General features: G+C 52.0%; 49 protein-coding genes and 2 pseudogenes (2 of these 51 running past the window's edge). 19 read left to right on the plus strand and 32 right to left on the minus strand.

Features of this window, described 5'->3' with window-relative positions:
- Positions 1-684, plus strand: the 3' portion of a protein-coding gene (gene sohB, locus FAZ14_RS15705; RefSeq protein ID WP_016941325.1) for a protease SohB. The gene continues 363 nt to the left of window position 1, outside the view; only the last 684 of its 1,047 coding nucleotides appear in the window; the start codon falls outside the window, past its left edge; it ends in the stop codon at positions 682-684.
- A 270-nt stretch (positions 685-954) separates the two neighbouring features.
- Here sohB and FAZ14_RS15710 read toward each other — a convergent pair whose 3' ends face one another.
- Positions 955-1,545 carry a YolA family protein gene (locus FAZ14_RS15710; protein WP_016941326.1) on the minus strand — a complete coding sequence of 197 codons (591 nt, stop codon included), beginning with the start codon at positions 1,543-1,545 and terminating at the stop codon, positions 955-957.
- A 376-nt stretch (positions 1,546-1,921) separates the two neighbouring features.
- The gene (locus FAZ14_RS15715; protein ID WP_016941327.1) at positions 1,922-2,191 is read right to left on the minus strand and encodes a YciN family protein; all 270 of its coding nucleotides are present in this window, start codon (positions 2,189-2,191) and stop codon (positions 1,922-1,924) included.
- Between the two features lie 140 nt (positions 2,192-2,331).
- Here FAZ14_RS15715 and FAZ14_RS20400 point away from each other — a divergent pair, with 140 nt between their 5' ends.
- The 3 genes from FAZ14_RS20400 to cysB all read left to right on the plus strand — a co-directional run bounded on the left by FAZ14_RS20400 (position 2,332) and on the right by cysB (position 6,566).
- Positions 2,332-2,466: a hypothetical protein gene (locus FAZ14_RS20400; protein ID WP_268906971.1), complete on the plus strand. Its 135-nt coding sequence runs from the start codon at positions 2,332-2,334 to the stop codon at positions 2,464-2,466.
- 164 nt (positions 2,467-2,630) lie between these two features.
- The gene (gene topA / locus FAZ14_RS15720; RefSeq protein ID WP_038925913.1) at positions 2,631-5,252 is read left to right on the plus strand and encodes a type I DNA topoisomerase; all 2,622 of its coding nucleotides are present in this window, start codon (positions 2,631-2,633) and stop codon (positions 5,250-5,252) included.
- 339 nt (positions 5,253-5,591) lie between these two features.
- The gene (cysB, locus tag FAZ14_RS15725; RefSeq protein WP_016941329.1) at positions 5,592-6,566 is read left to right on the plus strand and encodes an HTH-type transcriptional regulator CysB; all 975 of its coding nucleotides are present in this window, start codon (positions 5,592-5,594) and stop codon (positions 6,564-6,566) included.
- An 84-nt stretch (positions 6,567-6,650) separates the two neighbouring features.
- On the opposite strand, the gene nth is transcribed toward cysB, so the two are convergent.
- The 8 genes from nth to ydgT form a co-directional block, all read right to left on the minus strand.
- The gene (gene nth, locus FAZ14_RS15730) at positions 6,651-7,286 is read right to left on the minus strand and encodes an endonuclease III (RefSeq protein WP_016941330.1); all 636 of its coding nucleotides are present in this window, start codon (positions 7,284-7,286) and stop codon (positions 6,651-6,653) included.
- A 16-nt stretch (positions 7,287-7,302) separates the two neighbouring features.
- A complete protein-coding gene (locus FAZ14_RS15735) occupies positions 7,303-7,998 on the minus strand; it encodes an electron transport complex subunit E (RefSeq protein WP_016941331.1) in 696 nt (231 codons plus the stop codon).
- The gene (gene rsxG, locus FAZ14_RS15740; protein ID WP_029456337.1) at positions 7,995-8,624 is read right to left on the minus strand and encodes an electron transport complex subunit RsxG; all 630 of its coding nucleotides are present in this window, start codon (positions 8,622-8,624) and stop codon (positions 7,995-7,997) included. The genes FAZ14_RS15735 and rsxG overlap by 4 nt, the downstream gene beginning before the upstream one ends.
- 12 nt (positions 8,625-8,636) lie before the next feature.
- A complete protein-coding gene (gene rsxD / locus FAZ14_RS15745; protein WP_016941333.1) occupies positions 8,637-9,689 on the minus strand; it encodes an electron transport complex subunit RsxD in 1,053 nt (350 codons plus the stop codon).
- Positions 9,690-11,867: an electron transport complex subunit RsxC gene (rsxC, locus tag FAZ14_RS15750; RefSeq protein WP_153508853.1), complete on the minus strand. Its 2,178-nt coding sequence runs from the start codon at positions 11,865-11,867 to the stop codon at positions 9,690-9,692. It lies immediately after the preceding gene.
- Positions 11,860-12,450 (minus strand): electron transport complex subunit RsxB, encoded by a 591-nt coding sequence (gene rsxB, locus FAZ14_RS15755; RefSeq protein WP_016941335.1) that lies wholly within the window; start codon positions 12,448-12,450, stop codon positions 11,860-11,862. Before rsxB ends, rsxC begins: the two co-directional genes overlap by 8 nt.
- Entirely contained in the window at positions 12,450-13,031 is a 582-nt protein-coding gene (gene rsxA / locus FAZ14_RS15760) for an electron transport complex subunit RsxA (protein ID WP_012884771.1), read from the minus strand. Before rsxA ends, rsxB begins: the two co-directional genes overlap by 1 nt.
- A 413-nt stretch (positions 13,032-13,444) precedes the next feature.
- Positions 13,445-13,660, minus strand: a complete 216-nt coding sequence (ydgT, locus tag FAZ14_RS15765) for a transcription modulator YdgT (RefSeq protein WP_029456338.1) — start codon at positions 13,658-13,660, stop codon at positions 13,445-13,447.
- Positions 13,661-14,290: 630 nt separating this feature from the next.
- On the opposite strand from ydgT, the gene FAZ14_RS15770 reads away from it, so the two are divergent.
- Complete coding sequence (locus FAZ14_RS15770; protein ID WP_016941337.1) at positions 14,291-16,003, plus strand: polysaccharide lyase family protein; 1,713 nt, start codon at positions 14,291-14,293, stop codon at positions 16,001-16,003.
- Between the two features lie 132 nt (positions 16,004-16,135).
- Here FAZ14_RS15770 and araA read toward each other — a convergent pair whose 3' ends face one another.
- Complete coding sequence (gene araA, locus FAZ14_RS15775) at positions 16,136-17,647, minus strand: L-arabinose isomerase (protein WP_016941338.1); 1,512 nt, start codon at positions 17,645-17,647, stop codon at positions 16,136-16,138.
- Between the two features lie 54 nt (positions 17,648-17,701).
- Positions 17,702-19,387, minus strand: coding sequence for a ribulokinase (locus tag FAZ14_RS15780; RefSeq protein WP_016941339.1), 1,686 nt, complete (start codon positions 19,385-19,387; stop codon positions 17,702-17,704).
- Positions 19,388-19,769: 382 nt separating this feature from the next.
- On the opposite strand from FAZ14_RS15780, the gene FAZ14_RS15785 reads away from it, so the two are divergent.
- The 7 genes from FAZ14_RS15785 (at position 19,770) to FAZ14_RS15815 (ending at position 27,480) form a co-directional block, all read left to right on the plus strand.
- Positions 19,770-20,753 (plus strand): arabinose ABC transporter substrate-binding protein, encoded by a 984-nt coding sequence (locus tag FAZ14_RS15785; RefSeq protein WP_016941340.1) that lies wholly within the window; start codon positions 19,770-19,772, stop codon positions 20,751-20,753.
- An 88-nt stretch (positions 20,754-20,841) separates the two neighbouring features.
- Positions 20,842-22,365, plus strand: a complete 1,524-nt coding sequence (gene araG / locus FAZ14_RS15790) for an L-arabinose ABC transporter ATP-binding protein AraG (protein WP_029456339.1) — start codon at positions 20,842-20,844, stop codon at positions 22,363-22,365.
- A gap of 18 nt (positions 22,366-22,383) precedes the next feature.
- Positions 22,384-23,370: an L-arabinose ABC transporter permease AraH gene (gene araH / locus FAZ14_RS15795; protein WP_016941342.1), complete on the plus strand. Its 987-nt coding sequence runs from the start codon at positions 22,384-22,386 to the stop codon at positions 23,368-23,370.
- Positions 23,371-23,439: 69 nt separating this feature from the next.
- Positions 23,440-24,393 (plus strand): arabinose operon transcriptional regulator AraC, encoded by a 954-nt coding sequence (araC, locus tag FAZ14_RS15800; RefSeq protein WP_016941343.1) that lies wholly within the window; start codon positions 23,440-23,442, stop codon positions 24,391-24,393.
- A gap of 267 nt (positions 24,394-24,660) precedes the next feature.
- Complete coding sequence (locus FAZ14_RS15805) at positions 24,661-25,710, plus strand: oxidoreductase (RefSeq protein ID WP_153508854.1); 1,050 nt, start codon at positions 24,661-24,663, stop codon at positions 25,708-25,710.
- 153 nt (positions 25,711-25,863) lie between these two features.
- A complete protein-coding gene (locus tag FAZ14_RS15810) occupies positions 25,864-26,862 on the plus strand; it encodes a bile acid:sodium symporter family protein (RefSeq protein WP_016941345.1) in 999 nt (332 codons plus the stop codon).
- Between the two features lie 159 nt (positions 26,863-27,021).
- Positions 27,022-27,480, plus strand: a complete 459-nt coding sequence (locus FAZ14_RS15815; protein WP_016941346.1) for an SgcJ/EcaC family oxidoreductase — start codon at positions 27,022-27,024, stop codon at positions 27,478-27,480.
- A gap of 98 nt (positions 27,481-27,578) precedes the next feature.
- On the opposite strand, the gene add is transcribed toward FAZ14_RS15815, so the two are convergent.
- The 3 genes from add to manA form a co-directional block, all read right to left on the minus strand.
- Positions 27,579-28,601, minus strand: a complete 1,023-nt coding sequence (gene add / locus FAZ14_RS15820; RefSeq protein WP_016941347.1) for an adenosine deaminase — start codon at positions 28,599-28,601, stop codon at positions 27,579-27,581.
- 312 nt (positions 28,602-28,913) lie between these two features.
- Positions 28,914-30,467, minus strand: coding sequence for a YdgA family protein (locus FAZ14_RS15825; protein WP_153508855.1), 1,554 nt, complete (start codon positions 30,465-30,467; stop codon positions 28,914-28,916).
- A 56-nt stretch (positions 30,468-30,523) separates the two neighbouring features.
- Positions 30,524-31,708, minus strand: coding sequence for a mannose-6-phosphate isomerase (gene manA, locus FAZ14_RS15830; protein WP_038925908.1), 1,185 nt, complete (start codon positions 31,706-31,708; stop codon positions 30,524-30,526).
- 178 nt (positions 31,709-31,886) lie between these two features.
- Between manA and fumC the strand changes: the two genes are divergently transcribed.
- Positions 31,887-33,284 carry a class II fumarate hydratase gene (gene fumC, locus FAZ14_RS15835; RefSeq protein WP_153508856.1) on the plus strand — a complete coding sequence of 466 codons (1,398 nt, stop codon included), beginning with the start codon at positions 31,887-31,889 and terminating at the stop codon, positions 33,282-33,284.
- Between the two features lie 3 nt (positions 33,285-33,287).
- On the opposite strand, the gene tus is transcribed toward fumC, so the two are convergent.
- Positions 33,288-34,214 (minus strand): DNA replication terminus site-binding protein, encoded by a 927-nt coding sequence (gene tus / locus FAZ14_RS15840; protein ID WP_016941351.1) that lies wholly within the window; start codon positions 34,212-34,214, stop codon positions 33,288-33,290.
- Between the two features lie 162 nt (positions 34,215-34,376).
- Positions 34,377-35,621, minus strand: a complete 1,245-nt coding sequence (locus FAZ14_RS15845) for an MFS transporter (protein ID WP_153508865.1) — start codon at positions 35,619-35,621, stop codon at positions 34,377-34,379.
- A gap of 138 nt (positions 35,622-35,759) precedes the next feature.
- Between FAZ14_RS15845 and FAZ14_RS15850 the strand changes: the two genes are divergently transcribed.
- From FAZ14_RS15850 to bioD, 3 genes are all read left to right on the plus strand, one after another.
- On the plus strand, positions 35,760-36,674 hold the full coding sequence (locus FAZ14_RS15850; RefSeq protein WP_016941353.1) for a LysR family transcriptional regulator: 915 nt from the start codon (positions 35,760-35,762) through the stop codon (positions 36,672-36,674).
- Positions 36,675-36,790: 116 nt separating this feature from the next.
- Positions 36,791-38,008 (plus strand): sugar metabolism global transcriptional regulator Mlc, encoded by a 1,218-nt coding sequence (gene mlc / locus FAZ14_RS15855; RefSeq protein WP_016941354.1) that lies wholly within the window; start codon positions 36,791-36,793, stop codon positions 38,006-38,008.
- A gap of 146 nt (positions 38,009-38,154) precedes the next feature.
- Positions 38,155-38,826, plus strand: coding sequence for a dethiobiotin synthase (bioD, locus tag FAZ14_RS15860; protein WP_016941355.1), 672 nt, complete (start codon positions 38,155-38,157; stop codon positions 38,824-38,826).
- A 221-nt stretch (positions 38,827-39,047) separates the two neighbouring features.
- Here the strand turns inward: bioD and FAZ14_RS15865 are convergent, their stop codons facing one another.
- From FAZ14_RS15865 to ydfG, 3 genes are all read right to left on the minus strand, one after another.
- Positions 39,048-39,341, minus strand: a complete 294-nt coding sequence (locus FAZ14_RS15865) for a DUF1161 domain-containing protein (RefSeq protein ID WP_016941356.1) — start codon at positions 39,339-39,341, stop codon at positions 39,048-39,050.
- 67 nt (positions 39,342-39,408) lie between these two features.
- Positions 39,409-39,765 carry a DUF1283 family protein gene (locus FAZ14_RS15870; protein ID WP_016941357.1) on the minus strand — a complete coding sequence of 119 codons (357 nt, stop codon included), beginning with the start codon at positions 39,763-39,765 and terminating at the stop codon, positions 39,409-39,411.
- A gap of 300 nt (positions 39,766-40,065) precedes the next feature.
- Positions 40,066-40,815 carry a bifunctional NADP-dependent 3-hydroxy acid dehydrogenase/3-hydroxypropionate dehydrogenase YdfG gene (ydfG, locus tag FAZ14_RS15875; protein ID WP_016941358.1) on the minus strand — a complete coding sequence of 250 codons (750 nt, stop codon included), beginning with the start codon at positions 40,813-40,815 and terminating at the stop codon, positions 40,066-40,068.
- Between the two features lie 270 nt (positions 40,816-41,085).
- Here ydfG and FAZ14_RS15880 point away from each other — a divergent pair, with 270 nt between their 5' ends.
- The gene (locus FAZ14_RS15880) at positions 41,086-41,856 is read left to right on the plus strand and encodes a class I SAM-dependent methyltransferase (RefSeq protein ID WP_016941359.1); all 771 of its coding nucleotides are present in this window, start codon (positions 41,086-41,088) and stop codon (positions 41,854-41,856) included.
- Positions 41,857-41,885: 29 nt separating this feature from the next.
- Here the strand turns inward: FAZ14_RS15880 and FAZ14_RS15885 are convergent, their stop codons facing one another.
- Both FAZ14_RS15885 and FAZ14_RS15890 read right to left on the minus strand, forming a co-directional pair.
- A complete protein-coding gene (locus tag FAZ14_RS15885; RefSeq protein WP_016941360.1) occupies positions 41,886-43,112 on the minus strand; it encodes a glycosyltransferase family protein in 1,227 nt (408 codons plus the stop codon).
- A 19-nt stretch (positions 43,113-43,131) separates the two neighbouring features.
- Positions 43,132-43,965 (minus strand): mannosyl-3-phosphoglycerate phosphatase-related protein, encoded by an 834-nt coding sequence (locus FAZ14_RS15890; RefSeq protein ID WP_153508857.1) that lies wholly within the window; start codon positions 43,963-43,965, stop codon positions 43,132-43,134.
- Positions 43,966-44,513: 548 nt separating this feature from the next.
- On the opposite strand from FAZ14_RS15890, the pseudogene FAZ14_RS15895 reads away from it, so the two are divergent.
- Positions 44,514-45,095, plus strand: a pseudogene (locus FAZ14_RS15895) (LysR substrate-binding domain-containing protein); the annotation flags it as partial.
- Positions 45,096-45,101: 6 nt separating this feature from the next.
- Here the strand turns inward: FAZ14_RS15895 and FAZ14_RS15900 are convergent.
- Both FAZ14_RS15900 and FAZ14_RS15905 read right to left on the minus strand, forming a co-directional pair.
- Complete coding sequence (locus tag FAZ14_RS15900) at positions 45,102-45,662, minus strand: RNA polymerase sigma factor (RefSeq protein WP_153508858.1); 561 nt, start codon at positions 45,660-45,662, stop codon at positions 45,102-45,104.
- A gap of 5 nt (positions 45,663-45,667) precedes the next feature.
- A pseudogene (locus FAZ14_RS15905) lies at positions 45,668-45,961 on the minus strand (hypothetical protein); the annotation flags it as partial.
- A 13-nt stretch (positions 45,962-45,974) separates the two neighbouring features.
- Between FAZ14_RS15905 and FAZ14_RS20335 the strand changes: the two are divergent.
- Entirely contained in the window at positions 45,975-46,304 is a 330-nt protein-coding gene (locus FAZ14_RS20335; protein WP_235914581.1) for a KUP/HAK/KT family potassium transporter, read from the plus strand.
- A 218-nt stretch (positions 46,305-46,522) separates the two neighbouring features.
- Here the strand turns inward: FAZ14_RS20335 and FAZ14_RS15910 are convergent, their stop codons facing one another.
- The 8 genes from FAZ14_RS15910 to FAZ14_RS15945 all read right to left on the minus strand — a co-directional run.
- Positions 46,523-47,959 carry a serralysin family metalloprotease gene (locus FAZ14_RS15910; protein WP_153508859.1) on the minus strand — a complete coding sequence of 479 codons (1,437 nt, stop codon included), beginning with the start codon at positions 47,957-47,959 and terminating at the stop codon, positions 46,523-46,525.
- Between the two features lie 412 nt (positions 47,960-48,371).
- Positions 48,372-49,814, minus strand: coding sequence for a serralysin family metalloprotease (locus tag FAZ14_RS15915; protein ID WP_016941368.1), 1,443 nt, complete (start codon positions 49,812-49,814; stop codon positions 48,372-48,374).
- Between the two features lie 150 nt (positions 49,815-49,964).
- Entirely contained in the window at positions 49,965-51,407 is a 1,443-nt protein-coding gene (locus tag FAZ14_RS15920) for a serralysin family metalloprotease (protein ID WP_016941369.1), read from the minus strand.
- 169 nt (positions 51,408-51,576) lie between these two features.
- The gene (locus tag FAZ14_RS15925) at positions 51,577-52,983 is read right to left on the minus strand and encodes a TolC family outer membrane protein (RefSeq protein ID WP_016941370.1); all 1,407 of its coding nucleotides are present in this window, start codon (positions 52,981-52,983) and stop codon (positions 51,577-51,579) included.
- 12 nt (positions 52,984-52,995) lie between these two features.
- Positions 52,996-54,342, minus strand: a complete 1,347-nt coding sequence (locus FAZ14_RS15930; RefSeq protein WP_038925887.1) for an HlyD family type I secretion periplasmic adaptor subunit — start codon at positions 54,340-54,342, stop codon at positions 52,996-52,998.
- Between the two features lie 13 nt (positions 54,343-54,355).
- Positions 54,356-56,089: a type I secretion system permease/ATPase gene (locus tag FAZ14_RS15935; protein WP_016941372.1), complete on the minus strand. Its 1,734-nt coding sequence runs from the start codon at positions 56,087-56,089 to the stop codon at positions 54,356-54,358.
- 16 nt (positions 56,090-56,105) lie between these two features.
- Positions 56,106-56,468, minus strand: a complete 363-nt coding sequence (locus tag FAZ14_RS15940; RefSeq protein WP_016941373.1) for a protease inhibitor Inh/omp19 family protein — start codon at positions 56,466-56,468, stop codon at positions 56,106-56,108.
- 220 nt (positions 56,469-56,688) lie between these two features.
- Positions 56,689-57,671 carry the 3' portion of a serralysin family metalloprotease gene (locus tag FAZ14_RS15945; RefSeq protein ID WP_038925886.1) on the minus strand. Its footprint extends 451 nt past the window's final position, so only the last 983 of its 1,434 coding nucleotides appear in the window; its start codon lies off the right edge, out of view; the stop codon is at positions 56,689-56,691.

Consider the following 57,671-nt stretch of genomic DNA (forward strand, 5'->3'; position numbering starts at 1 on the left):
GAGGTATCGGCAGTGCTGGCGGTGGCGCGTCCGGAAGATGAAGTGTTACTGCGACTGGAAAGTCCCGGTGGCGTGGTGCATGGCTATGGGCTGGCCGCGTCCCAGTTACAGCGCATCCGGCAGCGTGGTATTCGCCTGACGGTAGCCGTGGATAAAGTGGCAGCCAGTGGCGGCTATATGATGGCATGTGTGGCAGATCGTATTGTGGCTGCACCGTTCGCTGTTGTCGGGTCGATTGGCGTGGTAGCACAAATCCCGAACTTCAATCGCTTATTGAAAAATAAAGATATTGATGTGGAGTTGCATACGGCGGGCCAGTACAAACGCACACTGACGTTGTTCGGTGAAAACACGGATGAAGGACGGGAAAAATTCCGTCAGGAATTAAATGAAACGCATCTGCTATTTAAACAGTTTGTCAGCGAGATGCGTCCGTCATTGGATGTTGAATCGGTCGCGACCGGTGAGCACTGGTTTGGTACACAGGCGAAGGATATGGGGCTGGTGGATGCCATTGGCACCAGTGACGACCTGCTGATTGCTGAAATGGAAAACCACGAAGTATTGGCAGTACGCTATACCCGCCGTAAGCGCTTGTTGGACCGGTTAACCGGTAGTACCAGTGATGCGCTGGAACGTCTGATGCTGCGTTGGTGGCAACGAGGAAATCATCCTCACCTGTAAGTCGGTTGTTTGACCTGCCTGTCCGTGTAGTGCCTTTGTATCAATACCATCAGTGTATTGTGGCGTGCCGGATAGGTGGGCTCCTCCCTGTTATTTATATTCTGGTTTCGGTATGAATATTGTGTGATGATTTTTAATCATTTATTCATCTATGAGTTATTTTATTTTTCTGATGCCGGTAACTTAATTTTTATAGTTCATGGCTGTTATTCAAAATAAAAATAGATGACCTCGATGAATGAACGGCCCGTGGGCCGCTCATGTGACGAACTATCGAATAGTTATCTGTGTGGATAACGTATTTCTTGGCGCGTTCGTTGATGTATCCTGGAATTGGAACTTACCGCTTTCATTTCCATCCAGATTATAATAACGCATCCAGCCTACAACGGTATAACCGGCCGGACAAGGGAAGGTATATTGCCCCCCAACATTACAAATAGTATCGGTTTGATAATTGGCGCTGCGTGGCAATAAATTGCTATTCATCCAGGCTACCGGATTACTGCCGTAACCCATTTCCACTACAGCGACTCTTAGCAGCGAGCCACCATGGTCACAGGTGGTAGAGAACTGCCCGGATGTTATGTATTCCCAGTCGCAGTTTGATGACCCTACAGCGTAGATAGCAACGCGTGACAGCGCAGGTGCTGGAGCCCGCAGAGGACCAGAAGACGACGAACGAGGTGCCTCTTTGGTCGAAAAAAACGAACTGTTGCTTTCCAGCGGTTTAAATGCTGTCAGGCCTGATTCAATCGGCAGACCTGCCTCATCGGTATTATTAAGAGTTTGAGAATAACTGCCATGACTAAAAACTGCTGCGAGTGACAATAACAAAGGCAATCCAAATTGCTTTTTCATAACACTCTCCAATAAATGATTTTTAATGGATGCCGATAAGGCATCGTTCGAGAGTATAAGTAATGATTCTTGTTATGTAAATAAATAGCAATTTTTGTTGTGAAATGTTTTCTGTGCTTTTAAAAGGATCTCATTTAAATAATATTTTTTTAAATTAAGTCCATTATATTTCTTTTTAAATTATTTGCGTGTTGTTAATGGTAGCGTTACCATTCTCAATTATGACGACATAAAAAGTGTAGTCATAGCATGACTGACAGTTGGTAACCGGGAATACATAAAAGAAATATCAGTGAATGCCAAACGATACGTGAATCGGGAAGCGTAAAAACACCGCGAAGGCACCGGGCGCAGTGGTCCCGGTGCAAGGTTGGCATTAATCGATGAGTTGGTATTTTTCTGACAAGACGTGCGCCAGATGCTTGAACATGTTGAACACGGCGGTGGTTTTGTTGGTGGGGAGCCCGTCGTTATCGAGAAAGTACTCGCCGCGGAACACCAGCACCCCATTCTTCTGTTCGACTGCATTGGCGATCATGCCATGCAGATAATCTTCGTGATTTTGAATCAGTGTATTGGCTTCCTGTAACAGGGCTTCACGGCTAATCGGTGTTTTTTCTTCATTTATGTGCATAAAACCAGGCATGGTCTTTCTCTCCTGCTAGTAACCCTAGTTTTTCTGGCGCTATTGTAACGTTTGAGCGGGATTTAGCGCAAATGGACTGATTTTTAGTCACTCTATTGCCGATAAACACAAGAGCAATGATTGGCGAAAACAGGTTTTACATGCTAATTAGGTTGCGTGGTGCTATTTATCAGGTAGAGTGTGGGATTTTGCATCGTCGGGCGGAAAAGTTGCGTTACACCGGGATAGAGCCGGTTGCTGGTGAGTGCGATGCAGTAAAGAATAATCCTGATTGATCATAGGGTTGCGGCGCAGTGGATGCGTGCGGCGCACCATCGCCGCGTTAAAAAAACGATTTCCCGCAACCGTGATGGTTCAGGCTACGCCGGCTGGAAAGCCAGAGCGAGTAACTGAGAAAGTTTTTTCTTTTTTCAAAGAATTCAGTAGGTAACAATATATTATGGGTAAAGCTCTCGTTATCGTCGAGTCCCCGGCAAAGGCCAAAACGATTAATAAGTACCTTGGCAATGACTACGTGGTGAAGTCCAGTGTAGGGCATGTACGTGACTTGCCGACCAGTGGTTCGGGTTCCGCGAGCAAGAAGGGCGCTGAAGGCTCTGCCGAGAAAACCAAAAGTGGTGAGAAAGCCAAGAAAGCGGTCAAAAAAGATGAAAAAACCGCGCTGGTTAATCGCATGGGCGTTGATCCGTACCATGGCTGGCAAGCCCATTATGAGATCCTGCCCGGTAAGGAGAAAGTGGTCTCAGAGTTAAAAACGCTGGCACAGAATGCTGACCACATTTACCTCGCAACCGACCTTGACCGCGAAGGGGAAGCCATTGCGTGGCACCTGCGGGAGATTATCGGTGGTGATGACAAGCGGTTTAGCCGTGTGGTGTTTAACGAAATCACCAAGAATGCCATTCGCCAGGCGTTTGAAAAACCAGGCGAGCTGAATATCAACCGTGTTAATGCCCAACAGGCACGCCGTTTTATGGATCGCGTGGTGGGGTACATGGTGTCGCCGCTGCTGTGGAAGAAGATTGCCCGCGGATTGTCTGCCGGACGAGTGCAGTCAGTGGCGGTGCGTCTGGTCGTCGAGCGCGAGCGTGAAATCAAAGCGTTTGTGCCGGAAGAGTACTGGGAATTACATGCCGATCTGCTGGCGAATGCCGAGACGGCATTGCAGATGCAGGTAACGCATCATCAGGGTAAACCCTTCCGTCCGGTCAATCAGGCACAGACACAGGCGGCGCTCAGCCTGCTGGAAAAAGCCAGTTATGTGGTCGCTGAACGGGAAGACAAACCGACCAGCAGCAAACCGGGTGCTCCTTTTATTACGTCTACGCTGCAACAAGCCGCCAGTACCCGCCTGGGCTTTGGCGTGAAAAAAACCATGATGATGGCGCAGCGACTGTATGAAGCCGGTCACATCACCTATATGCGTACCGACTCCACGAACCTGAGTCAGGATGCGCTGGTGATGGCGCGTGATTATATCCAGAGTGAATTTGGTAAACGCTATCTGCCGGATGCCGCTAACTTGTACACCAGCAAGGAAAATTCACAGGAAGCGCATGAAGCGATCCGTCCTTCCGATGTCAAGGTACTGGCTGACCAGCTTAAAGACATGGAAGCTGATGCACAAAAACTGTATCAACTGATTTGGCGGCAGTTCGTGGCGTGTCAGATGACCCCGGCCCAGTACGACTCCACGACACTGGTGGTCAGTGCCGGAGATTATCAACTGCGCGCCAAGGGGCGTACCCTGCGTTTTGATGGCTGGACCAAAGTGATGCCGGCATTGCGCAAGAGCGATGAAGACCGGACGTTGCCAGTTGTTGAAGTCGGACAAGCGTTGTCGTTGGAAAAATTGTTGCCAAGTCAGCATTTTACCAAGCCACCGGCACGTTACAGTGAGGCGTCGCTGGTTAAGGAACTGGAAAAGCGCGGTATCGGCCGTCCTTCTACCTATGCGGCTATCATTTCTACGATTCAGGATCGTGGTTATGTTCGGGTAGAAAATCGTCGTTTCTATGCGGAAAAAATGGGGGAAATCGTCACTGACCGGCTGGAAGATAACTTCCGCGAGTTGATGAATTATGATTTCACCGCACGTATGGAAAACAGCCTTGACCTGGTCGCCAACAGCCAGGCCGAGTGGAAAGCGGTGCTGGACGAATTCTTTGCCGAATTCAGCAAGCAACTGGAAACCGCCGAGTTGGAGCCGGATGAAGGTGGGATGAAGCCGAACCAGATGGTGATCACCAGCATTGATTGCCCGACGTGTAGTCGTCAGATGGGCATTCGAACCGCCAGTACCGGTGTGTTTTTGGGGTGTTCTGGTTATGCGTTGCCGCCGAAAGAGCGCTGCAAAACTACCATTAACCTGATCCCGGAAGCAGAAGTACTGAATGTGCTGGAAGGTGATGAGGCTGAGACCAATGCGCTGCGTGCTCGTCGGCGTTGTTCGAAATGTGGTACGGCGATGGACAGTTATCTCATCGACAATCAGCGTAAGCTGCATGTGTGCGGTAACAATCCATCCTGCGATGGCTATGAGATTGAACACGGCGAATTCCGGCTGAAAGGGTATGATGGCCCTGTCGTTGAGTGCGAGAAGTGTGGTTCGGAAATGCACCTGAAAATGGGGCGTTTCGGCAAGTACATGGCCTGTACCAACGAAAGCTGCGGCAATACCCGTAAAATTCTGCGTAACGGTGAAGTTGCACCGCCGAAAGAAGACCCGGTTCCTTTGCCGGAGCTGGCGTGTGAAAAATCCGACGCGTATTTTGTGCTGCGCGACGGCGCTGCCGGTGTGTTCCTGGCAGCCAATACGTTCCCTAAATCACGGGAAACCCGTGCGCCACTGGTGGAAGAGCTGGTGCGCTTCCGTGATCGCCTGCCGGAAAAGCTGCGTTATCTGGCTGATGCGCCGGTAACCGACCCGGAAGGCAATAAAACGCTGGTGCGGTTTAGCCGTAAGACCAAACAACAGTATGTCTCTTCTGAAAAAGAAGGAAAGGCAACGGGATGGTCGGCGTTCTATGTTGACGGTAAATGGGCCGAGGCCTCGCGTTAATTGTGCCGATAGTTGACTAAAACCGCATTTTTTCCCAGTGGTTACGGTTACATTACCTTAAGCCAGCCTGCACAGGCTGGCTTTTTTGATCCATGAACCATGAATATCATCCGCAGGCAGCCGATAACAAAAAAGGAAATAAAAACCCGTTTTCCAGTACCAGTACTGTCTAACCGATATGGGAAATGGTTATATAAAATATTTTTTTATGATTAAATGGCATTTATCACATGGCGGGAATCTATACCGTTGCATTGAGCTGTCACCACCTTGTCAACGCAGATAACGTCAATAATACAGATGCCGCCGCGCATGACATATTACGGAATGGGATAACTTATGAAACTGCAACAGCTTCGTTATATCGTTGAAGTTGTTAATCACAATCTGAACGTTTCCTCCACGGCCGAGGGGTTATATACCTCCCAGCCAGGGATCAGTAAACAAGTTCGGATGCTGGAAGATGAACTGGGTATTCAGATTTTTGCACGCAGCGGAAAACATTTAACGCAAGTGACACCCGCCGGACAAGAAATCATTCGTATTGCCCGAGAAGTCCTGTCCAAGGTCGATGCCATCAAGGCCGTTGCGGGTGAGCATACCTACCCGGATAAGGGGTCGCTGTATGTGGCAACGACTCATACTCAGGCGCGTTATGCTCTGCCCGATGTGATTAAAGGATTTATCGAGCGTTATCCACGCGTATCGCTGCACATGCACCAGGGATCGCCCATGCAAATTGCTGAGGCGGTGGCGAAAGGTACGGCGGATTTCGCCATAGCCACTGAAGCGCTGCATTTATATGAAGACCTGATCATGCTGCCGTGCTATCACTGGAACCGTGCGGTGGTTGTGAAACCCGATCATCCATTGGCGGGAAAATCCCAGATCAGTATTGAAGAGTTGGCCGCTTACCCGATTGTTACCTATACCTTTGGTTTTACCGGTCGTTCAGAACTCGATACCGCATTCAATCGGGCCGGGTTGACGCCGCGCATTGTGTTCACCGCTACCGATGCCGATGTGATTAAAACCTATGTCCGTCTGGGGCTGGGCGTTGGCGTTATCGCCAACATGGCAGTCACGCCAGCCAGTGATCCGGATTTGGTGGCGATCAACGCCGATAACCTGTTTAGCTACAGCACGACGAAAATCGGGTTCCGTCGCAGCACGTTTCTGCGCAGCTACATGTACGATTTTATTCATCGTTTTGCACCGCACCTGACGCGGGATGTGGTCGATTCCGCGATTTCGCTGCGCTCCAATGAAGAAATCGAAGCCATGTTCAAGGATGTGACACTGCCGGTGAAATAATCAATCCATTTTTACGCCGCGACATAATGCAACAAGGGCAGGTGAAAACCTGCCCTTATCATGAGAGGAAACGGCTGTTGTCGGTCAAATATCGACTTTTTCTTTATATTCGCACAAGTCTTCTATCAGACATGCGCCACAACGTGGTTTCCGGGCAACACAGGTATAACGGCCGTGGAGAATCAGCCAGTGGTGGCAGTCGACTTTAAATTCAGCCGGGACGTATTTCAGTAATTTTTCTTCTACCTGCTCGACGTTTTTGCCCGGTGCGAAATGGGTACGATTGCAGACACGAAAAATGTGTGTGTCGACTGCGATGGTGGGCCAGCCAAAGGCGGTATTCAATACGACATTGGCGGTTTTGCGCCCCACACCCGGCAGGGCTTCCAGTGCGGCACGATCTTCCGGCACCTGACCCTGATGTTTTTCCAGCAGAATGCGGCAGGTTTTGATGATGTTCTCCGCCTTGCTGTTAAATAACCCGATCGTTTTGATATACGCTTTCACGCCTTCCACGCCCAAGTCCAGCATAGCCTGTGGCGTATTCGCGATCGGGTAGAGTTTTTCTGTTGCTTTATTGACGCTCACATCGGTTGCCTGTGCGGACAGCAGTACCGAAATGAGCAACTCAAACGGCGAGTTGAATGTTAGCTCGGTGGTCGGATGGGGATTGTTGTCCCGCAAGCGACTAAGAATGGCAATCCGTTTCTCTTTGTTCATGTTGTCCCGCGTTCTGTTATTCCGCTAACGTTTGTGATGAACCGATGACGGCAGGGCGTACCGCACGGGCCTGGCGCTGTTTTCGTTTCTCGTCGATAAGGTACTTACCGGCCAGCATCATTCCCAGCCCAATAAACGCGCCGGGTGGCAGAATCATCAACAGGAATGGCGAATCCATATGTACCACCTCAACGCGCAGTACCCGTGCCCAACTGCCCAGCAGCAGGTCAGCGCCATCAAACAAGGTACCGTTGCCAAGGATTTCTCGTATCGCCCCCAGCACAAACAGCGCACTGGTGGCCCCGAGCCCCATGAACAACCCATCCAGCGCGGACAGTATCACCGTATTTTTAGAAGCGAAGGCTTCCGCTCGCCCAATCACGATGCAGTTGGTCACGATCAACGGGATAAAAATGCCCAGCGACTGATACAACCCATAGGCGTAAGCATTGATCAGCATTTGCACGATGGTGACCACCGAGGCAATAAGCATGACGTAAATCGGAATGCGAATTTCGCCTGGCACCCAGCGGCGCAACGCTGAAACGGCAATATTAGTGCAGGCCAGTACCAGAGTGGTCGCCAGCCCAAGTCCGAGTGCGTTCGTGGCCGTTGAGGTAACAGCCAGCAGTGGGCAGAGCCCCAGCAGTTGTACCAGTGCAGAATTGTTTTTCCACAATCCCTGCAAGGCCAGTTCCTTCGTCTGGTTCATGGTTTCTCTCCACATGGCGTCAGGCTGGATAAACGCGGCGGCAAGGTCTGCAAAAACAACACGCTGCGTTTCACGGCGTTCACCACCGCTCGCGGGGTAATGGTGGCACCGGTAAATTGGTCAAACTGGCCGCCGTCTTTTTTCACCGCCCAGCGGCTGTCCTGCGGGCCCGTTATCGTCTGGCCGGTAAAACCGGTTATCCAGTTGGAAATACGAATGTCGATCTTATCCCCCAGGCCAGGGGTTTCGTGATGTTCGGTAACACGTGTTCCCAGCACGTTACCATGAAAGTCTGCGCCAATCAGCAGGTGGATTGCGCCGGAATAACCGTCTGGCGCGGTACTTTCCAGTGCCGCGGCGACGGGGGTACCGTCGTGGCGTGCGATATACACGCGGTGTGGCGAGGTTGACCCCAACACCGGGTCAGTCACCAGATAACATTCGCTAAGCAGATTGTTGTTATACCGATTGGCAGGCAGTACCTGATCAAGCAGGGCGCGCTGTTGCGCGGTGACCTGCTGTGAAATGGTGCTTTCGGTCAGATAGTTGACCAGCGCTGTCAAGCCGGTAGTGAACGCGGCAAACAAGGCCAGTGTCGTCGCATGGCGACGCATTGTGGTCAGCAACATAATCCGTCCTTAACGATGGCCATAAGCGCGCGGTTTGGTGAAGTAATCAATCAACGGTACGGTAATGTTGGCCAGTAATACCGCGAAGGCTACACCATCGGGATAACCACCATAGGTACGAATCGTCCATACCAGTATGCCGATCAGCGCACCGAATATCAGACGACCCTTGGGGGTGGTCGACGCCGTTACCGGATCGGTCGCGATAAAGAACGCGCCCAGCATCGTGGCACCGGAAAACAGATGGAGCAGCGGCGGGGCGCTGATCTCTGGATGAAGATGCCAGCCAGCCAGCGCGCACAAGGACAACGCAAGCAGAAAGCTCAACGGGATCTGCCAGTGAATGACTCGCAACAGCAGCATAAACAGACCACCAGCCAGAAACGCCAGATTAATCCATTGCCAGCCTAACCCACCCAATACACCGCTGAATAATGGCTGATGCAACAACACATCGGGTTGATGGCCGCTGCGCAAGCCGGTTTTGAAGGCATCAAGCGGTGTCGCCTGACTAATACCATCGACACCCTGGATCAGTTGCTGGATAGTCTGGCCTGCTGTGCCATGGCCGGTAAAGATAGCCATCAGCGCCTCCTGAAAATCGACAGGAGAGGCTTGTAATCCCTGTGGAGGTAGCCAACTGGTCATTTGCACCGGAAATGAAATCAACAGAACCACATAACCTATCATCGCGGGGTTAAACGGGTTCTGCCCCAGTCCGCCATACAATTGCTTGGCGATGATAATCGCGAAGGTTGTTCCCAACACGACCATCCACCAAGGGGTAAAAGGGGGCAAGCTGACAGCCAGTAAGACCGCGGTTAACAGTGCGGAGCTGTCCAGCAATGTTTCCAGCACCGGGCGTTTTCGCAAGGCCAGGATGACCGCTTCGGTAAAAAGTGCGGTGATGCTGGCGAGTGCCAATTGAATCAGGTTGCCGTACCCGAAAAACCATGCTTGCGCTACGATGCCGGGCACGCAGGCGAGCAAGACCCAACGCATAATCGCGCGAGTGGACTGGCGGTTATGGGTAAACGGTGAGGGTGCGATTCTAAAAGCCATTTAATCCTCTTGCGATGCCGACAATGCGGCGGCTTTACGTGCTTTAACCCGGGCAATAGCGGCGGCGACCGCCGCTTTACGTGGGTCGAGGCTGTCGTTCTGGGTGGCATCGCCCGGTGCAGCAGTGAGATCACTGTCGGGGGCGGTGACTGCTGTTAATGGGAATGCTTCAGGTGACGTTGTCACGTTCTCTGCGTTGTCGGCCTGTCTGGTGCTATCAGATAGTGCCGCTTTACGGGCTTTAACCCGGGCGATAGCGGCGGCGACGGCGGCTTTGCGCGGGTCGAGGTTGTCATTCTGGGTGGCATCGCCCTGTGCAGCCGAGAGACTACTGTCTGGGGCGGTGACTGCCGTTAATGGGGGTGTTTCAGGTGACGTTGTCACGCTCTCTGCGTTATCAGCCTGTCCGGTGCTATCAGATAGCCCCGTTTTACGAGCTTTAACCCGGGCAATGGCTGCCGCGACCGCCGCTTTACGCGGGTCAGCCTTGTCGCTTGTTACCGCATCGGCGGCTTTGGGGATATCGTCGGGCGTGGTATCCAGTGCTTTTTCCGCCTGCCGTTCACGTAGTTGCGCTTTGCGCGCCTCGCGGGCAGCAATAACGGTACTGTTATCCGGCAACTGTCCTGGTTCAATGCGGATGTCGGGTTTCACGGCGGTGGCCTGTTTATTCCGCACTCTTTCCAGCGCGGCCATCACGGCGCTTTTATCGGTAGCTGCGACACTGGCGGCGGCCTGTTTATGTCGTTCTTCACGCGAGCGTTTTTCGCGCTCCAACCGAGCCTGACGTGCATCAAAACGCGCTTTCGCTTCAGCGGCTTTGCGGGATTCCTGATCCAGCGCCTGAATCTCGGCTTTTTCCTGGCGGTAATATTGCACCAGCGGGATATTGCTGGGGCAAACATAGGCGCAGGCACCGCATTCGATACAGTCGAACAGGTGGTGCTGGCGCGCTTTTTCGTGTTCTTGTCCCCGGCTAAACCAGTAGAGTTGCTGCGGTAGCAGCCCTGCCGGACAGGCATCGGCGCACTTGCCGCAACGAATACAGGCCTGCTCTTCTTCCGGCGGCTGAATTTCATCGCGGGCAGGGGCCAGAATACAGTTACTGGTCTTGATGATCGGCACGTCCAGTGCTGGCAGAGTGAACCCCATCAGCGGCCCGCCCATAATGACCATCGGTTGGGTCGTGGTGACGTGATAACCGGCATGGCGCAGCAAATGACGTACCGGCGTCCCCAGCCGCGCCCAGACGTTACCCGGTTGGCGTAACGCATCACCGGTGAGGGTGACGACACGTTCGGTTAAGGGTTCGCCATCAATAACGGCGCGTTTGATAGCATAGGCGGTGCCGACGTTTTGCATCAGCACGCCAATAGACGCTGAATGCTTGCCGAATGGCACTTCTTTGCCCGTCAGAATGCGGGTTAGCTGTTTGGCCCCGCCAGAGGGGTATTTGGTGGGAATGACGCGCATTTGAATGCGTGGGTAATCCACCAGTGCAACACGCAGCGCCGTAATGGCTTCCGGCTTGTTGTCTTCAATACCCAGCAGGATACGTTGAGGTTGTAGCAGGTGGTCAAGAATATCGACCCCTTGTGCAATTTCCTGTGCGCACTCTTGCATCAGCCGGTCGTCGGCGGTGATATAGGGCTCGCATTCAGCGGCATTGATGATCAGCGTCTCGATGCCGCGCAGGCCGCCCTGTAATTTGGCGGCGGTGGGGAAACCTGCGCCACCCAGCCCGGCGATACCGGCTTGATGCAGATGTTCCACCAATTCGGATGCTGTTGCCTGACGATAGTCGACCAGCTTACGGCGTTCACACCAGCGGTCTACTCCATCTGGGATAATAATGATGCTCAGTTCCGTCAACCCGGAGGGATGGTTGCTCATATGCTGACGGATGGCATGTACGGTGCCGGAGGTTGGCGCATGCACTGGCAGCATACGGCCAAAGCCACGCGTCAACGGTTGCCCACGGAGTACCGGATCACCGACTTTGACGCACAGGTCGCCTTCCGGACCAAGATGTTGCTTGAGCGGGATTATCAGATAGTCAGGCATAGGAACCTGGCGCAGCGGTATCTGACTGGATTGGGTTTTCATTTCCGGAGGGTGAATCCCGCCCGCAAAATCCCAGATTCTGTCTTTTCTAAAGGCGGCGAACAGCTTAAACATGGTTTTCGATCACACGGTTTTCCGCCTGGATGACTCGCACCGGAATGGTGTCGAGATTCCATTTCCAGTTGGCGGTTGTCGGCGCTAAAGGTCTTAAGTCAATACAATCCGTCGGGCAGGGGGCCACACACAGGTTGCAACCGGTGCACAGATCACGGATGACGGTATGAACGGCACGCGTGGAACCGATAATGGCGTCGACCGGGCAGGCCTGAATACATTTGGTACAACCGATGCAGTTTGCTTCGTCTATCCAGGCGACCTGCGGTTCCGGCTTTTGCGGCGTATCGGCATCCAGCGGCTGCGGCTCAATATTCAGGCGCTCCGCCAGTTTAAGCATGAGCGGCTCTCCGCCCGGCACGCATTTGTTGATGAGCTCGCCATTGAGGGCGATCGCTTCGGCATAAGGTCGGCAACCTGGATAGCCACACTGACCACACTGACTCTGTGGCAGCATTGCTTCCAGATGTTCTACCACCGGATCCGCTTCCACACGAAAGCGTCGGGAGGCGAATCCCAGAATAAGCCCGGACACTATCGCCAGCGCGCTGAGAGCGACAATAGCCATTCCGATCGTGTTCATCACAGTTTCACCAACCCGGTAAAGCCCATAAAGGCCAGCGACATCAGCCCAGCAGTCACCAGTGCTATTGATGACCCGCGAAACGGTGCCGGTACATCGGCGACGGCAAGGCGTTCACGCAGTGCCGCAAACAACACCAGTACCAGTGAAAAGCCGACGGCAGCACTGAAACCATAAATGGTTGATTGCAGGAAATTGTGCGACTGATTGACGCTTAACAATGCCACCCCAAGGACGGCGCAGTTGGTGGTGATCAGCGGCAGAAAGATACCCAGTAAGCGGTAGAGCGCCGGGCTGGTTTTTCGCACCGCCAGTTCGGTGAATTGCACTACGACGGCAAACACCAGAATGAAAGCCAGCGTGCGCAGGTAGAGCAGGTTCAGCGGCAGCAAGACATAGGTGTTGACCAGCCAGGAAAATACCGACCCTATCGTCATCACAAAGGTGGTGGCAAACCCCATGCCAATAGCGGCTTCCAGCTTTTTGGACACACCCATGAATGGGCATAGACCCAGGAATTTCACCAGTACGAAGTTGTTGACCAGAATCGTGCCAACAAACAGTAATACATATTCGCTCATTACAGTGCCTACACAATAAAACCGGCGTATTATCGGGTATTGTCAGGCGTTCGGCAACTTACCCTCTGTGGGGTTATTCAGCAATCGCTTGGGCAGGCGGGGAAAAGATAAGCTAACAGGCGTCAGCCGCCATCGGTTACGTTGCAGGATAGCGTGATTAATACTGCTTATGAGCCTTGCCCTACAGGGCCAACGTATGGCGTTGTTCAACACGCAAGTGTGTTGAAGTGCACCCCGAATTGTTTTGGGTATAAATAGTAAGAAAATATAAAACGGTGCGGAAATCCACTGAGCCGTGCGTGGGGGGCGAGCACTGGTTACCCTGTGGGCAGGGCTATCCATGCAGTCTGTGAGGTTGGCATACCTCCCAGACCACAAAGCGTTCAGGCTATAAAATGTCAAACCATAAAATGTCAGACCACAAAATGCCAGACAGATTTCGGCACCTGGCCAATATCAAACAGCTTTCCGCCCGATGCTAATTCCGCCCGACGATGGTCAGCGGCACGGTACATATTAATAATCTCATGATCATCAGTCAGAGAATAATTTAGGTGATCAAATAATTTCTCAAGACTTTCTGGTGAATTCACTTTTCTGAACTTTAACAAATATTCGTAAACGCTCATTTGCGCAAAATTATCAATAGTAGTGATTTTAGGGGATTCAGTATATTCGCCATAATATTTATGTCCAGTGGTGGCACGCATTATGGTTAATAAAATATTCATCAGAAGACGACATCAAGAATCAATGCGTCGTTGCGGATTTAATTAACACGTCATTTCGTAAAACCGCGAGTAATGCGCTTGCGACTGATAAATAAAAGGATGAATAGTGCTTTCACTGGTTTTCTATACCTGCCGACATTCGGATTGTAGAAGAAAACACTGCTGTGAACAGCGGCGTTATATCTTGTGTTTCAGGGGAAATAGCGTGCTTTACGGGAGAGTCGGCAGCGTGTTCTGGGCATCGTAAAAGGTCAGTGTGCCAGGGGGCGACAGAATGGTCAGCACGCCGTAACCTGAAAATGCGAAAGTGGTCAGGCATATCTTCGTTTCTTTGCCACCATCCTGACTGTCAGGGCAATAGCAAAAAGGTAGGGATATCATCGGTTGCACAGAATGGAACTCCGCACAGGTGGTGAAAGCGCGGGGGAATCCGCATGTTGACGAAGGAGCGTTGGTCATGACGTCCAATCAGTTTCTTTCCGTCGATGTCGGGTCATGTCGATGACGTAGAGAAAAGGGAAATGGTCTATGCAAAGCAGAAAAATGCTTATCGCAATCAGCATACTGGCTTCCTCTCTGGCACAGGCGGCATCACCGTCTGATGTCAGCGTGGGGCTTTCTGGCATGAAAGCACAAATAGATAACGGACTGGTTTCCGTCGCGATTGGCAGCGATGGCAGTATCGGCACTCTGTCAAACGGCAGTCAAAATCTTATCGATAAAGCCAATAGCCAGGTGAACGCGCTGGGTAAAAGCAGTACCGGTTATCTGGATTATTATTCAGGCGCATTTCTGAAGTTTAAACCACAGCAGATTTCTGTGATTGAAAACACGAAAGACATTGTACATATTGCTTATATCGATAATGAAACCAGCGCATTGAGTCTGGAATACCACTTTATCGTCCGACGTGGTGTCAGTGGGATTTATAGCTATGCCGTGGCACGAAATGATACGTCATCCAATCTCACGGTGAGCGAATTACGCGGGGTGTACCGGTTTAATCCTTTTCTGCTTGATCATATCTCCAATGGTATTCGTACCACCAAGCCCTATCTCTACTCCCAGCTCAATAACTTTGAGAAGATTCAGGATGAAACCTGGAAATTACCGGATGGTAGTTATTACTCCAAATACGACTTCGCCGGTTATATGCGCAAAACCCCGGTCTGGGGCGTATACGGCAACAATATCGGTGCCTGGATAGTCCCTGGTAGTACTGAATATATGTCGGGTGACGACACCAAGCAGGATTTGATGGTGCATCAGGACGGGCTGGCGATCATGTATATGACGGGGTCGCATTTCGGTACGCCGGACTTGATAGCCCCGCCTGGCTGGCAAAAGCTGTATGGCCCCTGGTTGTTGTATGTGAACGCGGGTACTGATGAGCAGATGTACAGTGACGCGCTGGCGCGTAGTCGGCAGGAAATCGCCTCATGGCCATATAATTGGGTGAACGACAGTCGTTTCCCGGTGGATCGCGCCAGCGTAACCGGTAGCGTGAATACCACCGTCCCGTTGAACGTGACACTATCGTCTTCACTCAATGAAGCATCAGATGTACAGACCTTAGGCTATGCCTTCACTACTAATACCGACAGTCAGGGAAATTTTCGCTTTGATAAGGTGCGCAAAGGGAAATATACCCTGACGATTTACGCCAATGGTGGCAGCAGACCGGGCGTGCTCTACAGCGATGTTGTGAATGTCACCGGTAATACGCCAATACCCGCTATCCAGTTAGCTCAAGCGGCACCGGTGGTGTGGGCTATTGGCCAGAGTGATCGGCTGGCGTCGGAATTCCGGTTTGGCGACCAACTGCGTAATTATCACTGGCAGAATGATGTTCCGGCCAATCTGACGTATACCATCGGCGAGTCGAGCCCGGCACAGGATTGGTATTACGCCCAGACCAATCCCGGTAGCTGGAATGTGAATTATATCGATCGTGCCGATGGCAGTGGTCGGGTGCTGAATGTGGCGTTTGCCGCCGCCAGTAACCGGGGAATGACTAACCCGACGACGCCGTCGTTATCGGTGTTGGTCAACGGCACTAAAGTCAAAGATATTCAGTATGACAATGACAAATCCGTGTACCGCGGGGCGCTTAACAGCGGTAAATATCACTACGAGCGTATTCCTATCGACAGTGGTTTACTACGCGACGGTACCAACACCATTACGTTTACACTCAATGGCGGCACCTTTATGTACGACGTCGTGACATTGACAAAATAGCGGCCGTCACTGGCTGCGTTTAGGGGTAATTAACTGATCTATAAAATAAACAAAGCCGACACATGGTGTCGGCTTTGTTGTTTACAGCGTTGTCTGTTTACCGTGTTACTGACCGGCGAGCGGTTGGGGGGATTAGGCCCGATGTCCGCACAGCTTGTAATACAGGTCGTTCCAACGCAGCCCGTCTTTGAAAGCAGGCAGGGTAGTGTGCTGGTCGATCACCGTCAACTCGATGTTATGCAGGTCGGCGTACAACCGTAAATAATCCAGATCAAGCGACTGCGTGAAGACAGTATGGTGTGCGCCACCGGCCAGAATCCAGGCTTCGGCCGCGGTTTCCAGTGATGGCTGAGCCTGCCACAGTGCGCGGGCAACCGGCAGTTTCGGTAATGGGTGCGGCTGCGCGACGGCATCGACCTGATTCACCAGCAAGCGGAAACGATCACCCAGATCGATCATGCTGACATTCAGTGCTGATCCGGCCGGGGCGGAGAAGATCAACCGTACTGGATCCGCCTTACCGCCGATCCCGAGGTATTGCGCATCCACCAGTGGTTTGGCTTCGCTGGCAATGCTCGGACAGACTTCCAGCATGTGTGCACCCAACACCAGATTGTTACCGGGTGCAAAATGGTAGGTGTAATCCTCCATGAAGGAGGTACCACCGGGTAAACCTTGCGCCATCACCTTCATGACACGCAGCAGTGCGGCTGTCTTCCAGTCGCCTTCAGCGCCAAAACCATACCCCTGTTGCATCAAGCGTTGTACCGCTATGCCGGGGAGTTGCTTCAGGCCGTAGAGGTTTTCAAAGTTGGTGGTAAAGGCTTTAAAGTTGCCCTGATCGAGAAAACGCTTCAGACCGAGTTCGATGCGAGCGGCATCCAGCAAATTCTGCCGTTTGGGGCCGTGCAGTTTGACCGCGTCGCTGAGCGTATAGGTTGCTTCGTACTCTTCAATCAGCGCTTCCACATCGCTCTGGCCGATATCGTCCACCACACCGACCAGATCTCCCAATCCCCAGGCGCTGACGGCGTAGCCGAACTGAATTTGCGCACCGACTTTATCACCTTCGGTGACCGCCACTTCCCGCATGTTGTCGCCAAATCGTGCCACTTTGAGCTGGCGGCTTTCCTGCAACGCGGCAGCAACGCGCATCCATTTGGCAATGCGTTCATGGGCATGGCGATCCTGCCAGTGACCGACCACCACCTGATGGGCCTGACGCATGCGTGCGCCGATAAACCCAAACTCACGCCCACCGTGGGCCGTCTGGTTCAGGTTCATAAAGTCCATGTCCATACTGTCCCATGGAATATCGGCATTGAACTGGGTATGGAACTGCAACAACGGCTTATTCAGGATGCTCAGGCCACCAATCCACATTTTGGCGGGTGAGAAGGTATGCAGCCAGGTCAGTAAGCCGATGCAGTTGTCCTGATAATTGGCATCGCGGCACAGCGCGGTAATTTCATCCGGTGTTTTGACCAGCGGTTTGAGTACCAGCCGCACTGGCAGATTGGCGTCACGATTAAGGCCATTCACCACTTTTTCGGCATTCTCTTTTACCTGACGCAGTGCTTCCGGGCCGTACAGATGCTGACTGCCAATCACAAACCAGACTTCGAGCGGCTTAAATTGTTCCATGATGACTCCTGTTTGGGTTCCCAAAGGGATGTAAAAGTGATGTTCGGCAAACACTCAATGGTCTGCCCCGGCGTGGGGGCTGTAGGCGGGTTCCGCCAGCCGACACCACTGCTGATAACGTTCGTAGAGCCGTTGATAGCGGGCGACACGCTCAGGGTCTGGCATCAACGTGCGTTCGATTCCACAGGCCATGTGCTGTTGCGCAGAAGGAATATCCGGATGTGCTCCGGCAGCGACGGCGGCGAAGATAGCCGCACCCAGCGCGCAGCATTGGTCCGAGGCCACGATTTGCATCGGGCGATTCATCACGTCGGTACACACTTGCATGATGGTGGCGGATTTACGGGCTATCCCGCCGAGCGCCAGCAGGTTTTCCACCGGGATCTGCTGAGATTCGAAGCACGCCATGATGGCGCGTGCGCCAAACGCGGTGGCGGCAATCAATCCACCAAACAGCGCCGGGGCGTCGGTACCGAGATTGAGGTCAGCAATCACGCCTTTGAGCCGCTGGTTGGCAAACGGTGTGCGACGGCCATTAAACCAGTCGAGCACCACCGGCAGGTGGTCGAGTGAGGGGGAATCGGCCCAGGCTTGCGTCAGTTGAGTCAACAGGCTGGATTGCAGTTGATCCAATTGTGATTGCCACTCGGGGTGTTCGCTGGCGGCCAGTTGCAGTGGCCAGCCGAGCACACGGCCAAACCAGGCGTACATATCGCCGAAGGCGGATTGACCCGCTTCCAGACCGATATAACCGGGAACGACGCTGCCATCCACCTGACCACAGATCCCGGCGATCGTTTTGTCGCCAACACGATCCGCGTCTGCTATCAGAATGTCACAGGTTGAGGTACCGATAACCTTAACCAGCGTGTAGGGCTTAGCCCCTGCACCGACTGCACCCATGTGACAATCGAAAGCACCGCCGGATATCACGACATTGTCAGGCAAACCTAATCGCTGTGCCCATTGTGGCGTCAGCATGCCGACCGGGTGATCAGCCGTCCAGGTCTCGGTAAAGAGTGGGTAGTGCAGTTTTTCTGTCAGGCAGGGATCGAGCGCCTGTAAGAAATCTTTTGGCGGCAGGCCACCCCAATCCGGGTGCCACAGTGATTTGTGCCCGGCGCTGCAACGGCCGCGACGAATTGCGCCCGGCGCTGTGGTGCCGGAGAGCAGGGCGGGTACCCAGTCACACAGTTCTATCCAGGAGACCGCCGCCTGACGTACTGCCGCATCCTGACGGGTGATATGGAGAATTTTGGCCCAGAACCATTCTGATGAATACACGCCACCGATGTAGCGGGTGTAATCCGGGAATTGGCCGCTGCGGCATAGCTGGTTGATGGCTTCAGCTTCATCAATAGCGGTGTGATCTTTCCATAGCACAAACATGGCGTTGGGGTTATCCGCAAACTCCGGACGTAGCGCCAGCACGTTGCCTTGTTCATCGATTGGCGCAGGCGTTGAACCGGTGGAATCGACGCCAATGCCGCTTATCTGCTGGCGCTGTTCGGGAGTCAATCGTGCGACCACAGTCCGAATCGCTAATTCCAGTGATTCGATGTAATCCAATGGATGGTGGCGAAACTGGTTGCTGGCGGGGTGACAATATTGTCCCTGACGCCAGCGCGGATAGTAGACCACTTCTGTTTCCAATTCCTGCCCGCTGTGGCAATCCACCGCCAGCGCACGGACAGAATCGCTGCCAAAATCAAGACCAAGAGTAATGGCGCCCGCACTCATCGTTGCTGCTCCTGTTAATCGTAGGGATCACGCTGTTTACGATAGACAGGCCGATTTAACGCCGTGAGGAGTCATTAGCTGGAAGTATGTACTTTTCTGCCACGCTCAGGGGTTTTGTGATGGCGGTCATAAGTTAATGGCAGGTTAAATTTGCTGAATCTATGCACGAATCAGCTGTAGTTTCTGAATGTGATTGCGCTCTCTCTTCGTGGTGAAAATACCCGCTACAACTTACGCGTCTGAAGGTAAACGGAGGATGGAATCACAATAACTTATTGTTTTTCCATTGTTCCAGAAAAAAGCATTTTACTGAGAGCGTTTACATACGTGATGGCACCTCCGGTTGCCATCGTGGTAAAGATAACAATGAGCGGAGAAAACCATGCATAAATTCACTAAGGTTCTGGCGGCGATTGGCCTGGCTGCGGTTATGTCACAATCGGCTATCGCAGAAAATATGAAGCTGGGCTTTCTGGTTAAACAACCGGAAGAGCCCTGGTTCCAGACTGAATGGCGGTTCGCCGACAAAGCCGGTAAAGACCTGGGATTTGACGTTATCAAGATAGCCGTACCCGATGGCGAGAAAACCCTCAATGCTATCGACAGTCTCGCTGCCAGCGGTGCCAAAGGTTTCGTTATCTGTACACCTGATCCGAAACTGGGGTCAGCTATCGTTGCCAAAGCGCGCAGCTATAACCTGAAAGTGATTGCCGTAGATGACCAGTTTGTGAATGCCAAAGGGCAACCGATGGACACCGTACCGCTGGTGATGATGGCCGCCACCAAGATTGGCGAACGTCAGGGCCAGGAATTATGGAAAGAGATGCAGAAACGTGGCTGGAAACTGCAAGACACTGCGGTGATGGCGATCACCGCCAATGAGCTGGATACCGCTCGCCGCCGCACGTCGGGATCGATGGAGGCACTGAAAGCCGCTGGATTCCCGGAAAAACAGATCTATCAGGTTCCAACCAAGTCTAACGATATCCCCGGCGCATTTGATGCCGCTAACTCGCTTCTGGTGCAACACCCTAACGTGAAGAACTGGCTGATCGTCGGTATGAACGACAACACCGTACTGGGTGGTGTGCGTGCGACCGAAGGGCAGGGATTCAAGGCCGCTAGTGTTATCGGTATCGGTATCAATGGAGTAGATGCGGTCAGCGAACTGTCCAAAGCACAACCGACCGGTTTCTACGGCTCACTGCTGCCAAGCCCGGACGTACATGGCTACAAGAGCATCCAGATGCTGCATGACTGGGTAACAAAAGGCGTTGAACCGCAGAAATTCACCGAGGTGACGGATGTGGTGCTGATTACCCGCGATAACTTTAAAACTGAACTGCAGAAAAAAGGCTTGATGTGATGACCTTTGCCCGCCTGTGCTGGTAGCCGCGCGGGCAAAACACTGGCCGCGCCGTCATCAGACGGCGCAGACCATTGAGGATGCTGAAATGACCGTACAGTCACCTTATTTATCCTTCCGGGGGATCGGCAAAGTGTTTCCCGGCGTCAAGGCACTGGATGACATCAGTTTTGACTGTCATGCCGGGCAAATCCACGCGTTGATGGGAGAAAACGGCGCGGGGAAATCCACCTTGCTGAAAATTTTGAGCGGCAATTACACGCCGTCGCAGGGAGAAATCCATATTAAAGGGCAGCCAGTGCGCTTTACCAACACGATGGACGCGCTGAATGCCGGTGTGGCGATCATCTATCAGGAACTGCATCTGGTGCCGGAAATGACGGTAGCGGAAAACATCTATCTGGGGCAGTTGCCGCATAAAGGCGGGTTGGTAAACCAATCGCTACTGCGTTACGAGGCCGGTTTACAACTGGAACACCTTGGATTGGATATCGACCCGGACACGCCGTTGAAATACCTGTCCATTGGGCAATGGCAGATGGTGGAAATCGCTAAGGCGCTGGCACGCAATGCCAAGATTATCGCCTTTGACGAACCCACCAGCTCGTTGTCGGCACGTGAGATTGAACAACTTTTCCGGGTGATCCGTGAATTGCGCAGTGAAGGGCGGGTGATTCTGTACGTCTCACACCGTATGGAGGAGATCTTTGCACTCAGCGATGCCATCACCGTGTTTAAAGATGGACGCTACGTGAAAACCTTCTCCGATATGCAGCAGGTTGACCATGCGCAACTGGTGCAAGCCATGGTGGGCCGCAATCTGGGTGATATTTACGGTTATCAGCCACGTCCACATGGCGAACCGCGGCTGGAACTGCACGACGTCAAAGCTGTTGGGGTGAAATCACCGGTGTCGTTATCAGTACGCAGCGGCGAAATTGTCGGCCTGTTCGGGTTGGTGGGCGCCGGGCGTAGTGAACTGATGAAGGCGCTGTTCGGCGCGACCGGTATTACCAGCGGCGAGGTGCGGCTGGATGGGCAACCACTGCGTGCCAGAACCCCCGGTGATGCGATTCGTAGCGGGCTGATGTTGTGCCCGGAGGACCGTAAAGCTGACGGTATCATTCCAGTGCACTCGGTGCGAGATAACATCAATATCAGCGCCCGTCGCAAACACATCAAAAACGGTTTCATCATCAATGAAGCCTGGGAGGAGGAAAACGCCGATCACCACATTCAGGCGCTGAATATCAAAACACCATCGCCAGAGCAACTGATCATGAACCTGTCCGGTGGTAATCAGCAGAAGGCGATCCTCGGGCGCTGGCTGTCAGAGGAAATGAAAGTGATCATGCTGGATGAACCGACCCGAGGCATTGACGTCGGTGCCAAGCATGAGATTTACCACGTGATTTATGAGCTGGCCCGGCAGGGTATTGCCGTGTTGTTTGCGTCCAGCGACCTGCCCGAAGTGCTGGGGCTGGCGGACCGCATCGTGGTGATGCGCGAAGGTGCCATTTCCGGCGAATTGCTGCACGACGAAGCCAGCGAGCAGCAGGTCCTGAGTCTGGCGATGTTAAAAACGACTGCTACTGAACCCGCGGTTGCCTGACCGCCAAGGAGTTGATGAATGTCTACGGTTAGTTCCCCTTCTCATGCCGGTAAATCTCATGGCTTCAGCCTGTCCCGTATCTGGGATAATTACGGCATGCTGGTTGTGTTTGCCGCACTGTTTCTGGCCTGCACGCTGTTCGTGCCTAATTTCGCTACCTTCGTCAACATGAAAGGACTGGGGTTGGCGATTTCCATGTCGGGCATGGTGGCGTGTGGCATGTTGTTTTGTCTGGCCTCCGGCGATTTTGACCTGTCGGTCGCCTCGGTGATTGCCTGTGCGGGTGTCACTACCGCCGTGGTGATCAACATCAGCGAGAGTCTGTGGCTGGGCGTTGCCGCGGGCTTACTGCTTGGCGTGGCGTTCGGTTTACTCAACGGTTTTGTCATCGCACGACTGAAAATCAATGCGCTGATCACCACACTGGCGACCATGCAGATTGTGCGCGGGTTGGCGTACATCATTTCTGATGGCAAGGCGGTTGGTATCGAAGACGAACGCTTCTTCACGCTGGGGTATGCCAACTGGCTGGGATTGCCAGCACCGATCTGGCTGACGGTCATTTGCATGGTGTTGTTCGGTTTGCTGCTCAATAAAACCACCTTTGGTCGCAACACGCTGGCGATTGGCGGTAACGAAGAGGCAGCCCGCCTGGCCGGGGTGCCGGTGGTACGAACCAAAATCATCATTTTCGGTCTGTCCGGGCTGGTTTCTGCGGCAGCGGGTATCATTCTGGCATCGCGTATGACCAGTGGACAGCCGATGACGTCCATCGGTTATGAATTGATTGTGATTTCAGCGTGCGTACTGGGCGGTGTGTCACTGAAAGGCGGTATCGGCAAGATATCCTATGTGGTGGCTGGGGTGCTTATCCTGGGGACGGTGGAAAACGCCATGAACCTGTTGAATATTTCGCCCTTTGCTCAATATGTGGTGCGTGGTCTGATTCTGCTGGCCGCGGTTATCTTTGACCGCTACAAACAATTGTCGAAGAAAACGGTGTGATAGCCGGATAGCGCCAGCCTGAGCTGGCGCTATCCATAACGAGACGAAAATCTCTTTTCAGGAGGCCGCATGTATCACCGTATGGCGCATGAGTCCCAGCCTAACCCGTTGCTGCCCGGTTATGCGTTTAACGCCTATCTGGTGGCGGGACTGACGCCGATTCTGGCTGGTGGACCGCTGGATTTCTTCATTGATCGTCCAGATGGTATGAAGGGATACATCATTAACCTGACCATCAAAGGTCAGGGGAAGGTGTTGGATGGCGATGATACGTTTTTCTGTAACCCTGGCGACCTGCTGCTGTTTCCACCCCGGTCGCGTCATTACTATGGCCGTGCGCCCGGTAGCGACTGTTGGTATCACCGCTGGGTCTATTTTCGTCCTCGTGCCTACTGGGCCGACTGGCTGGAGTGGCACAGTAAAGGCTGTGATGTGGGGCGCTTGACGCTCTCCAATCCTGGGCTGTTGCAGGAGTTTGACAAGTTATTCGCCAATATTGAGCAGACCCACCGTTCCGGGCGGCGTTTTGCTGAGGAACTGGCGATGAACTTGCTAGAACGCCTGTTATTGCGCGCGATGGAGGAAGATCCACAGAGCCCGCAGCGCATTATGGACCCGCGCGTGATCGAAGCGTGCCAGTTTATTACCGGTAATCTGGCCGGAGAACTGCGCATTGATGAGGTGGCTCGCCATGTTTGTCTGTCGCCGTCGCGGCTGGCCCATCTGTTTCGTGAACAGGTTGGTGTGAACATCCTGCGCTGGCGCGAAGACCAACGTGTCATCCGTGCCAAGCTGTTGTTACAGACCACACAGGAGTCGATCGCTGCTGTCGGTCGTGTGGTTGGCTATGACGATCAGCTCTACTTTTCCCGCGTTTTCCGCAAGCGGGTAGGTGTTAGCCCCAGCGATTTCAGGCGGCGTAACAGCGAAATCCATCATCCGTTGATAGAAAAACCGGTGGAGGTTTCTCCCTGGCGAGGTGAATCGCTCGCTCCGCCTCATCCCTGGGTTGTGACGCCGTAGAGGCCGTAATTGTCGGTCCGCGTACCCCGGCTATGACTGCCACAGGAGGTTATAGCCGGGGTGCTATCATGACAATTATCTCAATACTTTCTCCGTACTCTCTCAGTTCTATCTCCGTGCTGCCATCTCAGCACTGTCCGATAATTATCGTTTTCCCCGGTGCTATACTAGGCTGTGTTCTGCCAGCGGTGCGCTGCAGGTGGGACGCCGCCTAATTGCACTAGGACAACGGGCCTTAACTGCAGGCCCGCCAATGAGGGGAAATATATGACGGAGACCATCCGTGTTGGTCTGTTAGGTTATGGTTATGCCAGTAAGACGTTTCATGCGCCACTGATTGCAGCCACGTCAGGAATGAAGCTGGCGGCAGTATCGAGCCGCGATGCGGGGAAAGTTCAGGCTGACTGGCCCTCAATGCATGTCGTGGCCGAGCCGCAGGCGCTGTTCAATGATCCCGATATCGACCTGGTTGTTATCCCCACTCCGAATGACACCCATTTCCCGCTGGCTCGGCAGGCGTTACTGGCCGGTAAGCATGTGGTGGTGGATAAACCGTTTACCGTGACGCTGTCACAAGCACGTGAGCTGAACCAACTGGCAGAACATGCGGGTAAACTCCTTTCTGTATTCCATAACCGGCGCTGGGACAGTGATTTCCTGACATTACAGCAATTGCTAAAAGCAGGTGCGCTGGGCGATGTGGTGTATATGGAATCGCATTTTGATCGCTATCGTCCGCAAGTGCGTCAACGCTGGCGTGAAGACGGCAGCGAAGGGAGTGGCATTTGGTACGATCTGGCACCACATCTGATTGATCAGGTGTTGCAGTTGTTCGGCTTGCCTGTGGCGATTCAGGCGGATATGGCGCAGCTCCGTCCTGGCAGTAAAGCCGCCGATTACTTCCACGCGACGTTGATTTACCCCCAGCGACGTGTTGTGGTGCACAGTTCTATGCTGTCGGCGGCACCCAGCGCCCGTTACACCGTGCATGGTACTCAGGGTAGCTATGTGAAGTTTGGTGTTGACCCGCAGGAAGACCGCTTGAAAGCGGGCGAAAAACCACAAGAACATGATGACTGGGGGCAGGATAACCATGACGGTATTCTGACGCTGCACCGTGATGGTGTACTGGCGGACCAACCCGTGCCGACCATCCCTGGGCATTATCAATCTTATTATGCCGGTATTCGTGATGCGCTGCGGGGGCGGGGCGACAACCCGGTACCTGTCGGACAGGCGATTAACGTGATGGAGCTGATCGAGCTGGGGTTAACCTCGTACGAACAGAAAAAAACGATGACACTGAAGAGCAGTTAGCCGGTAACCGTCATGATTTGTGACGTAAATCCCTGAACGCGAGGCGGGTTTCTGTCTTGCATTATGGGTATTTATTGCTGATAGTGGGGCATTGTTTAAGCAGGCGATCTTAGGATCGCCTGTATTTTTTATGTCTGAGGATGCAAACACACTATGGCATGGTTACAACGCTTGAAAATTGACAAATTTTTGCTGGTTTTAATTGCGGTCGTTATTACCGCGTCCATTTTCCCGTGTGAGGGCACGGCCAAGGTTTTTTTCGAAAACCTGACCACTGCCGCCATCGCACTGCTGTTTTTCATGCATGGCGCCAAGCTATCTCGTGATGCGATTACGGCTGGTATGGGCCACTGGCGGCTGCATCTGGTGGTGTTTGCCAGTACCTTTATTCTGTTCCCATTACTGGGGATTGGCATGGCATTCCTGTCACCACAGGTGTTAACCCCCGGACTGTATCTGGGGTTCCTGTATCTGTGTGCATTGCCTGCGACGGTGCAATCCGCCATTGCCTTCACTTCGATGGCTCGCGGTAACGTTGCGGCCGCGATTTGCAGCGCCTCAGCATCCAGCATTCTCGGGGTTTTCCTGTCGCCGATCCTGGTTGGTTTGCTGATGCACACGCAGGGTGGGCAAACTGATACGCTGCATGCGATCGGTTCAATTATCATGCAACTGATGGTGCCGTTCGTCATTGGTCATCTGTCCCGTCCGTTGATTGCCCACTGGGTCGATCGTCATCGCAAACTGATCAATATCACTGACCGCTCATCTATTCTGTTAGTGGTGTACGTGGCATTCAGTGAGGCGGTGGTGCAGGGGATTTGGCACCAGATCAACGGGTGGTCGCTGCTGGCGGTGGTTATCTGTTCGCTGGTGCTGCTGGGGATTGTGCTGGTTTGTACCACGCTGGCAGCCCGCAAGTTGGGGTTCAATACCCCGGATGAAATCACCATCGTATTCTGTGGTTCTAAGAAGAGTCTGGCCAATGGTATTCCGATGGCTAACGTACTATTTCCTGCCGCCGCCGTTGGGGCGATGGTGTTGCCGTTGATGATTTTCCACCAGATCCAGTTGATGGTGTGTGCGACACTGGCGCAGCGTTATGCAAAGCGAGCCGCATCGCCGGATGAAGAAAAAAAAGCGGGAAAATAATACGACAGGGTTAAACCACTTTTCCTGATGTCGATCGTTTCCTCGCGAAATGGTCAACCGAGAGCACATTGACTATAGTGTTAATCTGCGAGGCTTTTTGAGGCCTCGCAGCAATAGGGATAGAGAAAGTAATCATTAATTGATAGATGAGGGATAGACATGTATAAGAAAGTACTGCTCTCGCTGAGTTTCCTCAGTGCCGTTACCGTATCTCAGGCTTATGCCGCGACAACGGAAACCTGTGTCAAGACTGATGAAAGCGCTATCGCCAGTTTGTTTGATCGCTGGAATGCATCGTTACAGACTGGGGATGCGAAGAAGGTCAACGCCAATTATGAGACCGACGCAGTGTTATTGCCGACGCTGTCTGGAAAAATACGTACGACAGATGCTGAGCGCATTGACTATTTTGAGCATTTCTTAGCAAAAAAACCTGTGGGTAAGATTGATAACCGCGTTATCAAGATTGGTTGTAACGAAGCGCTGGATATCGGCAATTACACCTTCACATTTGGTGATAACTCACAGGCTAAAGCGCGTTATACCTATACTTATGCTTTCAAAGACGGTAAATGGTTGATCTCCAGTCACCATTCGTCCGTACAACCGAAAGACTAATTGTGCCGGGATGGGATGCTGTCGATGATATTATCGACAGGTCACCTCCGACATGAAAAAAGCGGATACCTTGTGGTATCCGCTTTTTTTTGTCTGATTCAGCTTGATTGCGCTTGCCGTTGTTGAGCGCGCTGGCGTAACAGCTGTTTTTCCTGTTCGGAGATAAACGCCATACGCAGGCCGTTTTCTTGTGCCTGTCGGATATCTTCCGGCAACAGGCCAGCTAAGGGGGCCGCTATCTCGTATTCATGACGAATATCGATCCCTTGCACGGCTGGGTCGTCGGTGTTAATCGTCGCCGGAATACCGTGACGCAGGAAATGCACCAGTGGGTGCTCATGCATCGCTTTTACCGTGCTGGTTTGCAGGTTAGAGGTCAGGCAGGATTCAATGCCAATCTGGTGCTCGGCCATATATTCCATCAGTGTACTGTCGACGATCGCCGTAACACCGTGGCCGATACGCTCAGCACCTAGCTGCTGTATCGCCTGCCAGATACTTTCCGGACCGGCAGCTTCGCCTGCATGAGCGGTGATACGCCAGCCCGCATCGCGTGCTCGGGTAAAGTGGGTAGTGAAGAGCTCACCGGGGAAGCCGAGCTCATCGCCCGCCAGGTCGATGGCAATAATGCCGTCTTTGTGTGCCAGCAATGCGTCAAGTTCTTGCTCGCAGGCGTGGGTACCAAAGGTACGACTCATGATGCCGATAAGGCGCACCATCACGGCGTGATCATGGTCGCGACAACCCGCGGTAACACCATCGATTACGGCCTCAACCACGCCTTCCAGCGGTAACTGATGGTTGAGAGCCATGTAGTAAGGCGAAAAACGTAGCTCGGTGTAATCCAGTCCGGCGCGGATCGCATCTTCCACGTTTTCGTAAGCCACACGACGGCAGGCATCCAGCGATCCCAGTACGGCCACACCCCAGTCCAGCTTTTGCAGGAAGCTTATCAAATCGGGTTCGTGGTCGATTATCTGTACGTGGGGACGCAGGGACTCGAGGTCATGGCCGGGCAAATCGATAGTAAACTGGCGGCCTAAGTCAAGGATGGTTTGGGGGCGGATATTACCATCAAGATGGCGATGGATATCCGTCAACGGAATGTACGGATCAATCATGTTGTATGTTGTACTCGTTTTTTATTAAAAAAATCCATCAGCAGGCGGTATTCCTTGTGACGCTGGCATTCGCCACCGTACCACAAGGGACAGAGTCTGATAACTCGGTGTGCAGTATAAGAATAAACCCAGACAATTTACCATTGATTGATAAAAAGAAGTTTATATTTCAATGTTGACATAATACAAATTGAGCATAAGCGATTGATGCCCGCTTGCGTAATCAGTCGCGTAATACGCTGTACGGCAGACTACAACGTGACTTGTGTGTCGTGCGAAAGAAACCGGCGCCTGAGTGGCGCCGGTAAACGATTACGGACTGACTGATGCATCCGGTTGGTTGTCTTCTGGTGCATCATCGCCTTGCTCGGGCACATTTTCCGACGGCTGGGTGATGAACGGCGCGATGAACTCAGCCAACGGGATCTTACGTCCGTTGAAGGTCACGGTGCCATCGCTGTACTGCAATGAGCTGGTTATGGTGTTGTCTTTGGTGACGGTGACCTGGCTCATCTGGCCAATATTGGCCATCAATTGTGTTTGCTGACGCGCCATCTGGTCCAGTTGTTTTTTCTCTTCATCCGTGGTGGTTTTTGGCGCTATCTGCACCATCAGTTCGGTAAGCATATCCATCGGCACGTTGAGGCGTGCGTCCAGACTTTTAACGGACTGGCGGATAATCGCTTCTTCGTCAGAGAGATTCGTGGTTGGTGCGGCACTCTTTTGCAGCGGATCGGTTAAATCCAGCGCCAGTGCGAAGGTACTTTCGCCTTTCGCGTTTTTCCAGCTTAATGGCGCAATCTTGATACTCGGATTACCTTTCAACAATTGCGGCAGATTGTGCAGTACCAGTGCGGCTAACTGCTGGTCGTAAACTTCCGGGGTCACCTGGTCGATATTTCGCAGCAGTGATTGCAGGTTTTTCTGGTACTCGGTCACGAACTGGCGAGTACCGTTACCATCCAGCCCGGAGAAGGCGAAGTTGATGTTCCACGATCCCAGATTTTGATCGCGAAATAGCGCCGACCCCAGCGACAGCGTCATCTGTCCTGCCAGGTTAGTGTCATCTTCCGAGCTGTGATTGACCAGCGAGAAATCATTCAATACCAGGTTATCGCCGCTCTGCACATCCAGCGCCAGTTTCTTCAGCGTGATTTTGGCATCGCCGACATTGAGATCGAATTTACCTTTGTGGGTGTCACTGTTAAGTGCCAGATCCTGCAACGTCAGTTTTTCATTCTGTCCTTGCAGGTTGGGTTTCTCCATCGTCAGGTTAGCCACATTGCCGACCACTTTGCCTGCACGCAGATTACCCGCTACATCAACCAACAGTGTTGTACCGCTGAAATTAACCTTCGTGTCCTGGCTCTTAACGTCCAGCGCTTCCAGCGTGACAGCGGAGTGAGTATCGCCGTTATAGTCAATGCGGCTATCCGCGGTAATGAACGGTTTATTCTTCGTCAGATCAAACAGTGCTTTTACCGATTCAGTGTTAGCCAGCTCGCCGTGTACGGCGGCCAATGCTGGTTTCAGGCTAAACTGACTGGCGGTCAGCGGGAAGGGGCCGTGGAAGACTGTAGCGTTAAACACCACTTCTTCATTGGCGCCTAACAGGCGCTGGCGGGCATCAGTACCGTCAGACTGTAACACCAACGCGAGCTGGCTTTTGAACAGACCGCGATGATAATCCCGGTAGGCGACCTTGATACCTGATTGTGGGTATGCGTTTTTCAACTCGTTGTTCAGATTGTCGGTGACGTCCCCAATATGCTGTTCAATCTGCTTACCGGTATACCAGGAGGCTCCTCCCCAGGCTACGGCGAGCGCAATAACAACCCCAGCGGCTACAACTGTTTTTTTTGCCACGTTATATTTCCTTGTTGATTCAATGTGTTGTATTCCTCATCAGGGAATACATGGCGTTATACCAGTAAAGGCTGGTTATAAACACGGGCAATCTGGCCTTTCCCCTGGATTTGTACCGGTGATTCACTGGCGGGGATAAAGCATGATTCACCTGGCAGCAAGCTGACTTGCTGTGCGCCGCGTTCCAACACTGCCTGACCTTCGACACAAAAGATAATAGCTGCACTTTGCTGACTCAGCATCTGCGGTACATCGGTAAGATAATGCAGTGAAAAGGCAAAGTCATCGACCGGAATAGGAAAACTCAGTTCGTTAGCCGCTTTTACCGGCGACGTCAGCAAGGTGTCAGCCGGTTTCGACTCAAAGCGGACGTTGGCGAGTAACTCTGGGATATCAATGTACTTGGGTGTCAGACCGGCGCGCAGAACGTTGTCCGAATTGGCCATCACTTCCAGCGCTACCCCCTGAAGATAGGCATGCGGGGTTTCAGCATACAAAAACATGGCTTCGCCCGGCTGTAATGTGACGACGTTCAGCAGTAACGGAGAAAACAGACCGCCGTCATCAGGGTAAAACTGCGCAATAAAGCGAATGGTATCCCAGGGTTCACCGTGTCGTTGGTTCAAAACACGTTGCAGCTCAGCGATAGCGGAGACTTTTTGCTCGCCTTCCATGCTCAACAGACTGGAGAACAAGGTACGGAGCGTTGTGCTATCCGGGGATGACAAAAATGCGGCGATGGCGGGATGGGCGTTGGCTAGCGGTTGCAACAAATCGGCGATCGCCGTTAGTTCACGAAAGCCATTCATCGCCAGATAAGGGGTGAGGGCAAAGACTAACTCCGGTTTGTGGTTAGCGTCTTTGTAATTGCGTTGTGGTGAGTCAAGTGCAATACCGGCGGCATTTTCCCGCGCAAACCCGACTTCGGCCGCAGATTTACTGGGGTGAACCTGAATAGACAACGGTTGTTCGGCACATAATACCTTGAAAAGAAAAGGTAACTCACCAAAACGTTTTGCCACTGCTGCACCCAAAAAAGCGGACGGGTCCTTATTGATCAGATCACGCAGACTCTGTGCCTGACCCTGCTCATCAAGTAATAGAGAGCTACTTTTCGGGTGTGCCCCCATCCACAGTTCTGCCATTGGCTGATTGTCTGGGTTTTCAATCCCATACAGTTCGGTTAGCGCGTGTTTACTGCCCCAGGCATAATGCTGCACATTGTTGCGCATTTTTTGCATAATATTTTCCTGCTATTAGATAGATTGTTAATTTCCATGGCAATAACGGCGGATAACCATGCCTGTAAAGGCCGTTCCGTCTTAATGCCCGCTATGCTAATGCTTTATATGCCATGATTCCAGAAGGGTAATAATTCGCAGTCATCTGAAAATGACGTGTTTCGCAAAGGAGAAAACCATGTCAGACACGCGTATTGAGAACGATTCCATGGGGCCGATTGCCGTGCCGGCAACGCATTTGTGGGGGGCTCAGACCCAGCGTTCACTGGAGCACTTTCGTATTTCGGAAGAAAAAATGCCGGGCGCGCTAATCATGGCGCTGGCACAGACCAAACGTGCCGCAGCGCGCGTCAACATGGATTTGGGATTATTAGCCGACAGTAAAGGTGATGCCATTATTCAGGCAGCAGACGAAGTCCTGAATGGTCAGCACGTCGGTGAATTCCCGCTGGCTATCTGGCAGACGGGCTCTGGCACGCAAACCAACATGAACATGAACGAGGTACTGGCAAATCGGGCCAGCGAATTGTTGGGGGGAGTGCGGGGTAATGACCGGCTGGTACACCCTAATGATGATGTTAATAAAAGCCAGAGTTCTAACGATGTTTTTCCTACAGCTATGCACGTTGCGGCAGTGACCGTGCTGCGTGAACATCTGATCCCTGAATTGAACGTGCTACAACAGACCCTTGCGGATAAGGCGACACAATTTGCCGATATCGTCAAGATTGGCAGAACGCACCTGCAGGATGCGACGCCGCTGACGTTAGGGCAGGAGATTTCTGGCTGGGTGGCAATGCTATCGCATAATGTACGCCATATCGAAAATAGTATTCCGCACCTGTGTGAGCTGGCGTTAGGTGGCACGGCTGTCGGCACCGGGTTGAATACACACCCTGAATACGCGGTGCGGGTGGCGGCGGAACTGGCGACGCTGACTGGGCATCCCTTTGTGAGTGCGCCGAACAAATTTGAGGCCCTGGCCACCTGTGATGCGCTGGTGCATGCGCATGGCGCACTGAAAGGTCTGGCGGCGTCATTGATGAAAATTGCGAATGATGTGCGCTGGCTGTCCTCCGGACCGCGTTGCGGCATTGGCGAGATTGCTATTCCTGAAAATGAACCCGGTAGCTCGATTATGCCGGGTAAAGTTAACCCGACACAGTGTGAAGCGATGACCATGCTGTGTTGCCAGGTGATGGGGAATGATGTGGCGGTTAATCTTGGGGGCGCATCCGGTAACTTTGAGCTGAATGTCTTCCGACCGATGGTGATTCACAATTTTCTGCAATCCGTTCGGTTATTGGCTGATGGTATGAAGAGCTTTAACGAACATTGCGCGGTGGGCATTGAACCTAACCGCGAGCGGATCAACCAATTGCTGAATGAGTCGCTGATGCTGGTGACCGCGCTCAATCCGCATATTGGTTATGACAAGGCCGCTGAAATCGCCAAAAAAGCGCATAAAGAAGGGCTGACACTGAAGGCATCAGCCTTGAAACTGGGCTATCTCACCGAGGAACAATTTACGCAATGGGTTCGCCCAGAGGACATGGTCGGCAGCATGAAACCGTGATACTCAGGCACCGTCATCGGTATACAGATGCAAGCGCGGGATCAACAACCGCAGTGGCTTGGCTTTGGGCCGATGGCGATGCTGAATGTTGTCGGCATCGTAGTCATTGAGTTCACCCATAACCGGCATCGTATCCTGATGACACAGTACCAGCAGTGGTGACGGGCAAGGGTGCTGTACTTGCTTCTGCTGTTCCTGATACCAGACCCGTGCAATCGGCTGTACTTTCACGGGCCGCTTGATTTTTAGCAACGCCTGTTCCGGCAGGCGCTTCACATCACGGATTTCTTGCTCCAGCAACGATGCCCATTGCTCCTTGCTGTAAGGGGCCTGGCTGCGTCCTGCCTGCAGACTTTTCTCCAGTTTTTCCAGTAAGGCATCACGGGTAATGTTGTTGATGATGTTCTTATTCGCCCAGCCAAATCTCACCGAGGCAGGGTCAAGTAGCAGGGTAATGGTGCGATAGGCGCTCAGTGTTATCAGCCCTTTGAGATGGGTATGGACAAAATCGAAGCGCTGCTCGGGTTCCAGTCCAGACTCCACCGTGATGATGTGCTCCAGCTCCTTTTTCCGGGCGTTTATGTTCGCTACTAACTGGCGAGCCAGTCGTGATTCTGCGTTATTAACCCGAAAACACAGCACGCCAGGCAGGCGGATTGCCGCTTTGCTACTGATAGTCTCCGCGTAGTGATGAATAAACACATGACGAAAATGCTGTAAACCGATATCACGGGCTTCTGCACCGTCGACAGGCGTAACCTGAATATGTGTTATCGGGTCATGCTCGGTGCCTTTTTCTACAGGGGGAAGGGTAAACAAACGTCCACCGGTAAAGTGAAAGGTGAGAAATAATTGATGCATTTCAGCCAGATGCGCTTCCAGCGAGGTAAAGCAATGGTTCATCCGTTCAATCAGGTCGTAGGCAGGCATAATTAACACTATATTAGTTACAACATACTTTTAATTATATCCTAAAAGCCCAGTTCGACAATCCGTATTCTTATTCGCTTAGCAGTATGAAAAAGCGCCGTCCCCACCGATTCTGAACGTTCAGAGCCGGTGGGGAGAAGAGGGAGATAAGTAACTGTTAGATCAGTTTTTCAGGGATTTCAGCTTGAAGCCCAAGCCGATAGCCAGCATCAGCAAGCATGACAGAAACAGCACCAGCCCTGTCCAGCCATAGTGATACCAAAAGAAGCCACCTGACGTGCCCGCGAGGCTCGACCCCAGATAATAACAGAACAGATACTGCGATGAAGCCTGGCCTTTAGCACGTAATGCACGCAAGCCGATCCAACTGCTGGCAACCGAGTGGGCGGCAAAGAACCCGGCGGCAAAGAGCATCATCCCCAAAAACATCATCAGCAGCGAACTGAACAGGGTCAATAGAAGGCCTGATAACATCAGCATAATACTGCCGACTAACACGGGCCCCCGGCCGAAACGAGCAATCATTGCCCCGGCGCGTGGTGATGCATAGCTACCAGTGAGGAAGACCACAGACAGCAAACCCACCACCGTTTGACTCAGGTTGTAAGGAGCATCCAGCAAGCGATAACCAATATAGTTGAACAGCGTCACAAAGGAGCCCATCAACAGGAAGCCTTCGGCAAAGAGTAACGGTAGGCCTGCATCACGCCAGTGTAAGCGGGTATTGATCCACAGGGTTTTGGGGCGCAGCGAGCCCGCCCGAAAGTGACGAGAATCCGGCAGTATGCGCCAAAACGTCAGGGAGGCCAGCAGGGCAACGATGCCGATACAGGTGATGGAGACTCGCCAGCCGAAAAAATCAGCAATGACCCCGGTTAACAGGCGGCCACTCATGCCGCCGATTGAGTTACCGCTGATGTACAACCCCATAGAGAATGCCACCACACTGGGATGGATTTCTTCGCTCAGATAGGTCATTGCTACCGCACCCACACCGCTGAGCGATAAGCCAACCAGGGCGCGCATAACCAGCAGGCCAACCCAGTTGGTCATCATGCAACCTATCAGGGTAAATACCGACGCCAGCAGTAGCGATACCACCATGACATTTTTACGGCCAATGGTGTCTGACAGCGGGCCGGTAAATAACAATCCAACAGCCATCGTCATCGTGGAAACGGAAAGCGACAGGCTGCTGGTTGCCGGGGATACACCAAAAGCCTGCGACAGTATTGGTAATATGGGCTGTACGCAGTACAGCAGAGCAAAGGTCGCCAGACCGGCGGAAAATAAGGCGAGCGTGACGCGAATGAACGGTGGCGTGCCTCGGCAAATAAATGGATTTTTGTAGACGGGGACGCGGGTGTTGCGCTGAGGTTGAATATCGTCAGTGACAGAAACGGACATTCTCTGTGCAGACATGGGGGTACTCAAAATCAATCCTTATCCGGAAAAAATACGGCAAAAACATCAGTGGACAAATCATAGAATTAGCTCGATTGTTTTGTATAATATATTAATTGTTAATAATGATATTTTATAAATATGAATATCGAGCTCAGGCACTTACGTTACTTTATTGCTGTTGCTGAAGAACTGCATTTCGGTCGTGCGGCGGAAAGACTACATATCTCCCAGCCACCTCTCAGTCAGCAGATACAGGCATTAGAAGAGCAAATCGGCGCTCAACTGCTGGAGCGAAACAACCGTAATGTGCGCCTGACACAGGCCGGCGAATTATTCCTGAAAGAGGCCTGGGCCATCATCAGCCAGGTCAATCAGGCAGCAGAGCGAGCGGCCCGCATTCAGCGTGGTGAAATAGGGGAGCTTAATATCGGTTTCACCTCATCAGCTCCGTTTGTTAAACAGGTTTCGCGTAGTCTGTTGCAGTTTCGCCAGCGCTATCCTGAGGTGCATATCCAGATGATGGAGATCAACACTAAACAACAGATTGCACCGTTGCTTGACGGTAAGCTGGATCTCGGGGTGATGCGTAACAACCCATTGCCGGATACGCTGCATCATCAGCTATTACTGCGTGAGCCGATGGTAGCGGTTGTTCATGAGGAACACCCGCTGGCTTCTGTCTCCGGTGGGCATATCAGTATCCAGCAGTTAGCTAATGAACCCTTCGTATTTTTTGCCCGTGAAGGGGGAACGGCGCTATACGATGAAGTGATGAACTTACTCAAAAAGTACGGCATTACACCGTACATTACGCAGGAAGTCGGTGAGGCGATGACGATTATCGGCCTGGTTTCATCTGGATTAGGGGTCTCCTTGCTACCTGCGTCATTCCGTCGTATCCGTATAGATGGCGTAAAATACCTGTCGTTGCAGGAAAAAGACGCTATCAGTGAAATGTGGTTAGTAACCCACCAGCACCGCCCGCTGAACACCGCCGCTCAGACGTTAATCACGCTAATGTTGGGTAATACCCTCAAAAATATGTGCGGTTAATCACATATCGAATCAAATATTTGACGGCTATTTACAAAAGCTCCACCATAGCCTCAGTTTTTTATTTTACAGCGTAAAAAATACCCATTACGCCTAATTGCAGGAGCCGCTTTACCGTGATTGTCAGTGGTCAGCCGGGACACATCGATCAGATCAAACAGATGAATGCAGGTGGCGTTTATCGACTGATCGATGAACATGGCCCCATCTCCCGCATAGAGTTGTCAAAACAGGCTCAGCTTGCTCCCGCCAGTATTACTAAGATTGTGCGTGAACTGATGGAGGCACATCTGGTACGGGAAACCGAGTACCAGGAAATGGGAAGCCGTGGGCGGCCGGCAATCGGTCTGGTGCTGGATACCGAAGCGTGGCACTACCTGTCGGTACGAATCAGCAACCAGGTGATGACCCTGGCCCTGCGTGATTTGAGTGGCCATCTGGTGGTGGAGGATAAGGTTGATTTACCCAGTGAACATCCCCAGCCACTACTGGAACGCATTCTGACGGACATCGATCAGTTTTTTATCCGCCACCAACGTCTGTTGGAACGACTGACCGCTATCGCCATCACGTCACCCGGTATGGTGGACTCATCCACCGGCATCATTCACCGTATGCCGTTTTACGCTGTAGAAGAAATGGCGATTGGTCCGGCGCTGGAAAAGCGCACAGGGGTGCCAGTTTATCTGCAACATGACATTTGTGCCTGGACGATGGCAGAAGCGTTGTTTGGCGCATCACGCGGTTGCCAAAACGTTATCCAGATAGTTATCGACCATAACGTCGGTGCCGGCATTATTACCGGTGGACGTATACTGCATGCCGGTAGCCGAACACTGGTGGAAATTGGCCACACTCAGGTTGACCCTTATGGTAAGCGCTGTTATTGCGGTAACCACGGGTGTCTGGAAACCGTTGCCAGCATTGAAAGTATGCTGGAACTGGCTCAGCAGCGGCTCAAAGGCTCGATGAGTTCGCCGTTGCACGGCTCGCCGTTGACGGTCGAGTCTCTGTGTGAGGCAGCGCTGAACGGTGATCAACTGGCAAAAGATATTATCGTTGATGTCGGCAATAACGTCGGTCGTATTACCGCCATCATGGTTAATCTGTTCAATCCAGAAAAAATTCTGATTGGTTCTCCACTGAATCAGGCTGCCGATATTCTGTATCCCGCAATCCTTGATTGTATTCGCCGCCAGGCATTACCGGCTTATAGTCACCATCTGCAAGTCACATCGACCCATTTTTATAATCAGGGAACCGTGCCCGGTGCCGCGCTCATTAAAGATGCGCTCTATAACGGCTCTCTGCTGATTAAACTGATGCAGGGTTAATCATTACAGCACCGTGTCTTCGCTTACCGACAAAACATTGCGCTAACGCAAGCCGCTCCACAGGCCCATCCCCTAGACTTTAGGCTTCATCAGTACGTTTTTTGAGGTTTATTTTTTCAGGTGGGGCCTGCCGGAGTGGTGTTTTCATGTTAAAGCGTATGTTTGTTACAGGAACGGATACTGCCGTTGGAAAAACAGTAGTATCGAAGGCGTTATTACAGGCGCTGGCGAAAACGGGCAAAACCGTGACGGGATATAAACCTGTCGCCAAGAGCTGCAAGGAAACAGAAGAGGGGCTGCGTAACAAAGATGCGCTGATCTTGCAGGAAGCCTCGTCGATCCCACTGTCTTATCTGCAGGTCAATCCTGTGTCGTTACAGGAAGATGAAATCAGTGCCAGTGAACAAGAGATTAATTACTGCGCGATGACTGAAGGGCTGAACCAGCTTGGTGGGTTATCGGACATGGTTATTGTCGAAGGCAGCGGTGGCTGGCGTACCTTAATGAACGACATGCGGACCTATTCGGAATGGGTGGTTCAGGAGCAATTACCGGTCGTTTTGGTGGTCGGGATAAAGCTTGGCTGTATCAACCATGCGCTGCTGACGGCGCAGGCGATTATTAATGATGGGTTGCCGCTGGTCGGCTGGGTCGCAAACCGCATTAACCCAGGGCTGGCTAACTATGCTGAAATCATCCAGGCGCTGCGGGAAAAAATTCCTGCGCCTCAATTGGGTGAACTGCCATATTTGCCCCGCGCAGAACAACGGGATTTATCTACCTATATTGATCTTTCCGCGATTAGCCAGTCGTTCTAACCGTCGTCAGACACTCGGTTCCATATCAGCCACAATGCATGGTGGAGATATTCCTCCGATGGTTTTCATCCGGGTATGGCAAGGTATTAATGCGATTTTTACCGCTAAATAACGAATGTAAAAAAATGAATGTTAAAAGGGGAGAATGTCGCTCCCCTTTTTTATTGCATCGATTTATTGTTTTGCGGGCTTCATTATTAACGCGGACAGGCTGTTGGACCCTAACGCTTCTTACCCATCGGGTGAGAACTCAGGTCATCACTATCATTATCCGGCAGGCGGATATAAACGATTTTCTGCGTATCCTGCCCACAATGACCAACAACCTGACCACCGTGCTGGCTGACCTGATCGTTAGGTACGATATCCAGCTCAAAACCGGATTCAGGTACGCCATTGCTGATAATCTTGCGAGCGATGTCATCGCGAATACGTTCACAGGAGGCTTGTGAAGCTTGTGCGATAAGTGGTGTCAGTAACAGTGTTATTGCACCGGCCAGCATCGTTTTCTTCATGGCACCTCCCACTCATCTTGATGGTTTATCTGCCCAAACACGGGCAGATAAAGTATAGATCAACCTATCAGGGTGTTACCGGGCGGCCTGAGCGACGGTCAAGACAGCGCGAAGAGTTGGGTTCCCAATAAGCATTGAAGTTGGAACTGGCTTTGCATTTTTCTTCAAGCGCTTCTGCCATATCGGCTTTATCGAAATCTCGATCGGCTTTATCAACGCGCTTTTCAAGATGCTTGTTTACTTTATTACGCAACGTACGCGTCTCGTTCCAGTCTTCGCTACTCTGTCGCGCCGCTTCTTTTGATAACGCACTGTTGCCGTTATCAATCACGATGTGCTGCGCGGCCTGTGTTGATGACAAAAGGCCCAGACTAAACAGGGATGAGGAAAGAATAAGGAGTAAATTACGTGTTTTTTTCTGCATGTTTCACCCAGACAGGAGTTCTGTAAATACGAAAGCAACGTTGTCATAACAAAAGATAGCGTTATGGTGACTATAGCATCCGCTACCATCAACAAACTATAACTGAACTAACATATTCAGGGTACGTCGCTGCTTTCACTGCAGTATCGTCTGGGCAGAGTCGGCATCACTGGGCCGGAATGTTTCATGGCATGACAGTGATACCGCTCCGCGTTCGTCCCTGAATATCCACATCAGGCATTGGCGCATCACACCAGCCTATTTATGTGGTACTACTTTATGTGGGACTACCGGTATGAATTACTCGTCACGGGTGACTTTCAGGCCGCCGTACGTCTGGCTTACCGGCATCATTTCCAAGGTGTTGATATTGACATGAGAGGGTAATGTCGCCACCCAGAACACCGCTTCTGTCACATCTTCCGGCGTCAGTGGGTTGGATTTATCATACGTCTGGCTGACCTTGGCTTCATCGCCTTTAAAGCGTACGGCTGAGAATTCGGTACCACCGACCAGGCCGGGTTCAATATTGGTCACACGCACGCGAGTACCGGACAGGTCGGCCCGTAATCCCAGACTGAACTGACGCACGAATGCCTTGCTGGCACCGTAGACATTCCCACCAAGATAAGGCCAGTTGCCCGCTGTCGAGCCGATATTAATGATATGGCCCACATTGCGTTTCACCATTTCCGGCAATAGCGCATGGGTCATAAAGACCAGCCCTTTGTTATTGGTATCGATCATGGTTTCCCAGTCATCGACGTTGGCTTTATGCGCAGGCTCTAACCCTAAAGCCAGACCGGCATTGTTGACCAGTACGTCAATGTTGCGCCACTGGGCTGGCAACGCAGCGATAGCCTGCTCGATGGCTTGTCGATCGCGAACATCAAGACGAAGCGTGAAAAGCGCATCGCCATATTCAGCTTTCAGCGCATCAAGACGTTCCTGGCGGCGCCCTGTGGCGATAACCTGATGGCCTTCTTTGATAAAACGCCGGGTAATTGCCTCACCAAAGCCCGCCGTCGCACCGGTAACCAAAATAATCATGCGTTTTTCCTCTGTTATTTCTGACTGCAATACCTGTCACACCCTAATGAAAATCAGCATACCTCAACCTCAGGGCTATCTCTATGTCAGTGTTGATCTTTTCGGTGCGTCTCGTATGCAGGATAGCGCGTTGCACTGTGTTGCAGACATTCTATCGAGCCCGGCTGCAGGCTAATTAACGCCGGGTTGTTATCGGTTATTGTCTGGCACTATAGTGATTTTTGAGGTAATGATTAAGCAGGGTATCGATAACACCGGTAAGGAGCGTTTGTGGAAAACAGTAAAAGTCACCAGCAGTCTGTCGAACAACAGTTTGGCGAACAGGCTCACGCCTATCTTAACAGCGCCGTTCACGCCCAAGGTGAAGACCTTACCCAGTTGGCCCTGCGCTTGCAGGATAACCACCATGCCAACGTGTTGGATTTAGGCTGCGGTGCGGGTCATGTCAGCTTTACTATTGCCGGCCTGGTTAACCGTGTCGTGGCATGCGATTTATCGCCGCGGATGCTGGATGTCGTTGCCAGTGCCGCACAGGAAAAAGGGCTGGCGAATATCACGACTGAGCAGGCGGTAGCAGAATCATTACCCTTTGCTGATGCGAGCTTTGATGTGGTGGTCAGTCGTTATTCGGCCCATCACTGGCAGGATGTCGGGCTGGCGTTGCGGGAAGTCAGAAGGGTACTGAAACCGGGAGGCGAAGCGATTTTCATGGACGTGATTTCACCCGGCCATCCGGTGCTGGATGTTTATTTGCAAACGGCGGAAATGCTGCGCGACACATCGCATGTACGCGATTATTCCTCGGGGGAATGGTTGACGCTGCTGAGCGAAGCTGGGTTAACAGTACGCTCTGTGCAAACATCGCGTCTGCACCTGGAATTCCAAAGCTGGGTGACGCGGATGCGGACCCCAGAACATTTTGTCACCGCAATCCGCGCCCTGCAGCAGCAAATGTCGGCCGACGTTATCCGCCATTACGCTATTGAGCCTGATGGCTCCTTTACCACCGATACCGCTTTTATTGTTGCCAGCCGGGGATAAAGGAGCGAGTGAAGGAACAAAATAGCGGGTTAGGCGTCATCCATTTCCTGATTATCCGCTTCAACGGCGTCGTACAGCCGCTCCAGAATATCAGGGAATGCTGACTGAACACGGTTCCAACTGGGGACAAATGGCTTGTCCCCAGGGCTGTCGCTGTATGCCTGTCCTGATTGGGTAATGACATCGGCAAACAGTTCGACTGCCGACTCTTCGGTATGGCGATCAAAATGCAGGCCATTCATACGCGCATCATGTTCGAATGAGTCGATCATATCCAGTGCGGTTCGATAATAAGTGGCACGTAACACCCGGAACGAATCCGTCGTGATATTCACGCCTTGAATTGCCAGTTTGCGGTATAACGCTTTGGTGATATCCATCGCCATACGCTGCAACCCGGAGCTGGGGTCGTTTTCCGACATCGGTTGATGCTTGTGGTCGTAATTGTCAGCGATATCCACCTGACAGATGCGGCTGGTTGCGGTTCCCCGGTGGATTTCAGACAACATACCGATTTCCAGTCCCCAGTCGCTCGGAATGCGCAAATTCCGCAACACATGGCTGCGCATCGCGAACTCACCGGATAATGGGTAGCGAAAACTGCGCATATACTCGAGATAGTCTGAATTACCGTAAACGCTTTGCAGCGATTTCAGCAAGGGGAAGACCAGCAAACGCCCAACCCGGCCATTCAGTTTTCCCTCGGCTACCCGTGCATAATAGCCTTTGCAGAAATCGTAGTGAAAATAGGGGTTGGCGATCGGATAGAGCAGGCGAGCCAGCATAGTGCGATCGTAAGTGACAATGTCACAATCATGCAATGCAATACAGGCCGTGCGCCGTGACGCTAAGGTATAACCAACACAAAACCAGACATTACGGCCTTTGCCTTGTTCCATCGGCGCGAGTTCCTTGTCGGTCAGTTCCTGACTGAGCCGTGTCAGGCGGGGACCATCGTTCCACAAAATACGGTGCCGCTGCGGAAGGCGGGAGAAAAACTGTCGGGCAAACAGAAACTGCTCGCGGTCGGCCCTGTCCAGCCCGATGACGATTTCTGACAGGTAAGGTACCTGAGAGAGCATGTCGACAATCTTATCCAGCGCCGGGCCTTCCAGCTCAGAATACAGGGAAGGGAGGATCAACCCCATGCTGCTTTGACCGGAAAACACCTGTAATTCGTATTCCAGCTCTTCAACGCTGCGCCGGGTAAGGTTATGAAAATTGGTAATCATTCCATCCTGATAGAATTCACTCATGGTTGCGATTCCTCCCATCTCAATCAAGCAGTTCAGCCCCGTAACGGCTAAGAAAATACGTGAGTCCTTCATTCCAGCCAGCCGGTCCGGCAGCCTGGGTACGATAGACCTCCTGATGATTTTTTTGTGACAACGTCACGTTATGGTTATGGTGACCTTTGATGATCACGGCGTAATCAGTGGCTTCCAGTAACGATATATCGTTGGGACCGTCACCTAATCCCAGAGTAACCAGGGATTGTCTGCTCACGGTTTGCATCTGTTTTATCAGGCGCTGTACCGCAATACCTTTGCTGATACCGTCAGGCATTACGTGAAGAAAACGGCCGCCTTGTGTTAAACAAAGCTGTTTTTGGGCCAGACAGGTCTTGAATGTTTCCAGCGGTGTTGCATCGTCTTGCCACAATATGGGCTCGGAAGCATAGCGTTGACGGGCCAGCGCCGCCTGCGGCAGTGTCAAACCTGTCTCCGCCGCCACCGTGGCATTATCCATGTCAGCAAAGCTACGGAAACGAAAGCCATGTTGTTCACGTAACTGCTGTAGTTCCCGACAGAGATCAGGGTAGGCAAGGGAATGCATTGAGCGTGTGAATAGCGGCGGTGTTTGCCAGCATGATGGCAGCAAAATGTGAGCACCGTTTTCCGCGATAGCGGGCATATTGCTTAACCCAAGTTCCTGCTGCAGTGGCATGATTTCCGCTGCCGTTTTACTGGTTGTGATGACAACCGGCACCTGATGGCGTTGCAAGCGGTTCAGCCAGGGTTTGGCCGCATCCCAACTGTAGGTGTCGTGATCCAGTAATGAACCATCCAGATCGGTAAAAATAACCCAATTCGTAGTCAATTCAGGCACTTTACCTCCTGTGTCTATGTGGGTGTGATGAGGGAATGGTATAAGGCAACTGACATGCGGATTGGCGACATAACGCTATTCGCCTGATTATTTTTATGGAAATGATTCGAATGCTTTGTTAAGCCTAGACAGGGATCACGGTTTTGGCAAATTGATGGTATATGAAAGGGTGCGAACCCAAGTTTTTTTCCGGTACCTAAGCACTCATCATCACTTGGATTGGAAGGATGGCAGTGAGTGGTGCTCTGGCTAGGTTGCAGTAATAATAACGTTGAATTGTCCAGCCAGGACGCCAGAACCCGCCTGACCTTACCTTGGTTCGCATAATGTATATTATGTTAAATTAAGTATGCGCATACTGTGCCCTAGTGTCTATGTCTACCGGTCAGTCGATTATCGTGGATGGTTTTTCATTTTCGGGTGACCAGTAGTATTGGTTTCTGTCATTCATTGCCTTAATTTCGGACAAAATCCCTTCATTGATCGAGTCTCGGGCAATGCGAAATTCGTGAACAAACCCCAACCTATTCACACCATGGATAGGTCGTATGATGCTGGGGGCAGATCTGGTTAATCAATTTCGGGTTGCTGCACCGGGTATCCGGCTTCGCTTCGCCCTGCCGGAAAGGGCTCGCTTACCTGAGCAGTTGGAAAGTGGTGACATCGACATCTATATTGGCGTGAATGCCGGTGCGCATGATGCCTGGATCAGACGCAAACTTTTTGACGACGAGTTTGCGACCGCCCAGCGTAAAGAACATCCGCGAGGCACCGCTCCCCTTGACCTGAAAAGTTATTGCGCCCTTCCCCATCTGGTCGTTTCTTCCGAAGGGGATCCGTTTACCGGTTTTGTTGATCAAACGCTGGCAGGCCTTGGGTACCAGCGTAGCGTGGTGATGTCCACCCAAAGCTATGCTATGGCACCACCGATTGTCGCTGGAACAGATTTGCTTTGCACGTTACCCAGACGAATGTTGCAACGTTTTGGCCAGGCACTCGATATTTTTGCTCCACCGGTCCCCCTACAACCGATTGTCATCAGCATGTATTGGCACCCCAAAAATAGTCATGACCCGGCCAACGTCTGGTTACGTGCACAACTGCTGTATGCGACAGGTCTTCAACCGTGAGGTTAATTATTCTGTTGTCAGCGCATCGTAAACACTGCGTAGTCGTGTGCGCAGATAAAGAACGGCTTTGTGTTTGCGTGATAGCAACGCCTGAACGCTAACGCCGGTTTCAGCTGACAACTCGTTGTAGCTGTAGCCCTGCAACTCGGTTTTGTCGAACACTTCACGTTGTGCGGATGGCAATTCAGATAACGCCGCGTCCAGTTCATCCCACAATAACGCTTTAAGATACTCATCTTCCGACGTTTGCGGTGTGCCGAACAGCGTTTCTGCCAGTTCATCCTCTGGGAAATCCCCATCGTCATCATCAGTGAAATATCCGGATAACGGCAGCTCGCGTTTTTTGCGCGCCCGGTCGGTCATCTCGTTGCGTGCGGCACGAAACAGCCAGGCGGCGACATTTTCCACCGGCTGTTCTACCGTCATCAACTGATAAGTCACTTCCTGCAAGATATCGTCAGCATCATCACGTACAGCCGTCCGGCCACGGATAAACGCGGTTAACCGCGACCGGCAGGCTTTGATGGCCGATATCAGCAGCGATTCTCCCGCCATTTCGGCTTTCATCGTGGTTACTCGGCTTCCGGTGCTTTAGGTGCGGCATCTGTTGCATTGCGATCATGACGACGCCCATGCCAGTTGCAGCGATCGTGATGGCCAAATCCGTCACGGCGTTGCCTGATAAATTCTTCACGTTGTTCCGGTGTCATTTGCATCCAACGCTCATGCATACGGCGGCGCTCGCGTGCCATACCAAACATCCCGGGCCGGAATCCCAGACCGCCGAACAGAATACGACTCAGTACCAACAGGCCCAGTGCCTGCCAGAAATCAATACTTTTTACCCCAATTATCGCGCTGACTATTCAGGTACTGGATGTGCCGCGAGTCAGAAAGGAAGATAAACTGATTATTACCGAGCAGTACCCGGGGTTCTGGCAAGGAGTGGCTTACTACGGATTTATGGAAAAGCCCAATATCCCCGAACTGCTTAAACAAACGCCACCCATTCAGGCATGTAACGATCATGAAGCCGTGACTTACTATATCGGCCATGAGTCCATTGTTGCTAAAGACGGCACTGATGCCCTGCCACGCTGGCAATCCTATCTTTTTGCCTGGATGATGAGAAACAGCCTGCATGTCACTGAGTATTATCAGTTGCCGGGCAATCAGGTAATCGAAATAGGCCGCCGAATAGCTATCTAACCGGCCATCGAAGGGTGACAAGCGTTTCTTCTGTCTGTCACCCTCTCATATCCCTTCCAGCCCTGCTTTGCGATAGAAAAGGTAGAGTTTCAGACAGTGTCTGTGGTGATAGAACATAGTATGTTGTAACTAATCGTATGGTCATTGACATGCAATAAATATTGGCAGGAAGTGTTCAGGAATAAAGGGCGGACAACCGCCCTTCTCCGATATAAACGTTAAACAACGAAATCTGTTGTTTGTGATACCTGACCCACGATTTTCACCAGGAATTCCGCAGAAGTATTGTTATCGAGATTCAGATAAAGATTGCTGACATTGGATGAGGCATCCCAATTAAGCATGACCTCTCCACCGCTACCGCTGAACTGATTAACAAAGTGCAAATTGTGGCCGGTATTGAATGCGGAAAGATCGATCTTATCAACCCCGGTCTGAAAATCGAGAATCCAGTCTGGAGCGTTAACACTCGAGTCAGACACCGCAGTATACACAAAGGTATCTTTGCCACTACCACCATACAGACGATCGGCACCGCCCCCACCATAAAGGATATCGTCACCCGCTCCACCCTGCAGGGTATTGTTGGCGTCGTTACCAATCAGTACATCATTGCCTGAACCACCAATCGCGTTTTCAATGGTGACCCCGTGAGCAATCGATATATTGCCTTTCAGGCCGCCAACATCCGAAAACGCACCTTCATTGAGATTGATACGCTGGTTATTGCTGTAGCCAGAGAAATCAAAGGTGTCGTTACCACCCGCATCCCATACCGAGAAAATCAGCGCCTTACTGCTGCTGGTCGCGGTATAGAAATCACGATCGGTATTGGAATGGAACCCGTAGATGGTATCCCCCGTGCGGGTGGACATATTGGCACCATATAAACGCTGAATGGCCTCAATATCATCCAGCATCGGTCCGGCGGCATAGTGACCTTTGAAATCACCGCCGGTATTTCTCTCACTCCAGTAACTCATAATACTGAACTGGCGGGTGTCTTCCGCGTAAGTGACATCTCTGTAACTGGGGTTCCCGACACCGGCATTATAATTGCCAGGATGATTCAGGCCCAACGCATGGCCAATTTCATGCGTCAGGGTCTGGCGACCGTACTCCATCGTATCCGGACTACGAATGTTATCCACATTGTAGTTGTACCAGGTCGAGCCTGAAGCACTACCACTTCCCGGCAGGTACGCATAAGCCTGGGAACCGTAGTCTAAACGACCGCTAGAATCACGGGTGTAATTACCGAAGGTGACATTGGCTGACTGATTACCGGTAACCTCCGTAAACGTGACATTGGCGACATCCGCCCAGGATTGTAGCGCCAGCTTCGCCTGGGAAATTTGTGCGGCATTGAATTTGACAAAACCGGTGTCGCCATCCGGTGTAGCTCGCGCTGACTGCAGAAATTTAAACGTCAGGTTAGCTGATTTGCCAAAGACATTCGCACCATTCCAGCTCACATTGTCACGGGTAATTTGCGCACCAGCCTCCTCAAGCGAGTAAGAAGGCTTGCCGTTAATCGTTAATCCGTTGCCACGTTCATGGTAGTGCAGCAAATTATAAATTGCGTCATAACTGCTGCTGGAGGCAGATAGTGAATGTAAAGCGTCATCATCACGTGAAGACAGATTTCTTTCCATAAAACCCTCATTCTCATGAATAATCATAAAGCGCCATTAAATTTTGGGATAAAAACACCCTACCAACTTAATGGCCTATTTTTAGGAAATAAATTTGCTAATGTCAGATATAACTAATCAGCGCTGTCACCAGCACTGATTAGTTATATAGTTCACTGTAATGAATTTGTAAAGAATGTGTCGTTATTTTTCCATTTCACCACAGTGATATGTTGATAACTTAAATATGCCACTAATTGATGAAAATAAAATAAGTTATAAGAATGGTAAAAGAGAAAAAGGAAACGATTGCTTTGCAAAAAAGTAAGTATTACTAGGCGAAGATTATTGCAGTAGGAAATAATACTACAATAATGTATTAATAATAAAATAGGGCAGAGAGTCTGCCCTGTGTATGACGTTCAGTGATTAATTACACGATAACATCGGACTGTGCTACCTGACCGACAATACGCACCAGGAAATCGACAGAGCTGTGGCCCGCTTCATGCAACCACAGATTCGTAACGCTATCCGCTGCATCCCACTGCAGTATGATTTCCTGCCCTTTACCAGAGAACTGACCCTGCACAAAACTCAGTTTGCCTTCGCTACGGAATGCCGACAGATCGATTTTGTCCACCCCGGTCTGGAAATCAGTGATCCAGTCGTACGCAGACAGAGTAGAATCCTGACCGCTGCCGTAGACGAAAGTATCACGCCCGGCACCGCCGGTCAGGGTATCTGCCCCAGCACCACCGTACAACACGTCGTTGCCCGCGCCGCCCTGCAATATGTTATCGGCGCTGTTGCCAACCAGAATATCGTTGCCGGAGCCGCCAATCGCATTCTCGATAGTGACCCCGTGCGCAATCGATACGTTACCTTTCAGGCCGCCAACATCCGAGAACGAACCTTCATTGAGGTTGATACGCTGATTATTGCTGTAGCCGGAGAAATCAAAGGTGTCGTTACCGCCCGCATCCCATACCGAGAAAATCAGCGCCTTGCTGCTGTCAGTCGCGGTATAAAAATCACGATCGGTATTGGAGTGGAACCCGTATACCGTATCGCCGGTGCGGGTGGTCATATTGGCACCGTACAGCTTCTGGATAGCGGCAATATCATCCATCAACGGGCCGGCAGAGTAATGGCCTCTGAAATCACCACCGGTGTTCTCCACATCCCAGTAGCTCATGATGCTGAACTGGCGGGAATCTTCTGCATAGGCCGCACTGTTTTTATAGCTGATATCCCCTTCACCGGCATTATATTCAGCCGGGTGGCTCAGCCCCAGAGCGTGCCCAATTTCATGCGTCAGAGTCTGACGGCCATATTCTTCAGCCCCCGGGCTGCGAATATTGGACTGGTTATAGTTATACCAGGTGCTGCCAGCCCCCTGATACTGACCCGGATAATAGGCATAGGCCTGAGTACCATAATCCAGATTACCGCTGGCATCACGGGTATAATTACCAAAGGTGATATTGGCTGATTTATTTCCCGTTACCTCGGTGAACGTCAGGTTGGCGACATCAGCCCAGGATTGCAATGCCAGTTTCGCCTGTGCAATTTGCTCTGCATTGAATTTCACAAACCCGGTATCCCCCGATGGGGTTGAGCTTGCAGATTGCAAAAACTTAAATGTCAGGTTGGCTGATTTACCTAATACATTGCTTCCATTCCAGGTGGTATTTTCCCGGGTGATTTGTGACACAGCCTGATCAACAGAATAAGAGGCCTTGTCATTAACTGTCAGACCATTACCCCGGTCGTGGTAATGCAGGAAATTATACACCGAATTATACGCATTGCTGCTATTGGCAGATAATGCACTTTGCGCGTCATCTTGACGCAAAGACAGATTTTTTCCCATAAAATCCTCTGAAAATAATATAACCGAGAGTAGCCATTACTTATTCAGGGCGAACACATCCCTGCCAGAATGGCATGTAAATAAGATTTCGATAGAAATCTTATTAAACAGGATAGTGACACTACCCTGTTTAATATTTTCAGTGATTAATTACACGATAATATCGGACTGCGACACATGACCGACGATACGCACCAGGAAATCGACAGAGCTGTGGCCCGCTTCATGCAACCACAGATTCGTGATGCTATCCGCCGCATCCCACTGCAGTATGATTTCCTGTCCTTTTCCAGAGAATTGGTCCTGCGTAAAACTCAGCTGCCCTTCGCTACGGAATGCCGACAGATCAATTTTGTCCACACCGGTCTGGAAATCAGTGATCCAGTCGTACGCAGACAGAGTAGAATCCTGGCCGCTGCCGTAGACGAAAATGTCGCGACCGGCACCGCCGGTCAGGGTATCCGCGCCCAGACTGCCGAACAGCACATCATCGCCCGCGCCGCCCTGCAGGACGTTATCAGCGCTGTTACCAACCAGAATATCGTTACCAGAGCCGCCAATCGCATTCTCGATAGTGACCCCATGCGCAATCGATACATTACCTTTCAGACCGCCAACGTCTGAGAACGAACCTTCATTGAGGTTGATACGCTGGTTACTGCTGTAACCGGAGAAATCGAAGGTGTCATTGCCACCGGCATCCCACACCGAGAAAACCAGCGCTTTGCTGCTGTCGGTCGCGGTATAAAAATCACGATCGGTATTAGAGTGAAATCCGTATACCGTATCGCCAGTGCGGGTGGTCATATTCGCGCCGTACAGCTTCTGGATAGCCGCAATATCATCCATCAACGGTCCGGCGGAGTAATGGCCTTTAAAGTCTCCCCCCGTATTTTCCACATCCCAGTAGCTCATAATGCTGAACTGGCGGGAATCTTCTGCATAGGCCGCACTGTTTTTATAGCTGATATTCCCTTCACCGGCGTTATATTCAGCCGGGTGGCTCAGCCCCAATGCATGCCCAATTTCATGGGTGAAGGTATATCGCCCGTATTCTTCGGTACCCGGGTTGCGTACAGTCGATTGGTTATAGTTGAACCAGGCGCTGCCCGATAGCGGATGCGTCCCCGGATAAGCCGCGTAAGCCTGAGTATCCGTATTCAGACTGCCATCCGCATTGCGGGTGTAATTGGCAAAGGTAATATTCGCTTTTTGATTAGGACTGACCTCGGTGAAGGTCAGGTTCGCGACATCCGCCCACGACTGCAATGACAGCTTTACCTGTTCCATTTGTACCGGCGTAAATTTTACCGGCCCGGTGTGGCCGTTGGGCGTCGACGTAAAGGTATTCAGGAACGAATAGGTCAGATTCGCTGCCTTACCATACATATTGTCACCGTTCCAGGTGGTATGCGGTCGGGTTAACCCTTCATCCACCGCTTTATCCGTGGAATAGGACGGCTTGCCATTCACCGTCACGCCATCACCACGTTGATGGTAATACCAAAAATCATAGATATCGGCATAGCCGATATAATTACCTGCCTTGGCGGCAGCAGAGGTATTTAATGGTATATTTTCGTTTTGTTGCATATTACTTCTTCCATAAAGTCTGACTTATTTATTACAGTCAGAATGCCTTATTCGCCATTATATCGTCGGCAGTCACCCTGACCGCCCAACGAATGGCACACCCTTCTTTCGCAGCCTGCTACGAAAGAAATCTTGTGGATACGGCATAAATTCGCGCAACAGGCGCTTATTAATGTGTTTTATTGCCGGATGGCGTTTTTACCTTCCCCTTTCTGGCAACATCGGCGGGTTGGAACCAGGCAGCCAGTTGCATCATGTCCTGCTCATTGAGCGTACCTGCGGTATAGCGCAGAATTAACCATGCCTGAAGCCAACGATATTTCACTTCCGCCAGTTCACGCCGGGCGTTGTACCACTCCTGTTCCGCCATCAATACATCCAGATTAATACGTTCACCACCGGCAACGCTTTGGCGTGTAGCGCGAATGGCTTCCTCTGCGGCATCGACACTCATTTGCCAGGCTCGGATCCTGGCCGCGCCGTTGGTACACAGGTTAAACTGACGACGTAATTCTGCGAAGGTTTGCCGGGTCTGATTATCCAGTTCAGCCTGATTTTGCTCATATTCCGCTGTCGCCTGACGCATTGACGCCGACACCGCACCGCCGGAATACAGCGGTACACGCACCTGCAACCCTACCGTCTGGGTATCATATTTCTGGTTATAGTTATATTCAGATTCAGACAGACTATTGCGGGCTGACGCCACCAGATCCATGCTCGGCAGATGACCGGCACGGTTCCGCTCGATTTCATAGCGACTGTAACCGACGTTTTCTCGCTGCACCGCCAGCTTTGCGTTGTGCCGGACCGCCAGTTCACGCCATTGCGTCAACGAACGGTTTTCTGTCACATTATCCGGCAACACATCCAACGCCAGCGGCGATAAATCCTGAATCTGTAGCGGCGAGCCAATCATATTTTCCAGCGTAGTCATGGCAGCATCCAGCGTATCTTCCTGCTCAATACGCTGCGCATTGGTGACGGTGTAACGCGCCTCCGTCTCACGCAGATCGGTTTGCGTCCCTTCCCCCGCCGCCAGCAAGCGACGATTCAACGCCAATTGTTCCTCGTAGGCGCGACGTTGCGCATCAAGTAACGTTAATTTTTCCTGTGCCAGCAGTGCGTCACTCCAGGACTGATAGAGTCGGACCATCAAGTCCTGGCTGCGATCACGAAATCGCTGATCGGCCATCAGTTTACGACTGATACCCTGCTGATAACGCGCCCAGGCGGCATAATCCAGCAACGGCTGACGCAGCGTCAGCGTTGACACATAGTTGTCGTAGTCACGTTGACTGGTGTTATTCACCGTACGATCCCGCTGCGTCACCTTGGAATGGCTGTAGTTGACACCGTAGTTGTACTGTAACGACGGCAACAATCCGGCCCGACCGATCGCCACTTCTTCCTGCCCGGCATCCCGTTCAAAACCAGCCGCTCGCAACTGCGCATCATTACGCAACGCCAGTTCCCAGGCGTCTACCAACCCCATCGCCTGAGCACCGCCGCCCGTCAGAGATAACCCTATTGACAGAGATAACACTACCGCCAGTAATACCGCTTTCCTTCGCATTGCTTTCTTCCGTTACTCTTCCGTCAACGCCAGATGCATACGATCCATCAACGGCTTAAACAGATAATTGATAAACGAGCGTTCCCCGGTACGCACAAAGCCCTGCACCGGCATGCCGGGTTTAATTTCCAACCCATGCAATGTTCGTTTACCTTCTTCGCTCACCTGAATACGCAGGCTGTAATACGGCATGCCATCTTTCTCATCGACCAATCGGTCGGCGGAAAGCAAGGTCACCGTCCCCGGAACGCGCGGTGTTGTACTCTGGCTAAACGCGGTAAATTGCAACTCCACCGGCAACCCGGCCCACACTTTATCCACCATTTCTACCGGAATACGACCATCCACCAGCAAGGGCTGATCTTCCGGCACGATTTCCATCATCACCTGTCCGGCGGCGATCACCCCGCCTTCAGTGAACACCTTCATATCCACCACGGTACCGGCAACCGGCGCACGCACTTGTACATTGGCCAGATTAAAATCTGCCTTCTCGCGCTGGCTTATCACTTCATTCAGTTTGGACTGTACGTCAGATAACTCGCTGCTTACTTCCCGGTCATATTCCTGCTGGCGCTGGGCAATACGCAGTTTCTGTTGCTGAATATCACGACGGATTCTCCCCGCGTCACCGCTGGTTTGCGCCAGTTCACCGCTTACCTGCGCAAACAGCCGCTCCATCTCCAGCATTTTATTGCGTGGCACATAATTCTCCGCCGCCAGTGGACGTAACCCTTGCAACTGCTGGCTTAATACGGCTTGTTCCGACTGTTTGCTGGTGATCACTTTTTGCAGCGCGCCAAGCGATGTCTCCATACCGTCGATACTGGCGCGCACACCGTCGGTTTCCAGTTTCAGGGCTTGTTGTCGGCTATACAGCAGATTTTCCTGTAACGCGATAATGCCCGTCATTTCCGGCCGCCGACGTGCCTCAACCAGCCGGGGCGTCGCCACTAGCGATGGTTGATTACGCTGTTCTGCCAGTAGCCGGGCTTCGCGTGCAATCAACTGATCATATTGGGAACCCAGGCCCTCGCTGGTAGTACGGGCATCAACGGCATTGAGCGTCAGCAATACCTGACCGGCGGCAACCCGGTCCCCCTCTTTGACCTGAATGCGCTCGACAATGCCGCCTTGCATGTGCTGAATCACTTTACGGTTGCCAGACACCACGACATTACCCTGCACCGCCACGCCTTTATCCAACGGTGCCAACAAAGCCCACAGCAGAAAGCCGCCAAAACCGGCAAACACCAGCCACCAGCCTAATCGCAACGCCCGTTCTTCATCACGGCTGGCACGATCGCGCATTGTCGCTTCGCTTAATTCATCCTGTGTCGTTACATCCATGCCTGTCATTGGTTCATCCCTGTTATTGCGGCATCACAGCCGGCGCATTCATTCGGGCCTGATTGGCTGCGCTACGTTGCTGCAACTCCGTCAGCACATCCCGGGCCAGGCCAATACGCTGTTGCTGGCCTTCATGGAGGATCAGAATTTTTTGTGCCAGCGTCGTCAGCGCCGGACGATGCGTGATGAGCACCACGGTGGCACCACGTTTTTGCAGTGCAACAATCGCCTGCATCAGAGCCTTATCACCGTCACTGTCAAGGCTGGCATTGGGTTCATCTAACACCAACAGGCAAGGATCGCCGTACATCGCCCGGGCCAGACCAATACGCTGACGCTGCCCCCCCGACAGGCCACTGCCGCCATCCCCCAATTCCGTGTCATACCCCTTCGGCAAGGACAAAATCAGCTCGTGTACCCCCGCCAGTTTTGCCGCCGCCACCACTTTTTCCGGGTCGGCCTCGCCAAAGCGGGCAATATTTTCCGCCAGTGTTCCTCTGAACAACTGCACATCCTGTGGTAAATACCCAATAGCCGGGCCGAACGCGCTTTTATCCACCAGATCCAGGTCTGAGCCATCCAGGCGTACTTTGCCTTGCGTCGGCGCTTGAGCACCGACCAGCAAGCGAGCCAATGTAGACTTACCAGAACCAGAGGCGCCCAACACCACCAGCGTTTCCCCCGCTTGTAGTGAAAAATGGATATTCTGTAATCGGGCGTTGCCATTACCTTGTGCCGGACGCAGTGATACCTGTTCAACACTGAGATGACCTTCCGGCGCGGGTAATGCCATCGATTCGGGACGCGGCGGATACACTGCAATTAGCCGGGTCAAACGTTGCCAGGCAATGCGTGCGCTGCTCCACTGTTTCCACACGCCGATCAACTGATCGATCGGGCTTAAAACACGACCAACCAGAATGGAGCCGGCGATCATCATCCCCGGTGTAATTTTGCCGTCGATCGCCAGCAATGCCCCTAACCCCAACATGAATGATTGCAACGCGATACGGCTGTATTTGGAGGCACCACCCACCGCTGCGGCACGCTCGCTGGCGAGATTTTGCAGAGAAATAAAGCGGTAATGACGGGCCAGCCAGCGCCGACGCAAGTTACCCAACATCCCCATCGCTTCAATCACGTCAGCATTGCGCAGTTGGGCATCCGCCAGGTGAGTCGCCTGCTGGGATTGCAGGTTAGCTTCCGCCAGCGGTTGGCTGGTCAGATACTGGTTTAGCCAGGTCAGCGCAACCAGTACGACGGTACCGCCCAGAGCCAGCAACCCCAGCCAGGGATGCAATAAAAACAGCACCAGCAGGAACAACGGGAACCACGGTACATCGAAGAAAGCAAATAACGCATTGCCAGTAATGAACTGGCGCAACAGTGTTAAATCGGTGAGAGCCATTCCGGCGCGACCATCACCAGCGTCAAGATTACGGGCAAAAGCCGCATTGAAAACATCCTGATTGAGCGCCAGGTCGATTCGTGTCCCCAGTCGCACGACCAGCAGGCTGCGAACCCATTCCAACGCTCCCATAAACGCGCACAGCCCCGCCATCAGCAGGGTCAGCATCAGCAGGGTAATACCGTTGCCAGACGCCAGCACCCGGTCATACACCTGAAGCATGTAGACCGAAGGAGCCAGCATCAGCAGGTTAATGACCGCGCTGAAAATACCGACGCTCCAAAAACTGCGGCGAAACTGACGCAGTACGCCGAACAGCGAACGATCTTGCTCAGAGGAAGCATTCACGACGGGCGACTCCCACTCAGGCTTTCTTTTTCAAAATACGCACACTGCCGTTAGCCAGCGTATGTTCGTACTGATCACGATTACGGCTAAAAAACGCCACTGCCGAACCATCTGACTGTGTCAGCGTCACGCCATCAGGCGTAGGTCGCCAGCCAACCGGCGCTTCCGGCAACAGCGTTTGCAGGCAGGTCGTGTCGCCAACCAACCGCCAGGTTGTGTTATCCAGCACTTCCGTATTCAGACGGATATCGCAGTGCTGCTCCGTGCCACTCAATACCCACTCTCCGCTCAGCTCTGCTGCCGACGGTAATCTCAGACTGCTCGCCATACATCCTCCACTCAGTGCACTCAGTAATGTCGCAATAATCAGCTTTTTCATGATATTCCCATCTTTCGGTATCAGAGCGCGCCATTCATGACTGAAACTATCTGGTTAAATACATTAATAATGGCAGGCTCATCCACATGGCGCATGGCCTGCCATTATTTTATAGCCCTGAAAATAACAGGGTTTTTCTATTTTCACTTTCTCTGTTCTCGTTAAAAAACCACGCAGTCTTTAAACGATCATACTATTGTTAAGCCATGAAATACGACGGTTAAACAATGAAATCCGACGGCTGCAACGCCGTACCGACAATCTTCACCAGAAAATCAGCCGAACTGTGTCCGCTTAAATGCATCCACATATTGGTCTGATTCGCTTGACCATCCCAATTCAACAGCACTTCGTTGCCAGCGCCAGAGAAATGATCGACAAACTGGAGATCATGATTCTTATTAAATGCGGACAAGTCGATTTTATCTTCACCACGCTGAAAATCAGTAATGGTATCCGGTGCCGATGCGAGCGAGTCTTTTTCCCAGGCATAAACAAAAATATCTTTACCCGCCCCGCCCGTTAAAATATCTGCGCCGCCATCACCGTACAACACGTCATTACCCGCCCCACCATCAATACGGTTATCAGACAGGTTACCGACAATGACATCATTACCAGAACCGCCGATAGCATTTTCAATTACCGCGCCCGCCGCAATAGAAACATTACCCTTCAAACCGCCGACATCTGAAAACGTACCGCTAATCAGACTAATGCGCTGATTCGAGCTATAACCGGAAAAATCAAAGGTATCATTACCGCCCGCATCCCAAACGGAAAATATCAACGGTGTTTTGCTGTCGGTCGCAGTATAAAAATCGCGGCCTGTATTAGAGTGGAACCCGTATACCGTATCGCCAGTGCGGGTGGTCATATTCGCACCATACATTTTTTGGATAGCAGCGATATCATCCATTAACGGAGCGGCGGCATGATAGCCATGAAAATCGCCACCGGTATAGCCTTCATTCCAGTAACTCATGATACTGAATTGACGAGTATCCTCGGCGTAGGTCACGTCTTTATAGCCGGGGTTGCCATCTGTGGCGTCATAACGCCCTGGATGATACAATCCGAGCGTGTGGCCAATTTCATGTGTCAGCGTATTGCGGCCAAATTCATTAATATCCGGCCGCTGGTTATCAGCCTGATTGTAATTAAACCAGGCTGAACCAGCCCACTTCCAATTTCCAGGATAGA

Source organism: Dickeya oryzae (assembly GCF_009372235.1).
GTDB lineage: Bacteria > Pseudomonadota > Gammaproteobacteria > Enterobacterales > Enterobacteriaceae > Dickeya > Dickeya oryzae.

What these genes read in the sequence shown, in the direction of transcription:
- FAZ14_RS15710 (WP_016941326.1), bottom strand. Translation starts at nt 1,545, where the DNA reads ATGAAAAAGCAATTTGGATTGCCTTTGTTATTGTCACTCGCAGCAGTT.
- FAZ14_RS15715 (WP_016941327.1), bottom strand. Translation starts at nt 2,191, where the DNA reads ATGCCTGGTTTTATGCACATAAATGAAGAAAAAACACCGATTAGCCGT.
- FAZ14_RS20400 (WP_268906971.1), top strand. Translation starts at nt 2,332, where the DNA reads ATGCTAATTAGGTTGCGTGGTGCTATTTATCAGGTAGAGTGTGGGATT.
- topA (WP_038925913.1), top strand. Translation starts at nt 2,631, where the DNA reads ATGGGTAAAGCTCTCGTTATCGTCGAGTCCCCGGCAAAGGCCAAAACG.
- cysB (WP_016941329.1), top strand. Translation starts at nt 5,592, where the DNA reads ATGAAACTGCAACAGCTTCGTTATATCGTTGAAGTTGTTAATCACAAT.
- nth (WP_016941330.1), bottom strand. Translation starts at nt 7,286, where the DNA reads ATGAACAAAGAGAAACGGATTGCCATTCTTAGTCGCTTGCGGGACAAC.
- FAZ14_RS15735 (WP_016941331.1), bottom strand. Translation starts at nt 7,998, where the DNA reads ATGAACCAGACGAAGGAACTGGCCTTGCAGGGATTGTGGAAAAACAAT.
- rsxD (WP_016941333.1), bottom strand. Translation starts at nt 9,689, where the DNA reads ATGGCTTTTAGAATCGCACCCTCACCGTTTACCCATAACCGCCAGTCC.
- rsxC (WP_153508853.1), bottom strand. Translation starts at nt 11,867, where the DNA reads ATGTTTAAGCTGTTCGCCGCCTTTAGAAAAGACAGAATCTGGGATTTT.
- rsxB (WP_016941335.1), bottom strand. Translation starts at nt 12,450, where the DNA reads ATGAACACGATCGGAATGGCTATTGTCGCTCTCAGCGCGCTGGCGATA.
- rsxA (WP_012884771.1), bottom strand. Translation starts at nt 13,031, where the DNA reads ATGAGCGAATATGTATTACTGTTTGTTGGCACGATTCTGGTCAACAAC.
- ydgT (WP_029456338.1), bottom strand. Translation starts at nt 13,660, where the DNA reads ATGAGCGTTTACGAATATTTGTTAAAGTTCAGAAAAGTGAATTCACCA.
- FAZ14_RS15770 (WP_016941337.1), top strand. Translation starts at nt 14,291, where the DNA reads ATGCAAAGCAGAAAAATGCTTATCGCAATCAGCATACTGGCTTCCTCT.
- araA (WP_016941338.1), bottom strand. Translation starts at nt 17,647, where the DNA reads ATGGAACAATTTAAGCCGCTCGAAGTCTGGTTTGTGATTGGCAGTCAG.
- FAZ14_RS15780 (WP_016941339.1), bottom strand. Translation starts at nt 19,387, where the DNA reads ATGAGTGCGGGCGCCATTACTCTTGGTCTTGATTTTGGCAGCGATTCT.
- FAZ14_RS15785 (WP_016941340.1), top strand. Translation starts at nt 19,770, where the DNA reads ATGCATAAATTCACTAAGGTTCTGGCGGCGATTGGCCTGGCTGCGGTT.
- araG (WP_029456339.1), top strand. Translation starts at nt 20,842, where the DNA reads ATGACCGTACAGTCACCTTATTTATCCTTCCGGGGGATCGGCAAAGTG.
- araH (WP_016941342.1), top strand. Translation starts at nt 22,384, where the DNA reads ATGTCTACGGTTAGTTCCCCTTCTCATGCCGGTAAATCTCATGGCTTC.
- araC (WP_016941343.1), top strand. Translation starts at nt 23,440, where the DNA reads ATGTATCACCGTATGGCGCATGAGTCCCAGCCTAACCCGTTGCTGCCC.
- FAZ14_RS15805 (WP_153508854.1), top strand. Translation starts at nt 24,661, where the DNA reads ATGACGGAGACCATCCGTGTTGGTCTGTTAGGTTATGGTTATGCCAGT.
- FAZ14_RS15810 (WP_016941345.1), top strand. Translation starts at nt 25,864, where the DNA reads ATGGCATGGTTACAACGCTTGAAAATTGACAAATTTTTGCTGGTTTTA.
- FAZ14_RS15815 (WP_016941346.1), top strand. Translation starts at nt 27,022, where the DNA reads ATGTATAAGAAAGTACTGCTCTCGCTGAGTTTCCTCAGTGCCGTTACC.
- add (WP_016941347.1), bottom strand. Translation starts at nt 28,601, where the DNA reads ATGATTGATCCGTACATTCCGTTGACGGATATCCATCGCCATCTTGAT.
- manA (WP_038925908.1), bottom strand. Translation starts at nt 31,708, where the DNA reads ATGCAAAAAATGCGCAACAATGTGCAGCATTATGCCTGGGGCAGTAAA.
- fumC (WP_153508856.1), top strand. Translation starts at nt 31,887, where the DNA reads ATGTCAGACACGCGTATTGAGAACGATTCCATGGGGCCGATTGCCGTG.
- tus (WP_016941351.1), bottom strand. Translation starts at nt 34,214, where the DNA reads ATGCCTGCCTACGACCTGATTGAACGGATGAACCATTGCTTTACCTCG.
- FAZ14_RS15845 (WP_153508865.1), bottom strand. Translation starts at nt 35,621, where the DNA reads ATGTCCGTTTCTGTCACTGACGATATTCAACCTCAGCGCAACACCCGC.
- FAZ14_RS15850 (WP_016941353.1), top strand. Translation starts at nt 35,760, where the DNA reads ATGAATATCGAGCTCAGGCACTTACGTTACTTTATTGCTGTTGCTGAA.
- bioD (WP_016941355.1), top strand. Translation starts at nt 38,155, where the DNA reads ATGTTAAAGCGTATGTTTGTTACAGGAACGGATACTGCCGTTGGAAAA.
- FAZ14_RS15865 (WP_016941356.1), bottom strand. Translation starts at nt 39,341, where the DNA reads ATGAAGAAAACGATGCTGGCCGGTGCAATAACACTGTTACTGACACCA.
- FAZ14_RS15870 (WP_016941357.1), bottom strand. Translation starts at nt 39,765, where the DNA reads ATGCAGAAAAAAACACGTAATTTACTCCTTATTCTTTCCTCATCCCTG.
- ydfG (WP_016941358.1), bottom strand. Translation starts at nt 40,815, where the DNA reads ATGATTATTTTGGTTACCGGTGCGACGGCGGGCTTTGGTGAGGCAATT.
- FAZ14_RS15885 (WP_016941360.1), bottom strand. Translation starts at nt 43,112, where the DNA reads ATGAGTGAATTCTATCAGGATGGAATGATTACCAATTTTCATAACCTT.
- FAZ14_RS15900 (WP_153508858.1), bottom strand. Translation starts at nt 45,662, where the DNA reads ATGAAAGCCGAAATGGCGGGAGAATCGCTGCTGATATCGGCCATCAAA.
- FAZ14_RS15910 (WP_153508859.1), bottom strand. Translation starts at nt 47,959, where the DNA reads ATGGAAAGAAATCTGTCTTCACGTGATGATGACGCTTTACATTCACTA.
- FAZ14_RS15915 (WP_016941368.1), bottom strand. Translation starts at nt 49,814, where the DNA reads ATGGGAAAAAATCTGTCTTTGCGTCAAGATGACGCGCAAAGTGCATTA.
- FAZ14_RS15920 (WP_016941369.1), bottom strand. Translation starts at nt 51,407, where the DNA reads ATGCAACAAAACGAAAATATACCATTAAATACCTCTGCTGCCGCCAAG.
- FAZ14_RS15925 (WP_016941370.1), bottom strand. Translation starts at nt 52,983, where the DNA reads ATGCGAAGGAAAGCGGTATTACTGGCGGTAGTGTTATCTCTGTCAATA.
- FAZ14_RS15930 (WP_038925887.1), bottom strand. Translation starts at nt 54,342, where the DNA reads ATGACAGGCATGGATGTAACGACACAGGATGAATTAAGCGAAGCGACA.
- FAZ14_RS15940 (WP_016941373.1), bottom strand. Translation starts at nt 56,468, where the DNA reads ATGAAAAAGCTGATTATTGCGACATTACTGAGTGCACTGAGTGGAGGA.